Raw genomic sequence first — 54,289 nt, 5'->3', positions numbered from 1 at the left:
GCCCGTGCCCAGCAGCATCGTGATCAGGCCAAGGTGGCTGACCGTCGAGAACGCCAGCAGCGCCTTCAGGTCGTGCTTGAACAGCGCAATGACCGCGCCCAGCACCATCGTGATCAGCCCTGCCGTTGTGACGATCACGAACCACTCGGGCGTGCCCGACAGCACCGGCCACATCCGCGCCATCAGGAAGATGCCCGCCTTCACCATGGTGGCCGAGTGCAGGTAGGCGCTGACCGGCGTCGGCGCGGCCATCGCGTGCGGCAGCCAGAAATGGAACGGGAACTGCGCCGACTTGGTAAAGCACCCCAGCAGGATCAGGATCAGCGCCGGCACATACATCGGGTCGGCCTGGATCATCTCGCGGTTTTGCAAAATCACGCTCAGGTCATAACTGCCCACGATCTGGCCCAGGATCAGCATCCCACCGATCATCGCCAGCCCGCCCATGCCGGTCACGGCCAGCGCCATCCGAGCGCCTTGCCGGCCCTCGGGCAGGTGCTTCCAATAGCCGATCAGCAGGAAGGACGACAGCGAGGTCAGCTCCCAGAAAACCAGCAAAAGCAGGATGTTATCGCTCAGCACGATCCCCACCATCGCGCCCTGGAACAGCAGCAGATAGGTGAAAAACTCGCCCATATGGTCTTCGCGGCTCAGGTATTGCCGGCCATAGGCGATGATCAGCATCCCGATGCCAAGGATCAGGAAGGCGAAGAAAAAGCCCAGCCCGTCCAGCATCAGCGTAAAGTTCAGCCCCAGCGCCGGCATCCAGTCGATCTGCGCCATCACCGTCCCGCCGGCCAGAACCGTCGGAAGGTTGGTCAAAAGCCCGATGAACGCGGCCAGCGACACCGTGAACGTGACGCCCGCACAGGACGACCGGCCCGCCGAATTCATCAAGCCCGGCAGAAGGGCGCCGAAGAACGGAAGTGCTACGATAAAGAAGAGGGACACGCGAACTCCTTGGCGTAACAGTTTCGTAAATTCCGCCCTAAACTGCATCCCAGCGACGAAAGCGCAAGGAAAAACGACCGAAATTGTCGGTTATAATCCTGCGTTATCGCGCCATAAAATCAGGTGCATGTGTCACGGCGCCCGCGCGGCGGCGAGGCCGTGACAATCTGTCCGGGCGGCTCAGGCCGCCTCGTGCTGAAGGATCGCCGCCTCAGACGCGCTCAGGTTGCGCCGCGCGAAGCCACCGTAGGTCTGCGGCTCGAACTCCAGCGTCGGATTGTACTCCAACAGCCGCTTGCGGTCCTCGCCGTCCAGTGCCTGAAGCGACGCGGACGCGGGATGAAAGCTCTCGGTCTCCACGCCGTTGGCCCACAACACCTGATGGCGCGGCAACAGCAGGTGCACATAGGTCACCTCACGCACCGCAAGGTCGATGGCGATGTTGCGCCCGTTCACGAGGTCCTTGGCCGACACCAGCACCTCGGGCGTGTTGTACAGCGCCTGCGCGATCTCGCCCTGCACCAGCATCCGATGCTCGGGACTGACCAGCAGTTCCTCGTCCGGCCGCTCCACGCCCAGCGCCCCGGCGCGAATGCGCACCGGCCGCAGATGCGGCATCGCGAACAGGCGCGCGCCGCTCATCCGGCGGCTGCCGATCCACTGGATCTCCTCCGCGCCGTTGTCCTTGGTCTGCACGTAGTCACCTTCGCGCAGTTCCTCGACCAGCCGCGGCCCGTCCGGTGTCTCGATCCGCGTGCCGGGGGTGAAACAGATCACCCCGCCGCTTTCCACGTCGGTCGTCTGGCTGCGATGCGCGCCCAGCGACTGGTGCACGATCCACATCTCGGTATTCCTTGGCGGAATCTCGTCCAGGAACATCACCAGCGGCGGTGCGCCATGCCCCACATCGATCAAGGTGATGGTGTAACTTCGGACCCCGTTGGTCACCACGAACCCAGAGTCCATCAACGGCTCGTGCACCTCGACCTCGTCCAGTTTCGTCGTTCCCGTGCGTGCCGCCGTCACCAGCCGCCGCACCAGCTTTGCCGCGCATTTGCGGCTCATTGCGTCCCGTTCCGTCCGCTCAAGGCGCAGTACTTCATTGGGTCCGTCCACCCGCACCAGATCCCCGCGCCAGGACCATGCGGCCCCCACGTTAAGAGACTGGACAGGAGCGGCTTCCAAACCGTCCACTTCCGTCTGCGACCAGGAGATGACGAACGCGCCCCGAAAGGTCGTTCCCATTGCCTGTATGCCTGCCTTCTTTAGTCTTTTTTTGTCTTTTTGTAGCGGCACGCTAGCAAAAACGAATCAGCCTGCAAAGTGTTAACAAAGGGTTACGTTCAAAATCTCAGGCGCAGTCGCAGCGATCCCACAAGCTGGCTTTCCTTCTGGGCCTCGAATTCCTCGCCCAGCCAAGTCAGCCCGTAGAAGATCGTGCTGCCGCCTTTGCCCTGCCAGTTGACCCCGCCGCGGACCCGCGTCCGCGCATCGGTCAGCTGAATGCCCCGGTCGCGATTCAACAGCTCGCTGCTGTCCACGTAGGCCACGTCGGCCCCGAAGACAAAGCTCGCACCCGGCGCCTCGACGCCCTGCACGGCCACGTAGCGCTGCCCCGTCACCGGGTCCCGCACCAGCAATCCGTCACGACCGCGCTGGCCAATCGTCAGGTCGAACCCCACCCGCGCCAGCGTCTCGAACCCCCAGCGCCCCTCGACAAACGGCCGGATTTCGGCATTGCCTCCCATGTCAAAGGCACGGCCGGTCTCCATCACCAGTTCCGGGTTCACGTCGTCGCTGACCTGGTTGCGGCGCACGCGGTCCGAAATATTTCGCCCGCCCAGCACGTCGTGCAGGTTGCGCTGGAAATCGTCCAGCCCGGTCTGCGGCCCGGTCACGTTCACGTCGACGCCCACGGCGTAATCCATCGGTCCCCGTGCGAAATGCGTGTGCAGCCCGACCGAAAGAACCCCGGCAAAGGGCCGGTCACCGGCCGCAGGATTGGTGAGGTTCTGCGGCGAGACGATGCGCCCGCCCAGACGCAGCTCCAGCACTTCGCCGAAGCCTTGCGGCAAACGCCCGCTCCAGCCCGGCCCCCAGACCCGGCTGGTCGTCAGCGATCCGGTCTGCCAGCGGTCGTGAAAATCACCGCCGATGTCATTGGTTGTCAGCCAGCCAAAGCCGATACGCTCGCGCGGGCCTGCCTCTGCGGCATGGCCGGTCAAAAGAACCGCAAAAACGGTCAAAAACGCTGCAAGGCGGCGCATCATGTCTATCCGTCCCATTCCCATCGCCCCCCGGCCCTGAACTGGTACACCGAAAGCCCCGGACTGGACTATCGGGCAAGATCCGAATTTCCGCACCGTGGGCTTCGCGCAACAATGGGACGCCTCGTCCCGGGCCTGCCCCGGGACCTTGCCGCGTTTGCCGTGTTCCGGCCGGGTTTTGCGGCAACACGGACCGCGCGATGCGTTAACCCGTGCCGGCGGACAATCGCACCGACGCCATACCACCCGGATACCGACGCGATACCGACGCGGGTTTGAACATTCGGCTGGCGTTAACCTTCGAGTCGCCGCATCCAGAATTGCAACGGGTGGTCGGTCTCTTCCGGCTGGTCGATATCCTTCCAGCGATAGGTCGCGACGGCCCCTTCGACCGGCGCATATCCCCGCTTGCGCCAGAATCCGTCCAATGGCTGATAAGTCTCTGGCCGCAAAGGATGATCCTTGGGTCGCACCACACCGCAAAAGGCAACATAGCGGTGTCCCAGAGCCCGCGCATGGGCCTCCCGCGCGTCAAAGAACGCGTGGCCCAGCCCGCGCCCCCGGTACGCGGGCAGCAGAACACTCTCGGCACAATAAAAGATATCTTTCATATCAATGCCTTGCCCCGAAAAAGCTGCTGCGAAATCCTCGGCATGATCCTCCATCGGCGTCCCCGTCGAGGCCCCGACAAGACGTTCCCCGTCGATCGCCGCCACCACGATTGCGTCCTCGCTCTGCCGGTAAGGCTCAAGGTACGCCCTCTCATAGGCGACGTCGCCATCGTAAAGGTATGGAAAGTCACGAAAAACCGTAATCCGCAGCTGCGCCACGTCATCCAGCGCAGCCAACAGGTTTTCGCCGGTCAGCCGCTCCACCCGCATCAGGCGCTGACCTGTTTGGTCCAGTCGGCAAGGTTGTAATACGTCACGACCCGCGTGATCTTGTTGTTTTCCAAGGAGAAAAACGACCCCGCCGGCAGCTTGTAGGTCTGCCCGTGCGCCTCCGGCAGCCCTTCGTCGGTGGCGAGGTAGGTGCCGTTCACCACGAATTCCGCCGCGCCCCGCGTGCCGTCTTCGGCCTCGAAAATCACCATGTTATCAAGGTGTTCGCGGTAGCACCGGTTCATGTGCTCACAGAACGCGGCAAAGGCCGCCTTGCCTGTCCGCACCTGCCCTTCATTGACGTGGTGCGCCACATCCTCGCTCAGGCATTCCAGCATACCATCCACGTCACCGTTGTTGAACGCCAGAAAGTAAGCCTCGATCACGTTTTTCGCAGTCATTTCATATCCTTGGGGTCGCCCCACCGTCGTTTGAGATGTTCCACTATCTGGTCCCGGGTCTGGCGGTAAGCGTTCAATTTCGCCTCTCGCGATTCGCCCAGTCCGGTCGGGTCCAGGATTGGCCAATAGACCACGTCGAGATGAAAAACCCGTGTCAGATCAAGAGCTTTGCGCTGGCTCGCCGGACTCAACGCCACAACCAGATCGAACGAGGACAGGTCGTCGCCCCACTGTTCCATCTCGTCAAAGCTTCGGGTCCGGTGCCGGGCAAGCTCGACTCCGATCTCGTCGCAGACCGCGATCGAGAACCCGTCGATGTCCATATCACCCTTGACCCCGGCGGACTGGACATAAGTATCGGTTCCATAGAGCTTTTTCATGATGCCCTCGGCCATGGGCGAGCGCGCGGAATTATGGTCGCAGCAAAACAGAACGGACTGAGGAAGCTCCTCGACCATCTGGGTCAGCTCCCGAAGTGCAGCACGCAGATCAGCGTGAACAGGCGCCGCGCGGTATCGTTGTCGACCTTCGCCTTGCCTTCCAGCCGCTCTTCCAGCACCCGGGCACCTTCGTTGTGAATGCCCCGGCGAGCCATGTCGATGGTCTCGATCTGGCTCGGCGGCATGTTCTTTACCGCGTCGAAATAGCTTTCACAGATCGCCCAGTAATCCTTGACCACTTGTCTAAATGGCGACAATGAAAGGTGAAATTCCGCCGCTGGCGCGTCATCCTCGGTGCGGATGTCGAACACCAATCGCTTCTCGCGGATCGACAGCCCGACGCGATAAGGCCCGTCGGGCGCAACCCGGTCATCCCGGATCGGCAGGCTGAAAGAGTTCTCCTCAATCAGGTCGAACATGGCCACTTTCCGCTCCTGCTCGATCTCGGGCGTGGGCGGGGGCAGATTGGCATCATCCAACTCGATATGACAGATATGGCTCATGGGTGTTCTCTTCGGCAGTCTTGTTCCTGCCTACCCCAGCAATCGTTAGCGGGCAATGCAGCCGAACGTCCTGAGGTGGCGTTTTTGCGACGATGTGACCCGCGAGGCGGGCCGAAAGGCCCGAAGCGTGCGCCACCTAGCCTTCGTTCAGCTTGTCCAGTCGCGCCCGCACGCTTAGCCCATGTGCCTCCAGGCTTTCGGATTGCGCCAGTGTCTCCGCCGCCGGTCCGATCGCCTTCAGCGCGCCGGGTGTCATACGCGCCATCGTGGTTTTCTTCATGAAATCCAGAACGTTGAGACCGCTGGAAAACCGTGCCGAGCGTGCCGTGGGCAGCACGTGATTGGGCCCGCCAACGTAGTCGCCAATCGCCTCGGGTGTCCACGCGCCCAGGAACATCGCGCCTGCATGCGTGATCTTGTCGGCCAGCCGTTCCGCCTCGGCCACGCATAACTCCAGATGTTCAGGCGCGATCCGGTCGGCGAGACGCGCCGCCTCGTCCATGTCCGCGACCACGATCACCGCGCCGAAATCGCGCCAGCTTGCCCCGGCAATTGCCCGCCGCTCCAGCGTTTCCAGTCGCGTCTCTATGGCCGCTTCCACCGCGTCGGCGAACGCCGGGTTGTCGGTAATCAGCAAAGCCTGCGCGCTTTCGTCGTGTTCCGCCTGGCTCAGCATGTCGAGCGCGATCCAGTCCGGCTCGTTGTCGCGATCCGCGATCACAAGGATCTCCGAGGGCCCGGCGATCATGTCGATGCCAACCCTGCCGAAAACCCGCCGCTTGGCCGCAGCGACATAGGCGTTGCCCGGTCCCGTAATCTTGTCGACAGGTGCGATGGTTTCGGTGCCATAGGCCAACGCCGCAATCGCCTGCGCACCGCCCACTCGGTAGATCTCGTCGACACCGGCGATCTGTGCGGCAGCCAGGACGGCGGGATTGGCCACACCGTCCGGCGTCGGCACCACAATGGCAAGCCGCTCCACCCCCGCCACCTTGGCAGGGATCGCGTTCATCAGAACCGAAGACGGGTAGGACGCCAGCCCGCCCGGCACGTAAAGCCCCGCCGCGCTGACCGCCGACCAGCGCCAGCCCAGCGTCGCGCCGCATTCATCCTGCCACGATGCATCCTCGGGCAACTGACGTTCGTGATAGGACCGGATGCGCGCAGCGGCCAGTTCCAGCGCCGCCATCTCGTCCGGCGGCACATCTGCCACCAGTGCGGCGACCTCTTCTGCCGTGAACCGCAACCTCTCCGACGTCAATTCCAGCCTGTCGAACTTCGCCGTCAGTTCGAGCAGGGCCGCATCGCCACGCGCCCGGACATCGGCGATGATGCTGGAAACGGTCTCGTCCACGTCAGGGCTGTCTTCGCGTTTGGCGCTCAACAGCGCAGCGAACCGTGGCTCGAAATCGTCATCCTTGGTGGTCAGTCGCACCGGCATGGGCATTCTCCTATTGCCGCGCAGACTTAGACCGACGCCTGCCGCGCCTCAAGTGCCTTCGCTTCTCAAAACGGCGCCCCTATAGCGCAAGGCTGGCCGTGTAATCGGCCAAGATACGCAAGCCCGAAGGTGTGGTGTCCGCAATCACTCGCCGGACGAACCCGATGGTCCCTTCGCAGTAGAGGCCGGGATCCTCTTCATTCGACCGCAGATAGGCTTGCATGGCCGGAGTCGTCCCGCCGTCCGCCTCGCGCCAGCCTTTCAGGAAGATACGCCAGTCTTCTTCCGAAGGTTTCTCGAAGGTCTCCGGCATATCCCGCCCCGTCGCCAAGGCCGCGAACTGTGCGGTCAGCCAACGGCCATGCAGGTCGGGCTCGATCCGGCTCAGTTCGATCCGGTTCAGCTTGCTCAATCCGCCATTGGCGACAACAAGACACAGATTCGGCGTTTCCAACAGTCAGCGATTGCATGACGAAGTAAAAGAGAACGATGCCAAGCGGTATGGCGACAAGGACGAAACGCGCAACATTCATGCCCGTCGGTCCCGTTTGCGGCAATGCCGCGTCAGGCGTCGTGGCCCGGCGCCTTGCCGGACGGTGAACGATAGGGGCGCGTGACATCCCGCAGCGTGACTTCCAGCGCCTCGATCCGTGCCCGCAAGGCTCCGTCACCCGCCAGCGTCAGCGTCACGTAGCCTGCAACGTCCTCGGCACTATCGGGTTCGAACCGCACGGAGAGCACCGACAGGATCACATCAGGGTCGTCGCGGTCCAGCCCTTGGCTGGAGACGCCTTCGACATTGTCAATTACCAGAAGCGTGCGCACCCGCTCGGCCCCGTGTCGCGCCCGCGCGCCGTCTTCCCAGCGAAACCGGTTGATCAACAGCGCCAGCCGGCGCTCGCGGGGACGCCACGCCATGTCTTGCAGGGTAAAGACCGCATCCTGGACCAGACTCGACACCACGTCGAGATCTTCGGCATCGAAGGCCCCCAGGTTCAGCGGCGCCTCGCGCCCGTCTTCGAAACGTGCATCTTCGGTCATTCGCCTTGCACCCGCTCTATCCGTGCGCCGACATTGCCCAGCTTTTCCTCGACCCGCTCATAGCCGCGGTCCAGGTGATAGACCCGGTTGACCAGCGTCTCGCCCTCGGCGGCCAGTCCCGCCAAGATTAGTGAGACGCTCGCCCGCAGATCAGTCGCCATGACCGGCGCGCCTTTCAGACGCTCCACGCCGGTCACTGTGGCTGTGCCGCCATGAACGTCTATCTTCGCGCCCATCCGCATCAGTTCGGGCGCGTGCATGAAACGATTCTCGAAAATCTTTTCTTCCAGAACGCTGGTGCCCTCGGCGGTGCACATCAGCGCCATCATCTGCGCCTGAAGATCGGTCGGGAAGCCCGGAAACGGCTCGGTCACCACGTCGACGGCGCGCACCCGGCCATTTTTCCGCGCGACCTTGAGGCCCACGTCGGTCTCTTCAACGGAGACACCGGCGGCGTCCAGCCTTTCGCAAAATGCCTCGACAAGGTCGATCCGCCCGCCCAGGCATTCCACCTCGCCGCCGCAAATCGCAGGTGCCAGCATGAACGTGCCCAACTCGATCCGGTCGGTCACCACCGGATGGGTCGCCCCGTGGAGGCGGTCTACCCCCTGGATGGTGATCTCGCTCGTACCCTCGCCCTCGATCTGCGCGCCCATCTTGCGCAGGCATTGCGCAAGGTCGACGATCTCGGGCTCGCGCGCCGCATTCTTCAATACCGTGCTGCCCTTGGCCAGAGTGGCCGCCATCAGCGCGTTTTCCGTCGCCCCGACCGACACCAGCGGAAATTCCACGACACCGCCTTCAAGGCCACCGGGCGCCTTCGCATGCACGTATCCTTCTTTCAGCTCAAGCTCCGCGCCCATCGCCTCAAGCGCCTTGAGGTGCAAATCCACAGGCCGTGCCCCGATGGCGCATCCGCCCGGCAGCGACACCACCGCGTGGCCGTCCCGCGCCAGCATCGGCCCCAGCACGAGGATCGAAGCGCGCATCTTGCGCACGATGTCGTAATCGGCCACGTGGCTGTCCAGATCATGGCTCGACATCGCCAGAACCTGGCCGTCTTGAAGCGTCGTCACCTCAGCGCCCAGCGATTGCAAGAGCGCGGTCATCGTCTTGATGTCCGACAGGCGCGGCGCGTTGGTCAGCGTCAGGGGCTCCTCGCTCAGCAGCGTTGCCGGCATCAGCGTCAGGCACGCGTTCTTTGCCCCGGCAATCGGGATTTGCCCCTGAAGAGGGCCATTGCCCGTCACGAGTATCGAATCCATGTCGTTTTATCCGCCCTTTTTCTTGTCCTGGCCTGCCTCCGGCCCCTCCTGTCCCGACGCCTTGCCGCGCGCCTGTGCCTTTCGGCGGGCCAGGTTCGCTTTCAGCGCAGCCTTCAGCCGGTCCTCGCGACTTTGCTGGGATTTGGCGCCTGATTTGGGCGGGGGGTTCGTGCTCATGGCGCCTGTCTACAGCAGTCGCTAAAAACCGTCTAGATTACGCTTGCACGAATGCACGGAACGGTCTAATCACCCCGCCACGAACCGGCGCTGCTGTAGCTCAGTGGTAGAGCGCACCCTTGGTAAGGGTGAGGTCGGGAGTTCAATCCTCCCCAGCAGCACCATGATCACCGAAAGGTGATCGCCTCATTCCAATTCGTGCAGCACCTGAACGGCGCGCCCACGAGCGCTTACCTTCTCTATTGATCGCAGGTTTTGGCACATCCGCGACCGCACAGGACTGGCGCATTGCGATCACGCCCGGCAATTTGACGCTTAGCAGGCCTGAAACCACCCTTTCACCCGACAATCGCCCACTCTATAAGAGCGAACGGTTTCCGGTGGTCGAGTCGGGGACCAAATCACTATTCAAACCACAGGACGCAGGCACCCATGTCCATCTTTGACAAAATCCCCGGGCTCTTCACCGCTGACATGGCGATCGACCTCGGCACGGCCAACACGCTGGTCTACGTCAAGGGGCGAGGCGTCATTCTGTCGGAGCCTTCCGTGGTCGCCTATCACGTCAAGGACGGCGTCAAGAAGGTGCTGGCCGTGGGCGAGGATGCCAAGCTTATGCTGGGCCGCACGCCGGGGTCTATCGAGGCGATCCGCCCGATGCGAGAAGGCGTGATTGCCGATTTCGACACCGCCGAGGCGATGATCAAGCATTTCATCCGCAAGGTGCACAAGCGTTCGACCTTCTCCAAGCCCAAGATCATCGTTTGTGTCCCCCACGGTGCGACGCCCGTTGAAAAACGTGCCATCCGTCAGTCCGTGCTCAGCGCCGGCGCGCGGCGCGCCGGCCTCGTTGCCGAACCCATCGCGGCGGCCATTGGTGCCGGCATGCCCATCACCGACCCCACCGGCAACATGGTCGTGGATATCGGCGGCGGTACCACCGAGGTCGCGGTTCTGAGCTTGGGCGACATCGTCTATGCCCGCTCGATCCGCGTCGGCGGTGACCGCATGGACGAGGCGATCATCAACTACCTGCGCCGCCAGCAGAACCTGCTGGTTGGGGAATCCACCGCCGAGCGCATCAAGACCTCCATCGGCACCGCTCGGATGCCCGACGACGGGCGCGGCAGCTCGATGCAGATCCGCGGCCGCGACCTGCTCAATGGTGTGCCCAAGGAAACCGAGATCAGCCAGGCCCAGGTGGCCGAGGCGCTGGCCGAACCCGTGCAACAGATCTGCGAGGCGGTGATGACCGCGCTCGAAGCCACTCCGCCGGACCTTGCGGCCGATATCGTCGACCGTGGCGTGATGCTGACCGGCGGCGGCGCGCTGCTGGGCGATCTGGACCTTGCCCTGCGCGAGCAAACCGGGCTGGCCGTGTCCATCGCCGATGACAGCCTGAACTGCGTGGCGCTCGGTACGGGCAAGGCCCTGGAATTCGAGAAGCAGTTGCGCCACGCCATCGACTACGACAGTTAAGCCCTACGGGAAGAGGTCGGATGATGCCACGTTTCATGATCCTCTCCCTGTTGCTCGCACTGCTGGCCTCCGCCGCAAATGCGGGCTCCGCCCTGCCCCAGACCGGTGATTGTGTTCACAGGGAAGACGCCAGCGGAGTGATCCTGAGAACCCTGATCAAATGGTCCGGGGCGACTGCCGAGATTACAACCACGTACGGCGAGACCGTTCCGGGCAAGGTCGTTGGTCTGCGTCCGCATGACGAGAATTTCAAACTTTCCATCTTCTACGAAGACCCGATCTCGGGTCCGTCCGAGATGACGATTTTCGGGGTCACGTTCGATGGAGGAACAACACATCGTCGCTCGGTCGTCTCATATGAAACGCTACAAGACGGAACGCGGGTCATCAATTACGTCAGGGGAATCGAAGACATCGAATGCTCTGTGCTAGAGTAAACCCAATCTGCAATCGAAGGTAACGCTTGGCCAAGGACCGCAACCAAAGCAGCGACTACACCGCTCCCCTGAAGCGTCTGCTTCTGGGGCTACTGGTATTGTGCCTGATCGGTCTCTTCGTGTTGTGGCGGATCGACAGTCCCCGCGTGGAACGTTTCCGCGCGCAGGTGATCGACCGGGTCGTGCCCAGTTTTGACTGGGCCATGGCGCCGGTCACCGGTGCCGTAAACATCTTGCGCGATTTCCAAAGCTACCAGCGCATCTACCAGCAGAACCAGGAACTGCGGCGCGAATTGCAGCAGATGAAAGCCTGGAAAGAGGCCGCTCTTCAGCTGGAACAGGAGAATGCGCGGCTGCTCGACCTGAACAACGTCCAGCTTGACCCGCGACTGACCTTCGTCACCGGCGTCGTTCTGGCCGACAGCGGTTCGCCTTTCCGGCAATCCGTTCTGATCAACGTCGGCGCCCGCGACGGCATCGTCGACGGCTGGGCGGCTATGGACGGGCTGGGGCTGGTGGGCCGCATCTCGGGCGTGGGCGACAATACCGCACGGGTGATCCTATTGACTGATACGTCCAGCCGCATCCCGGTCACGATCCAGCCGTCGGGCCAGCAGGCACTGCTGATCGGCGACAACACCGCCTCGCCGCCCATCGACTTCATCGAGGCGCCGGACAAGGTGCGCCCTGGCGATCGTGTGCTGACCTCGGGCGATGGCGAAGTCTTTCCGGCCGGCCTCTTGGTCGGGCAGTTGGCCGAGGACCCGGGCGGGCGTATGCGTGTCCGGCTGGCCGCCGATTACGAGCGCTTGGAATTCCTGCGCGTTCTGCGGAATTACGGGCATGAGCGCGTGCTTGATCCCGGCAGTCTAATTCAGCCGTCCGTCCCGGTCGTGCAGGGTGCCGACCCCGATCCGGAACCGCAACTACCCGCCGAGGCGCAAACCAGCGAGGCCACCGATGGGTGACAATGCTGCCTTGCAGATGTGGACGATGCGCGCGCTCTATCTCGGGCTCGCGCTGTTCGTGATGTTCTTCAGCCTGCTGCCGCTGCAAACCCTGCCACGTGGCTGGGCCGGGCCGGACCTGATCGTCGCGCTGACCTTTGCCTGGATCCTGCGCCGCCCAGAATATGTGCCGCCCCTTCTGGTGGCGGGCGTGATGTTGTTGGGAGACCTTATGTTCCATCGCCCGCCCGGCCTTTGGGCCGCGCTGGTGCTGATCGCGGCGGAAACCCTGCGCGCGCGCCATATCGGCCTTCGGGACCTGACCTTTGCCGTGGAATGGGTCTCGGTTGCCACGACACTGGTCGTCATGACCCTGGCCTACCGCACAATCCTCGCCGTGTTGCTGGTCGACCAAGCGCCGCTGGGCCTCAGCTTTATCCAGCTCCTGATGACAATGATTTGTTATCCGCTGGTCGTGCTGGTCTCGCAATCTGTCTTCGGGGTGCGTAAACTGGCCCCCGGTGACATCGACGCACTCGGAGGCCGGACATGAAGCGCCCCACCCGCGACAATACCGAAAGCCAGCGCCGCATCACCCGGCGCGGCTTGGTGCTGGGCGGCGGCATGGCGGGCTTCGTGGGGCTTCTGGGTCTGCGCATGCGCTACCTTCAGGTCGATCAGGCCGACCAGTTCCGTCTGCTGGCGGACGAGAACCGGATCAATATCCACCTCATCCCGCCATCCCGCGGCCGCATCTTCGATCGCGAGGGGCGGGTGATCGCAGAGAACATTCCTTCCTACCGGATCAACATCATTCGCGAACAGGCCGGTGACCTCGAGGACGTGATCGCACGCCTGTCCAAGCTCGTGCGGCTGAACCCCGAAGAGCTGAAAAAGGCCCGCGAAGACCTCGCCAAGCTGCGCGGTGACACGCCGGTGACAGTGGCAGACCGCGTCAGTTGGGAGGATATCAGCCGCGTCGCCGTTAATGCGCCCGCCTTGCCCGGCGTCACGCCGGAAGTGGGCCTGTCGCGGCACTATCCCATGGGCGAGGATTACTCGCACGTCGTCGGCTACGTCGGGCCGGTCAGCGACCGCGATCTGGAACGCATCGACGCGCCCGACGCGCTGTTGCTGATCCCGCGCTTCCAGATCGGCAAGATCGGGCTTGAACGCCGGCGCGAGGATACGCTGCGCGGCAAGGCGGGCACCAAGCGGGTCGAAGTCAACGCCGCTGGCCGCGTGATGCGCGAACTGGACCGGGTCGAAGGCGAGGCCGGCGCGGACATCCAGCTGACGCTCGACAATGCGCTGCAATCCTACATCACTGCCCGTCTGGAAGGCGAAAGCGCCGCCGCAGTGGTCATGGATTGCGACACCGGCGACCTTCTGGCCTGTTCATCCACTCCCGGCTATGACCCCAACCTTTTCGTGCGCGGAATATCGCAGGCCGACTACTCGGCGCTTTTGGACAACAAGTACCGCCCCCTGCCGAACAAGGCCGTGCAAGGCGTCTATCCCCCGGGTTCGACGTTCAAGATGGTCACTGCGCTGGCGGCGCTGGAGGATGGACAGGTTGATCCCAACGAGACCGTCTATTGCCCCGGGTTTCTTAAGGTCGCGAACCGCCGCTTCCATTGCTGGAAACGCGCGGGGCACGGCAACGTGGACCTGCACCGCTCGCTGCGCGAAAGCTGCGACGTCTATTATTACGACCTCGCGCTGCGCGTCGGCATCGACAAGATCGCGGAAATGGCCAAGCGCCTCGGTCTCGGTCTCGAACATGATCTGCCGATGACGTCCGTCGCCGGCGGCCTCATCCCCAACAAGCTGTGGAAGGCGACCTCGCGCGGCGAGGACTGGCGCATCGGCGACACGGCGAACGCCGCCATCGGCCAGGGCTACGTGCTCAGTTCACCATTGCAGCTTGCAGTGATGACCGCCCGGCTGGCCACCGGCCGCTCGGTGTCACCGCGACTGGTGCGTTCCGTCGATGGCGTCGAGGAGCCGCCCAACCGGGGCGAGCCGCTTGGCCTGAACGAAAATACCCTGCGCGAAATCCGGCAAGCGATGTATGCCGTGTCCAACAATCGGCGCGGCACGGCCTATGGCAGCAGGATCATCGAAGACGCCTTTCGCATGGCCGGCAAGACGGGCACCAGCCAGGTCCGGAACATCACGGCCGCCGAACGTGCCCGCGGCGTTTTCCGCAACGAGGATCTGCCGTGGGAACGCCGCGACCACGCGCTCTATGTCAACTTCGCACCGTTCGAGGTGCCGAAGGTCGCTGTGGCGGTGATCGTCGAACATGGCGGAGGCGGCTCCACGACAGCGGCCCCCATCGCCCGCGACATCACCCTTCAAGCACTGTACGGCGATGATCCCCCGCTTGACGCCTACCCGTCCAAGGACCGGGGCCGCATCAAGACTCAGCAGGAACAACTGCGCTCGCGCCTCGACCGTCGCGGCAGCGAAGACAGCGACCGGGCATAAGGGGCGCTGCATGAGCTATCTTGAATACACCGTCAAGCACACGCCTTCGGGCCTGCGCAAGGTTCTGTACCTCAACTGGCCTCTGGCGCTCTTGCTGACGGCGGTCGCCGCCATCGGAATCCTGATGCTCTACTCTGTTGCAGGCGGAACGTTTAACCCTTGGGCCGAACCGCAGGCAAAACGCTACGCGCTCGGCTTTGCCGTGATGTTCTTCGTGGCCATGGTCCCGATCTGGTTCTGGCGCAACATGTCGGTGCTGGCCTACACGGTCTCCGTCCTTCTTCTGATCGCGGTCGAACTGGTCGGCGTCGAGGGCAAGGGCGCGCAACGCTGGATCGACCTGGGCTTTATGCGCCTCCAACCTTCCGAGCTGATGAAGGTGACGCTGGTCATGTTTCTGGCGGCCTATTACGATTGGCTGCCCCTGAAGAAGACGTCTCGCCCGCTCTGGGTTCTGCTACCTGTGGTTCTGATCCTTGTTCCCGTGGCGCTGGTTCTGCGTCAGCCCGATCTCGGCACCTCAATCCTGCTGATCACCGGCGGCGGGCTTATCATGTTCCTCGCGGGCGTCCACTGGGCCTATTTCGCTGCGGTCCTCGCCGCCATCGGCGGGCTGGTCACGGCGGTTTTCAAGAGCCGCGGCACCGATTGGCAATTGCTGGCAGACTATCAATACCGCCGTATCGACACGTTCCTGGATCCCGCGTCAGATCCTTTGGGCGCGGGCTACCATATCACCCAGTCCAAGATCGCGCTCGGATCCGGTGGCTGGACGGGGCGGGGCTTCATGCAAGGCACCCAGTCGCGGCTCAATTTCCTGCCCGAGAAACATACTGATTTCATCTTCACGACGCTGGCCGAGGAATTCGGATTCGTCGGAGCCATTTCGCTGCTGATGCTGTACGCGCTCATCATCGTCTTCTGCGTCACCTCGGCGCTGGCGAACCGCGACCGCTTCTCGTCGCTTTTGACGCTGGGGGTCGCCGTCACGTTCTTCCTGTTCTTCGCGGTGAACATGTCGATGGTCATGGGCCTTGCGCCCGTGGTCGGCGTGCCACTGCCGCTGGTCAGCTATGGCGGCTCGGCCATGCTCATCCTCATGCTGGGCTTCGGCCTGGTGCAAAGCGCTCATATCCATCGCCCCCGGTAGGTCTCATGTCTCTCAATATCCTATTCGCCGCCAGCGCCGAACGCTGGGCGGACTACGAAGCCCCCCTGCGCAAGTCACTCCACGACGCCGGGATCACCGAATACACCCTGTCCACGGACCTGCCGCCGGACCAGGTCGACTATATCGTTTATGCGCCAAACAGCGATGTGCAGGACTTCGCGCCGTTCACCCGTGCGAAGGCGGTGCTCAACCTTTGGGCCGGGGTCGAAGGCATTGTGCGCAACGACACCTTGACCCAACCGCTGACGCGCATGGTCGATGACGGCCTGGAGCGCGGCATGGTGGAATGGGTGACCGGCCATACCCTGCGCCATCACCTTGGCACCGATACCCACGTTCTGGGGCAGGACGGCACGTGGCGTCACGACGTGCCGCCACTGGCCAAGGACCGACCGGTGACAATTCTCGGCCTCGGCGCCCTTGGCCAGGCCTGTGCCGAAGCTCTCGTGCATCTTGGCTTTCCTGTGACAGGCTGGTCGCGCAGCCAAAAGTCCATAGACGGGATTACCTGCCTATATGGCAACGATGGTCTTGCGCAGGCACTCTCAACCGCGCAAATCGTCGTGCTCCTGTTGCCCGACACGCCGCAGACCGAGAACGTGATTGACGCCGGCACGCTGGCGCAGATGCCGTCCGGCGCCGTTGTGATCAACCCCGGACGCGGCCCTCTGATTGACGATGACGCTCTTTTGGCCGCGCTTGACGGCGGTCACATCGCCCATGCGACCCTCGACGTCTTCCGTACCGAGCCGCTACCGCCCGAGCATCCTTACTGGGCTCACCCGAAGGTTACAGTGACGCCGCATATTGCCTCGGAAACCCGTCCCGATACCGCGGCGCAGGTGATCGTGGAAAACATCCGCCGTGGTGAGGCGGGCGAGCCACTGCTTCACCTCGTCGACCGCGATCTGGGCTACTGACCCACGCTGACACTGTCCGAGCGAGGCCGGAAGAAGAGCGCGGAAATTGCGAGAATTCCGGCTCATCCTATCTAAGGAAAAAATTCCTTACCGCAGCTTTGGCGGCTTCGCTGGATCGGTCCCCGGTGTCGACGGCCTCGCCTCTTCAGCCTTGGGCAAGTCAAACCGTAGCCCCACCAATGCCATGCGCGCCGCGGCCGGGTCCGAGCTTCGGAAAAATCCCACGTCCAGCAATCCGGCCTCCAGTCCGGAAAGCGCCAGCACCTCCGACACGGCTCGCGCAATGGCCGGCTCCGCCTCGGGCACGGCATCCACTACGCCCAGCAGGTGACCCTTGGCCCCGCTGTCATAGGTCACACCCACGAGATACACCAGTTCCGCCAGACCGCCCGCCGCCGCCAGCCGTGCGTCGAGCGCAGTAACAAGCGCTTCGGGCAATCCCTTGGGCGGATGAAATGAATCCGGCTGCGCTTCCACCTCTTCGGGACCCTCGGCCAGCGTTTCGGCCAGCCAGACCATCGCCTCGTTCGGCAACAACGCTGCCTGCGGCCCGGACTCGAGGTTCAGGCCAAGGCCCAGCCCTGCCTCGGCCAGAATCTCGGCAACTGCCCGACCCGAAAGCGCGACGTAATGCGCCTCTGCCCCGGCAAACTCTGCCAGTCGCTCTTCGGTATCAAAGGCCAGCACGAAAGTCCGACCTTCCACCTCGAAGGCTTGCGGCACAACATCATCCTCTTCGGCCTCCGCCTCCAGCAGCAGGAACAGTTCCGCCGCCGCCAACGTCTGGTAGTATCGCAGTCGCTCGGCCTCGCCGCCCGCTTCCATCGCCACATGAGCCCGGTCCAAATGTGTCGTTTCAGTCATCCAGTGCGCGCCTCACTTCTTCCCGCAGTGCTGGCAGAACTTCCGCCTCGAACCACGGGTTTTTCTTCAGCCACCCGGTATTGCGCCACGACGGATGCGGCAAGGGGAAAACCCCCGGCGCATAATCGCGCCAGTTGCGCACCGTCTCGGTCACCGGTCCCTTCTCGCCCAGGTGGTAGCGATGCGAATAGCCCCCCACGATCACCCGTAACTTGACCTCGCCCAAGGCCGCCATCACCCGGTCATGCCAAGTCTGGCCGCAGATCTTCGGCGGTGGCAAATCTGACCCCTTGGCGTCATACCCCGGAAAGCAGAACGCCATCGGGATCACCGCCACCCGGCGCATGTCATAGAACTGCTCCGCCGTCATTCCCAGCCAGTCGCGCAGCCGGTCGCCCGACGGATCGTCGAATGGCTTGCCCGACTGGTGCACCCGCATGCCCGGCGCCTGGCCCGCGATGAGGATTCGCGCCCCGGGCCGGAACCACACGACAGGGCGCGGCGCATGGGCGGTCTGCGTTAAGGCAAAACGGTCAGCGCAGATACGGCAGGCTTCGATTTCTCGGATCAGGCCCTCAGGCAAGCGTTACACCCGCCGCACGCATGTCCTTCAGCGCGATCTCCAATGACCCGTCCAGGTCGATCCCTCGGCACAGATCACGCAGCACAGTCACCGGATAACCCAGCCGTGCTGCATCCACCGCCGAGTAGTTCACGCAGAAATCCGTGGCCAGACCGACCATTACCAACTCGGTGATTCCGCGGGTCCGCAAGTAGCCATGCAGGCCGGTGGGTGTCTCGTGATCGTTCTCGTAGAAAGCCGAGTAACTGTCGATCGCCGGGTTATATCCCTTCCGCACGATCATGTCGGCGCGGTCGGTTTCCAGGTCGGAATGAAACGCGGCGCCTTTCGTCCCCTGTACACAATGGTCCGGCCACAGAACCTGCGAGCCATAGGGCATGTCGATGACCTCGAACGGCGCTTTTCCGTCGTGGCTCGACGCGAACGACGAATGCCCGGCCGGGTGCCAGTCCTGCGTCAGGATCACGGCGCCCGCATCCCGCATCATCGTGTTGATCCCGGCCACGATCCGGTCTCCGCCCTCGACGGCCAGCGCCCCCCCGGGGCAGAAATCGTTCTGCACATCGATGACGATCAGGGCCTTTGGCATGAGTCTCTCCTGTTGCGAACACGCGCCGGACCCTGAAGCAGCGATGCGCAATGGTCAACGCCAGCCTCACTTCTGTGCGCCAACGCAGAGAACGCCTGCGAACCTTTCTGTTTCCTTCATCCACAAACCGATTATGTCTGATGTCAAAGGAGACATGACCATGACCAAAACACTGAATTTCGCCACCATAAGCGGCTCGCTTCGCAAGGGCAGCCACAGCACGTCCGTGGCCGACACCCTGCAAGACCTCGTTCCCGAAGGCGTGACGGTCACCCGGCACGACATTGCCGACATTCCGCTTTACAATGAGGACATCAAGGACGGCGATACCGCACCTCAGCCTGTCCGCGACCTGGCCGAGAAGCTGGCCGCTGCGGACGCCATCATCGTAGTGTCACCGGAATACAACCGCGGTACCTCGGGCGTTCTGAAGAATACCATCGACTGGATGTCGAAAGAGCCGAACGCGCCCTTCTCGGGCAAACCCACGCTGATCATCACCCAGTCGCCGGGTGCCACGGCAGGCCTCACCGCGCATTACGACCTGCGCCAGGTTCTCTCGGTCATCAACGCGAACGTTCAGGCCGGGTTCGAGATCGCCATCGGCGGCTCCGCCGGAAAGATCGAGGACGGCAAGCTGACCGACGGCAACACGCGGGACTTCATCACCAAGCAACTGAAGCGCCTGACGAGCACCGCGGCAGGCTGACCTCGCGGGTCTTGCCGAATTCTACCGAAGGGCGTAGATCGCGGCGCATGTACACCATCGCCGCGCTCTACCACTTTACCCGGTTCCAAGATCCCGCCGCCATACAGGGGCCGCTGCTTGCCCTCTGCGAGGCGGAAAAGATATCGGGTTCCCTGCTGCTGGCGCATGAGGGCATCAATGGCACGATCGCCGGTCCTCGCACCGGGATCGGCTCTGTTATCGCCCATATCCGAGCGCTGCCGGGATGTGACGACCTGGAGTGGAAGGAAAGCACCGCCGCGTCGCAGCCCTTCCGCCGCCTCAAGGTGCGCCTGAAGAAAGAGATCGTCACGATGGGTCAACCCGAAGTCGACCCTGTCGCAAAGGTCGGACACTACGTTGATCCGACCGACTGGAACGACCTGATCCGCTCGCCGGACGTAGCCGTGATCGACACGCGCAACGACTACGAGGTGGCGATCGGCACCTTCAACGGCGCCATCGACCCCAAAACCGAAAGCTTCCGCGACTTCCCCGCGTGGTGGGAGGAAAACAAGCACCGCTTCCACAACAAGCGCATCGCGATGTTCTGCACAGGCGGCATCCGCTGTGAGAAATCGACCAACTACCTCTTGGGCCAAGGCGTCGAAGACGTCTACCACCTCAAGGGTGGCATTCTGAAATACCTGGAGGAGGTCGCGCCGGAGGACAGCACCTGGCAGGGTGAATGCTTCGTCTTCGACGGCCGCGTGTCGGTGGGCCACGGACTGAAGGAAGGACCGCACCTATTGTGCCACGCCTGCCGCCGCCCCGTCCTGCCAGAAGACACCAAGCGCCCAGAGTACGAACAGGGCGTCGCCTGCCACCTCTGCGCGCATGAGACCACCGAGGCGGACAAGAACCGCTTCCGCGAACGCCAGAAACAAATGGCCCTGGCCGAAGCCCGCGGCACGACCCACATCAAAATTGTCCACGAGGACGAGGCTTGACCGGCCCCGCCCGCTCGGACAGGCTCGGCGCACCTTAGCAAAGCGATCCACATGACGGACACTCCGACTCCCACCGACATTGCGCGTGACGTGCTGACCATCGAACGCGATGCGCTCGACCTGATGCGCGACACCCTGTCCGAGACGTTCGACACCGTGGTCGACCGCCTGCTTGAGGTGCCGGGGCGGGTCATCGTGTCTGGCATGGGCAAGTCCGGCCACGTGGCGGCCAAGATCGCGGCGACCTTCGCCTCCACCGGCACGCCGGCGCAATATGTCCATCCGGGCGAAGCCAGCCATGGCGATCTCGGCATGGTCACGCGCCAGGACGCCGTGATCCTGATTTCCAACTCCGGCGAAACGCGCGAACTGGCGGATATCATCGCCCACTGCGCACGGTTCTCGATCCCGCTGGTGGCAATTACCAAGAAACCCGACAGCGCGCTGGCGCGACAGGCCGATCACGTTCTCACGCTGCCCGACGCACCCGAGGCCTGCGGCATCGGCATGGCGCCCACCACCTCAACCACCTGCACCATGGCGATGGGCGACGCGCTGGCTGTGGCCATGATGAAACTGCGCGGATTCGAGCGCGAGAACTTTCTTACCTTCCACCCCGGCGGCACGTTGGGCGCACAGCTGCTGAAGGTCTCCGCGGTCATGCATACAGGCGACGCGCTTCCCACAGTGCTTCCGGATACACCGATGTCCGAAACACTGATCGAGATGACGGCCAAGGGGTTCGGCGTCGCGGCATTGGTTGAAGATGGACGCTTGACCGGGATCATCACCGACGGTGACCTCCGGCGTAACCTCGACAGTCTGATGTCCCGCAGCGCAGGCGAAGTCGCCACGCGCGATCCCCGTACGATCGCGCCCGAAGCTCTTTTGATCGAAGCCCTCGGCGTTATGAACACCAACAAGATCAGCGCACTTTTCGCCGTGGACGACACCGGCCAACTGCGCGGTCTCGTCCACATCCACGATGCTCTGCGCGCTGGCGTTGCCTGAGCCGAGCGCAGCAGGTCCCTCTGGTCTGTCAGCCGATAATTGTGGTTGCCGATTAACGGCCCATTGCCATCAATCTCGTCAGCATTTTTCAAGGCACCACGGATTATGTGATCCATGTGCTTCGCGACCACTTCATTTCACGCAGTGATCTGATCGCGGCCCTGGGCAAGCAGGGCGTGGAGTGCCGTCCCGTCGCACCGGAAATCAGCGCTTTTTTGATGGACCTTGCGCCCGCAATCCGGTCTTTCGCATATCCGCAAAGCCTCCGGCCTCAAACGAACAGGCTCTATGCCCCGGGCGCAGCCGCGCATCTGCACAATTTCCGTGATAGATAATGCACTTTTTCTATCCTTTTTCCGCGCGGACAATGCACTCGCCTAAATGCAGCGCCCGCCATCCACCTCCATGCAGACGCCCGTGATCATGCTCGCCTCGTCGCTACACAGGAAGGACGCCGCGTTGCCCATATCCTCGGGCGTCGAAAACCGCCCCAGTGGGATAGTGCTCAGGAACTTTGCCCGCATCTCGGGCGTGTCCTCGCCCATGAAGGATTTCAAGAGTGGCGTCTCGCCCGCCACCGGGTTCAGCGCATTCACCCTTATACCTTCGGGGGCTAGCTCGACCGCCAGTGCCTTGGTCGCCGTGATCATCCAGCCTTTCGATGCGTTGTACCAGTTCAGTTTCGGCCGCGGGCTGACCCCGGCGGTGGAGGCGACGTTCAGGAACACGCCCGATCCTCGCGCCTTCATCCCCGGCACGAAGTTCTGCGCCGAAAGGTAGACCGACTTGCAATTGACCGCGAAGACCCGGTCAAAATCCTCCTCGGTCACCTCTTCCGCCGGTGTCGGCAGATGGGTAACTGCGGCATTGTTCACCACGATATCCGGCAAGCCGAACGTCATCTCCGTGGCCAGCGTCAGCGCCTTCATGCTCGCCGGGTCCGCCACGTTCACCGGACAGGCCGCTGCGCCCAGTTCCTCTGCCAGGGCCATCGCGCCGGGGCCATTTAGGTCCGCGATCATCACCTGCGCACCCTCGGCGATGAACTTGCGCACGATCCCTGCGCCAAAGCCGCTCGCCCCGCCGGTGACCACCGCCGTCTTTCCTTGCAATCGCATCTGAATCCTCCCTTGCCGTCGTTCGGCACATGGCACTCTGCGCTGGCCCTAGGCGCAACCCCTATCTTACGGATCACACCGGGCGCGACACGCTCCAGCACACGTCCCGGATCCCCGCCAGTCGAGCGAAGCGCTCCAGTTCGCGCTCCAGCTTGGCCAACCGCTGCGGGGTCCACTTGACCCGCGGCTCCGGCCAGAACCCCGTCACCTGCATCCACCCCGCCGCCCGGTCGGCTTTCAGTTCCAGCCGCCCGACAAACCGATCGCCCTCCAGCAGAGGGTACACGTAGTATCCCCAGATCCTCTGATCCTTCGGCACGAACATCTCGTTTCGGTAGGCAAACCCGAACAACCGCTCCAGACGCGCCCGGTCGCGTATCGCCGGGTCGAACGGGTTGAGCAGGCGCAAATGCGACGACACGCTTTCCGCCGCCGCCAGCCGGTCTTCGATATCATCCACGCCCCAGGCTTGTCGCCACGTGCCGTCCGCGCCTTCAACCTCTAGGGGCACCAACCGGCGACGCTCGGACCAGGCTTTTGCCTCAGGGGCGGTCATCGCCTCCCAGAACCGCTGCACCTCGCCCACCGTGGCCATACTCAGGCGGTCGAGCGCGGAATCACAAAGCCAGTCCGCCGACACCTCCTCGCCCGGGCAGCGCCGGAGATCCACAGGGAATACGCGCTCACCAAGGTCATAGTACTTCACGAAATTCTCGCGGTGACAGGTCGCCAAATCGCCTGCATACCACATCTGATCCAGCGCCTTCTTGTGGGGCGGGCGCGACCACATTTCCCGGCTTTCCGCCTTGGTGTCGAACGCGTGGGTCGACAATGGCCCCTCCTGCGCGATCCGCTCTCGGATTCGCCGCACTTCCTCTTGACCCAGCCCCGAACGATACCAATCGGACCGCGCAACCTTTCTCCCAAGCCGGCGGAACTGCCGCTGCCAATAGGGCAGCACCTCCATCGGGATCAGCGAGGCGTCATGCGTGAAATGCTCGAACAGCTGCCGGTTCTTCAGAAGCGGCCATAACTGCCGCTCGCGATAGTTCCGGTTGCGGCTCCACAGGATATGGTGATGGGCGCGGGTGACATTTCGGATCGTGTCGATCTGCACGAACCCCAGACGCCGGATCATGTCCATTACATCCACCGGCCCGCCCGGCGCATCAGCCAGCCCGTTGGCATGCAGCCAAAGCCGCCGTGCGGCCCGGTTGCCGATCCTCAGCGCCGCGGTCACGGCCGGCTCATATACACCAGCGTTTCGCGCAGGGCGCGGCCCTCGAACTGAAGAACTGTGTTCATGAACAGCCGCCCGATGGCGCAGGCTTCGGTGTTTCTGGCCTGGTCGAGATTCATCATCGCCACCATCAGACTCGGCGCCCGGTCGGTGGCCTGGATGCTGCGGGTCATGCTGGCCTGGATGCGGTCCTCGACCCGTTGAGTGGTCGCATCGCTCAACCTGATCGGCGCACGGCGCGCCCCAACCCGGGCCGCCTTCGCCTGAATACGGTAATATTTCTGCAACGCGTCGGTGTTCAGCCGCGCCGCCACGCGCGACGTCAGTTCAGCAAACCTTGCAGGGCGCATCCGGTTACTTACCGCCATGCCGCATTGCCGGATCGTCAGCGTCTCCATGATCTTGCGCTCGACGGTGTAATAGAACTTCAGATCTCGCGTCGGCAGATGGCCCAGCCCGCGCTCGACTAACGGCCACATCAAGCCATCCGAAACCCGCACAGCGGTCGGATCCTCGAACGCGGCGATCACTTGGTCCGCGACATAGCCCGCGATCACCGGATCACGGTAGAGCAGTTCTGCCTGGTCCACCGCCAACTCCAGGTTCTCGCCGCTGAACCCCAGCAGGCGCAAATCCTCGCGGATCGGTGCGATGTCGGGAAGTTGCCCCAACAGTCGGATCACCTCCTGCCGCTCGGCTTCCGTGGCCTTTTCCTGGGCCATGGCAAGTCCGGTGCCGGCCACGATCAGCCAAGCGAAAACAGCAAGAAGGCGCAAAGAAAGTCTCCTATCCTGAACAGCAGGGTGTCGCAGGGGGCGTGGTCGGATCCCGTCTGGTCAACGTAAGGATTCTCCAACGGTTTGAAAGCCCCTTCCCGACGCGTCGCCCCGAATTGCCGCGCCAGTGCCGCGCAAGCGTCTGGCCATTTCGCGTAATTCGCCCGGATATCAGGGCCTTGCTCACGTATGCTTCCATACTGGATTCGCTGTCACTTACCTGTTAGGTCATCTCGCAAGAAGCCAATGCCGGAATGTCCCATGAGCGCCACAGCCCGCAAATCTGCCCCCCTGCCAGACGATATCCGCGCCATGAAAGGTGGCACGCCCATCGTATCGCTGACCGCCTACACAACGCCGATGGCGCAGCTGATGGATGCCCATTGCGATTTCGTCCTCGTGGGCGACAGCGTCGGCATGGTCCTGCATGGCATGCAGAACACGCTGGCCGTGACCATGGAGATGATGATCATGCATGGACAGGCCGTGGCCCGGGGGCTCAAGTCCGCGATGCTGGTCGTGGACATGCCCTTCGGCTCTTACGAGGAAAGCCCCGCACAGGCCTTTCGCAACGCGTCGCGCATGATGGCCGAAACCGGCTGCGCCGCGGTCAAGCTCGAGGGCGGCGTGCACATGGCCGAGACGATCGCCTTTCTTGTGGCCCGCGGGGTGCCGGTCATGGCGCATATCGGACTGACGCCGCAATCGATCAACACGCTCGGCGGCTACAAGGTTCAGGGCCGTGACGCCGGCGCGGGACAGGTCCTGCGCGACGCCCGCGCGGTGGCGGATGCCGGCGCCTTCTCGGTGGTCCTGGAAAAGCTGCCCGCCAGTCTTTCGGACGAGATCACCGAGGAGATCGCGATTCCGACCATCGGCATCGGCGCCTCCGCGGGTTGCGACGGCCAGGTCCTCGTGCATTACGACATGCTCGGGCTCTTTACCGCCTTCAAGCCGAAATTTGTCAAGCGCTACGCCAACTTGGGCGAAGACGCGGAAAAGGCGATAGCCGCCTATGCCGAAGAGGTCCGCGCCCGCGCCTTTCCGGCCGAAGAGCATATGTTCGCGGACAAGGCCCCCGAAAAATGACGGCGCCGATCCTGCGGCAACTGGACGACCTTCGCGCCACCACCGCGCCATGGCTGCGGGCCGGTGCCCGTATCGGCGTGGTGCCGACGATGGGCGCGCTACATGACGGACATCTCTCGCTGGTGGCGGCGGCTAAAAAGACCTGCGACCACGTCATCGTGACGATCTTCGTGAATCCCAAGCAGTTCAACAACCCCGAGGACCTGGCCAACTACCCCCGGACCGAGACCGACGACGCAAGAAAGCTCGCCCGCTTCGACATAGACGCGCTCTGGGTGCCCGGCGGCGATCAGGTCTACCCGGACGGCTTTGCGACCAGCGTGTCGGTCTCTGGCCTGACCGACGTGATGGACGGCGCCTATCGCCCGGGCCATTTCGACGGGGTCGCCACCGTGGTGACCAAGCTGTTCACCCAGACCTCCGCCACCGATGCGTTCTTCGGCGAGAAGGACTTTCAACAGCTCCTCGTGGTGCGCCGCCTTGCCGCCGACCTCGACTTGGGCGTGACCGTGCATGGCTGTCCCACGATCCGTGACATCGACGGGCTGGCGCTCAGTTCGCGCAACCTGCTGCTGTCGGACCGGGCCCGCACCACGGCCCCGCGCCTGCACGAGGAAATGGAAGAGATTGCCGCGGGGCTCTCCCGCGGTGACGCGTTCGACCCCTTGCGCGAGGCCGCAACGGCCCGCCTGCTCAAGGCCGGATTCACGAAGGTCGATTATCTCGACCTGCGCGCCCAGTCCGATTTGCGCAGCGTCTCGGACACCACGCAGCCCGCGCGCCTATTCGCGGCAGCGCACCTTGCCGGCGTGCGGCTCATCGACAACATCGCGGTCTGACACCGCTCCGGACACGGTCTTGCTCTTTCCGTGTTCAGCGCGACATCCCGCCAGGCTTCGCCTTGGGCACAAAATCAAGTGGTTTGGCAGCTAAGGCGAAACCCGAGTGCCTCGACACAAGCCCGCTCGGCGTGGGTTGTCACCCACCCTACGCCCTCAACAACCCGTGCAACGCCAACGCCATGACCTGCGCGCTTTCCACCATATCGTCTATACCGACGTATTCATCTGGCTTGTGCGCCAGGTCCAGTATGCCCGGCCCATAGGCGATGCAGTTTTTCAGCCGCCCGATCCGGTCGATATGCTTCTGGTCATAGGTGCCGGGGCTGACCACGTACTGCGCTTCGCGTCCGAAAACCGTTTCGACCGCGCCTGCCACCGCGCCTACGACCGGCGCATCCCGCTCAGTCATCGTGGGCTCGACACTGTGGATAGCCTTGATCGTATAGTCGAACCCGGCCCGGCCCGCGCGCACCCGTTCCAACACGGCGCGAACCTCCTGTTCGACCTCGCGAATATCCTCTTCAATCAGGAACCGCCGGTCGATCACCATCCTGCACCGGTCGGGCACGCAGGGGCTGGGCAGGCCGGTATAATCCATGTCCTGTTCCGGCTCGCCGCCATGAATCGAGTTGATGTTCAGCGTCGACTGCTTTGCCCCTTCCGGCACCACGGGCATGTCCGTGCGCTTCTGCGCCAGTGCCGGGAACAGGCTTTTTTCCATCTCCGCCACGACCGCCCCCATGTGCCGCACCGCGCAATCGCCAAGGAACGGCATCGAGCCATGGGCAATCTCGCCCAGCGTCTCGATCTCGGCCCACCATACGCCGCGATGTCCCAGACAGATGCGATCCTTGTTCAGCGGCTCGGGTATGATCACGTGCTGCACCCGGTCGGGGCTGAAATATCCCTTTTCGGCCAGGTAGGCGACGCCACCGAACCCGCCCGATTCCTCGTCCGCCGTGCCACTGATCTCGATGGCACCGGCATACTCGGGGCAGACCGCGATGAAGGCCTCGGCGGCGACGATACTGGCCGCCAACCCGCCCTTCATGTCACAGGCACCCCGGCCATAGACGCGGCCGTCCTTCACCTCGCCGCCGAACGGGTCGACCGTCCAGCCGTGGCCCACCTCGACCACGTCAATATGACTGTTGAAATGCACGCATTGCCCCGGGCCGCTGCCCTCGCGCCGCGCCACGATGTTCCAGCGCGGGTGCCGGTCACTGTCGCCCACGGCACCCTCGGCCCGGATCAGTTCGGTGTGAAACCCGGATTTCAGCAACCGCCTGTCCAGCAGATCACAGATATCGCGGTAGAGCGCCCCGGGCGGGTTCAGTGTCGGGATGCGGATCAACGCCTGTGTCAGTGCCACCAGATCCTCGCGCCGCGCCGCCACCTCGGCCAGTAATCTTGCGCTCAGGTCTGCGCTCATGCCCCTGCCCCCTTGGCCCGAGTCTCGGTGCCGGTCCGGGAACTCGCAAAACGCGACAGGACTACAAAACCGCGCAGGTTTTCGACACGCGATGTGTTCGACAGTGTTCGCATCTTCCCCGCTCGCTCTGTTCGGGCGCCCCGCTTTGGCACAGCCTAGCAGCGCCACCACGAATTGAAAGCGCTCAGCCTACGGCCAGCAACCGCCTCACGATGGCGGGCAGGTCACCAAATGCATCAAACCGCGCGTCATGCGGCAACTCCTCTGCCGAGGTCCTGCGATACCCCTCGGTGTATAGAGCGAACGGCACCTCGGCCCGCGCGGCGGTTTCGGCATCGACTTCGCTATCGCCCACGAAAACAACTCTCGCTGCCCCGACCCGCGCAATGACCTCGAGCAGCGGCGCAGGGTCGGGTTTGCGCACCGCCATAGTATCGCCACCGACCACCACGCCGAAATGCCGGTCCAGTCCCAGATGCGTCAGCACCGCCGCGGTTGGCCCTTCCGGCTTGTTGGTGCAGACCGCCAGGTCCAGCTCCTCGGCCGCCAAAGCGTCAAGGCAAGCCACCACCCCTGGATATGGCAACGTAAGGTGAACGGCGCCCTCGTATAGCGCCAGAAACTCGTCCAGGACCTCCGCCTGCAACACCGTGTCCGCGGCCAATCCACGCGCCGACAGGCAACGTTCGACGAATACCGCCGCGCCGTGGCCCACGAAACCGCGCGCCTCGGCCAGCGTGAAAGGCGCGATATCCCGACGCTCCAGCACCGTGTTGGCTGCGGCATGAATGTCCGGCGCGCTGTCGATCAGCGTCCCGTCCAGGTCAAAGACGACCGCCTGCTTCATACTCGTTCGCCCTGCAACACCCTCAGCCCTCGACCATCGTCATGTCCCCGAACCCGGCGCCGGGAATACCCGGGCGCATTCGGATCAGTCGCGAGTCCGCCACCGCCGCCTGCCTGTGCCGCACGGCCGTGCGATATGCAGGGTCGCGCAAGATGCCGACAAAGGCGGACACGCTGGGATACTCCGCGATGAAGGCGATGTCCCAGGCCTGGTCCGCCGGCCCGATCAGCATCAGTTCCGGCTGGCCCGCCCAGACGATCCGTCCGCCCAAGTCGCGCAGCACCGGCGCACTCTCCCGACCATAGGCCGCATAGGCCTCGGCGCCCGTCCCCTGCGTCCCGTCTTCGTAGGCCGCGACCTGCCGCAGCCTCACGAGGTTCAGCATATGCACAGGGCCCGGCCTCTCCATCTCGCGGAATCGGGCGAAACACTCTTTCGTGGGGTCAATATGGCCTGTCATCTGCGCTCTCCTGTCGTGCCGCCACCCTGCCCGGCGCGAGCCGGAAAGGAAAGCATGGTTGAACCCCGGCACCGTCCGGATCGACACATATCCATCAACCTTCAAAGGAGCCTTTGCCATGAAACGCCTTTTCACACTGACTTTCATTGCAATTACCACCGCCATTCCCGCCGCTTTCGCCGAAGAAGGCACCATCGTCCTGCGCGACCTGACCGCCGACATCGTACCAACGGTTGCCCGTTCCGGCGCCGACCGGGATTTCGACGGCAACGGTCCGATCATGACGCTGGGCACCGAACTGACCATCGGACGGAACGGGCGGGCCGTCTTCGCATCGGTGATCTTCTCCGCTCGCGAAGACGGCGGCGACGGCACCGCCACGTCGATCCGCACCGCGCCCACCGAGGTCTGGCGCTGGCAACCCTCCGACGGGGCCCGCTTCGTCAGCCGTATCATCACCGATCCCATCGCCACCACGCGCCTTCGGTCCGTACCCGGCTGCGCGCCCATCGGCTGTGCCACCATCGGTCCGGCCGAGGATGGCGGGCTTATCCTGACCCAGCGCAATCTGCCGGGGTATCTGAATGCGGTCACCTATCTCAGCGACACCACGGGCGACGACATATCAACCGACCAGAACCCCCACGGCGACACGTCAATCCGCAACATCAGCTTCGACCCGATCGTGGTGGAATTCTCCAGCCATCTCGGCGGCTGACCGAAGCGCCCGGCCTCCTGTCGCCCGCCTGCAATTCAACATCGGGCCGAGCGGGCGGAGCCGGTTCACCCGTTCAGAACCTCGTCCACCCAAAGCGGCACAACCTCGCTGGCCGGTCCACGGCGGTGCTCATCAAAGTCGCGCGAAGCAGTGGAGACCTCCAGGTTCAGCTCCACCGTATGCGCGCCCATCCGCCGTGCGTGCTGACCATAGGCCGCCGCCGGATAGACGTTGCCCGAGGTTCCGATCGCGGCAAAGATATCCGCCTCGGCCAACGCCGGGTCGATCCGGTCCATCCAATAAGGGATCTCGCCGAACCACACGACATCGGGCCGGGTCTGGCACCGCCCGCATTCGGGGCAGGCATCCTCGATGCGCATCTCGTCAGGCGCGGGCCAGCGATGACCACAGGCGTGGCACAACGCCTGGTCCAGCTGACCGTGCATATGCAGTACGTTACGGCTTCCGGCGGCCTCGTGCAGACCATCGACATTCTGCGTGATCACCAGCACTTCGCCGTCATGCTCGGCCTCCAACCGCGCCAGCGCCTTGTGGGCCGGGTTGGGCCGCGCGCCAGCGGCTTGCGCCCTTCGCGCATTGTAAAATGTCTGCACCAGCGCGGGATTACGCGCAAACCCCTCCGGCGTCGCCACGTCCTCGATCCGGTGCTGCACCCAGAGCCCGTCCTCGTCACGGAACGTGCCCAGGCCGCTTTCGGCGGATATCCCGGCCCCGGTCAGGATCACAATCTTCGTCATGGCAATTCCATCACCTCGTCACCGCCTGCCACAGTTCTGCTCACATTAACCTCTACAAGCTCCTTTGAAACCATGCAGCCCATGCCGACGACAGCCAGATACCGGCAAAAGGAAGAAAACTTTGTTCCAGGATACCAACCCCGTTTTCGAATTTCGCGGTCCCTTCGGCGTTCCGGTTCAGATCGGCAGCTCGATCTTCTTGCTGCTGGCCTTCTTTGCCTACACGGGCAGCGGTGACATCGCGTGGACGGCGGCGTCCGTCACCATGCTCATGGTCTCGATCTTCCTGCACGAGATGGGCCACGCCTGGGCCTGCGTTGTCCAGGGCGTGCCGGTCCGCCGGGTCATGCTATATGGCGGCGGCGGTTTCTGCGAACGCGCCCGCTCGGCGACGGCGCATCAGCAGGAACTGATCGTGGCGATGGGACCGATCGTGAACCTCGTCCTCTGGGCGCTGGCATCGTTGGCCTCGGATGCGCTTTGGGACAGCGTTTTCGCAAATGCATCGGGCTACACCGATCCGATGCTGATCCTCTCCTCGCCGCAGGCACAGTTCGCCGAGTATCTCGGTCTTTTCGCCCATATCAACGGCTTTCTGGCCATCTTCAACCTCTTTCCGGTACAGCCTCTGGACGGTGGCAAGCTGTTGCATCTTCTGATGCTGCGGCTTGCCCCACAACAAGTTGCGATGGCGGTGACGGGCGGTATCGGCCTCGTGCTGTCGATCCTGTGGATCCCCGGAATGCTGATCGCGTTCAGCATGGGATGGTGGCTGTTGTTCTTCATTCCTTCGATCCCAAAGCATTTCGCCATGCTGCGCGGCCGTCCCGCCTGACACGAAAATTCGTACGAATTTTCGCGGCAAAGAATATTCGTACGAATATTCTTCTGCCCCGGTCGCAGTTTCGCCTTTTCCGAAAACGCTCTTCCGGCCTTGGAAAAACAGGTGCGCGCAGGGATCACGACCCTTGCTTGAAAGCTACAATCGGCGCAATCGGGATAGGGACAGGAGATTTGCCATGCCCCTTACCCATCTCAAGACCGCCCCCGGTCAGCCCCCCCAAACCGCCGCCGACATCGCGGACACCGTTCAGGTCATGCTCGGCCGGCTAAGGGCCGGCGGAGCCCAGACAGCCTTGGAATATGCCCGCCAGCTTGACGGCTGGACCGGCGAGGTCGCCGTGCCCGCCGCCACCATCGAGGCCGCCATCGCGCGCGTCCCGCAAGACCTCAGGGATCACATCCGCTGGGCCCACGACAACATCTCGCGCTTTGCCGCTGCGCAACGCGCCACCGCGCAGGACATGCAGATCGAGCTGCGCCCCGGCCTGATCGCCGGACAGCGACAGATCCCCGTGCAGGCCACCGGATGCTACGTGCCCGGCGGACGCTACACCCATATCGCCTCGGCGCTCATGTCCATCGCAACCGCCCGCGAGGCGGGCGTGCCCGATATCACCGCCTGCTCGCCTCCAAACGGTGACGCGGGCATTCCCGACGCGATGCTTTACGCCATGCATCTTGCCGGTGCCACGCGCATCCTGTGCATCGGCGGGGTGCAGGGCATCGCCGCCATGGCCTTCGGCATGTTCGGGGCACCCGCCGCGGATATCCTTGTCGGTCCCGGCAACGCGTATGTCGCCGAAGCCAAGCGCCAGTTGTTCGGCCCCATCGGCATCGACATGTTCGCCGGTCCAACCGACAGCCTCATCCTCGCCGATCACACCGCCGATGCCGAGGTCGTGGCCGTCGATCTGGTCAGCCAGGCCGAACATGGGACGACCAGCCCCGTCTGGCTTGCCACCACCGACCGCATGCTGGCCGACACGGTCCTGGCCCGCGTGCCCGAGCTGATTGACGCGCTTCCGGGCCCGAACCGCGCCGCCGCCAGCCAGGCATGGGACGACCTGGCCGAAATCGTGCTTTGCGACACGCCCGAGGACATGGCGCACTACGCCGATGCCAAGGCGCCCGAACATCTTCAGGTCATGGCCGAGGACCTCGGCTGGTGGCGCGAGCGGCTCACCGCTTACGGCTCGCTTTTCCTGGGCGCGAACACCACCGTCAGCTTCGGCGACAAGGCGTCGGGCACCAATCACGTGCTGCCCACGTCCGGTGCCGCCCGCTATACCGGGGGGCTTTCGGTGCACAAGTTCCTCAAAACCGTGACCTGGCAGACCGTGTCGGACGAGGCCGTGCAGGACCTTGCCCGTGCCAGCGCCGCCATCAGCCGCGCCGAACGGATGGAAGGCCACGCGCTGGCCGCCGATATCCGGCTGGACAAACTGGCCGGACCTGCGAAACTCACCGCGAATTCCAAAGGATAGGACTACATGAATCTCGCCAAGTTCCCCCGAGTGCGCCTCGCGCATCTCGCCACCCCGCTCGAACCCATGCCCCGTCTCAGCGAGGCTCTGGGCGGTCCCGAAATCTGGATCAAGCGGGACGACTGCACGGGGCTCTCCACGGGCGGCAACAAGACCCGCAAGCTGGAATTCCTGATGGCCGAAGCGCAGGAACAAGGCGCCGAAATGGTCATGACCCAGGGCGCGACCCAGTCGAACCACGCCCGCCAGACCGCGGCGGCGGCGGCAAAGCTTGGCCTTGCCTGCCATATCCTGCTCGAGGACCGGACCGGCTACAATTACGATAACTACAAGTACAACGGCAACGTCCTACTCGATCACCTGCACGGCGCGACGATGGAACATCGCGGCCCCGACCTCGACATGAATGCCGAAATGGAAGCCGTGGCCGACAAATTTCGCGATGAGGGCAAAAAGGTCTACACCATCCCCGGCGGCGGCTCCAACGCGACAGGCGCGCTGGGCTACGTCAACTGCGCCTTCGAGATGCTGAACCAGTTCGTCACAATGGGCCTCGATGTCGACCACATCGTTCACGCAACCGGCTCGGCGGGCACACAGGCGGGCCTGATCACCGGCCTCAAGGCGATGAACGCGCAGATCCCGCTCTTGGGTATCGGCGTGCGCGCACCCAAACCCAAGCAAGAGGAAAACGTCTACAACCTCGCCGTAAAGACCGCCGAGAAACTGGGTTGTCCCGGCGTCGTTGCGCGCGAGGACGTGGTCGCCAACACCGACTACGTCGGCCCCGGCTACGGCATCCCCGCGGAGGACACGCTGGAGGCCATCGACCTCTTCGCCCGGACCGAGGCGATCCTGCTCGACCCGGTCTATTCGGCCAAGGGCGCCGCGGGCCTCATCGACCTCTGCCGCAAGGGGCATTTCAAGAAAGGCGAGCGCATCGTCTTCCTGCACACCGGCGGAGCCATCGGCCTGACCGGGTACAGCCATTGCTTCGACGTGCCGAAGTAACCCTGCGATGAAGCCGGTCGGAATACTGGGCGGGATGGGGCCAGAGGCCACCATCCTGCTCATGCAGAAGGTTCTGGCCGCCGTACCGGCACAGGACGACGCCGACCATGTTCCGCTGATCGTGCACCAGAACTCGCAGGTTCCGTCTCGGATAAAAGCACTGATCGAGGGCGGCGGCGCCGACCCAATGCCTGTGCTGATGTCCATGGCGCAGGATCTTGAACGCGCCGGAGCGCAGGCGCTTGCGATGCCGTGCAACACCGCCCATCACTACGCCGTCGCGGTGACCCACGCCACCAGCCTGCCGTTTCTGAACATGATCGACCTGACCGCCGAGCATCTCGCCACTGCGGGTGCGCGAACGGTCGGCATGCTCGCGTCCCCGGCCACACGCAAGACAGGCGTCTTCGAGACCGTCTTCGCAGCCTACGACCTCCAGCCTCGGTGGGCCAAAGACGAGGACGCGCTTTTGTCCATCATCCGCGCGGTCAAGGCAGGCGAGGCGCTCGATACGCTTGCTCCGAGGCTGGGGCATATTGCGGCGCGAATGACCGCGGACGGTGCGGATCACCTGCTGATCGCCTGCACCGAACTCTCGCTGATGGCCCACGCGCTGCCCCCCGGCACACCGCACACCGACAGTTTGGACTGCCTCGTGGAGGCAATTGTCAATTTTGCCAAGGCCTGACGGATCGGCATGCCTTGAATACCTCGGGACGGCTGACCTTCGGAGCCCTTACGGTATTTATATATACAATGTATCCCTAAAAAATACGCTGGAATCCACATTTCACGGAGCATCAATTGACCGACCTCACCCGCGTCGCCGGCGATCCCTTGCGCAAGCGCCGGGTGTTCCGAGTCCACACGCCCGACACGATGTGGACGCTGCTGAGCCAGATCGAAGTGTTCGACGTCAGGTGCAACGGATCTCCCCTGCATTCAACGATTGCGATAGACGAAAACCAGCTTTTCCGGCTGCCCCCCCGGAGGGCGCGGAAAGGGCGCCGCACTGCGCACTTGGTCCTGAGCAGCGCTGCGAATTCCTGACGAGCCGGAACTGTCGAGGATACGTATCCAGCCGAGTGACCCGTCCGCGTTGATCTGGAAATAGACCCGCGCCATGCCCGTGGCCTGGTTGTCCACCCGCGGCCCGCGATTGAGCTTCATCAAGACCCGACCGGCATAATTCGTCGTGCCCGCGTTGCCCTGCCCCCCGGAACCACCGAAATCACCAGGGCTGGCATTGCCGACACGACCGAGCGCCGTGAGGTCGGTTCCGTCGCGCTTGTAGGCGGTCAGGGGAGATTCGTAGGTAGGCGTGCGGCTGGCCTGCGCCGGAGGATTGTCCGGAACCCCAAGCTGTTCCGCCGTGGGCCGTGTCGCTGGCGGACGCAGCGACCGGGTGACGGCCGAGGCCGCCAGGTCCGGATCGTCCGCAGCGATCACGTTCTCCGGCGCCTCTGGCGTCGGGGCCAGCGCAGCTTCGTCGGTCTCTGTTGTGGCAGTCTCGGGCTCGGGCGGCACCTCGGTCTCAGCGGTCTCTTCGGCGGGCTCCGGCGCGGCATCCTCGGTACCTTCAGGCGGTTGCGGGGTGGCCTCGGGCGCGTCGGGCGCAATCATGGCGATGTCCGACGTGCTGCTGTCCTCGCCGCTGTCCTCTGCCGTCTCCTCGGCCGGGCGACCGGCCCCCTCATCAGGGCTCCCGGTTTCGCCCGCCGGACCATCGGGAGCGGTGACGTTCTCGGGATTGTCCGAGGCCACCATAGCCTGGCTTGTCTGCATCCGATCCGGTTGCTGCGCATCGGGCGGCTGGGGCGCCTCTGTCGGCTCCGGTGCGGGCGGCTCCGGTAGCGGTTCGACAAGATCCTCGAAGTTGCGTCCCGTCTCGGGCGGTGGCGGCGCCTCTTGCGTCTCCGGCGGCTCCTCGGGCGCGTCCAGAACCTGCCGCCAGCCAAAGCCTGCGACGTGCAGGAAAAGCGATACCAGGATCGCTACAACGGCCACGGGAAGGGAACGTCTTATCATACGAAGGCTCGCTCGGTCATCGCGCGTGCGGTTCGGCGATCTGCCACTCGGTCGCACCGGGCAGCGTCACTCGGGAAACTAGGCAATTGAGCGACTGGAACAAGCGTTGCGGCTCCTCAAGACACCGGGGACCATCCCACGTTGGCGTTACCTTACGCCATGCGGTGCCAGCGCGAAACTACGCCCTACGCTATCGTGAACTTCGCCATGTCGAAGGCTTTCGCACCGTGCCTCAGGCGCGGCTTCCTTCCAGCGCGTTACGCAGTTCCTCGGCTTCGTGCCGCGCCTCGCGCAGCCCGTCCATCGTCGCCGACAATTCCGCCTCGGCCTGGCTCAGCTGGTTGGTCAGTTCCGCCTCGCGCTGCTGCAGGTAGGTGATCGCCTGGTCGCGGGTTTCCTCTGCCTCGTGCAGTTCCTGCGCCATGCGTTCCAGTTCACCCACGTCGGAACCAGACACCCGGATGAACCGATGCACCAGCCAATTGGCGAACCATCCCATGCAGAACGCCACGAACAGGACAATCGCCGTGGCTATGATAAATTCAGTTCTGTTCATCCGTCCCAGATTCCTGCTCGGCGTCCCCACCCGCCGCATCGGTCTCGTTTAGCGCTTCTTCTTCCAGCGCTTCAAGCGTTGTTTGCTGTTCTTCGATCGGTTCCGGACGTATCACCCGGAACTCGATCCGGCGGTTGGCCTCGCGGCCTTCCTCGCTGTCATTGTCGGCGATGGGGTCGCTTTCGCCGTACCCCTTGGCCCGTATCGCCGAGGTCAGCACCCGCCGCGTCCGCAATTCGTTCAGCACCGACTGCGCCCGCGCCTGGCTCAGCTGCTGGTTCATCACCTCGCGCCCCTGGCTGTCGGTATGGCCCTGGATCTCCATCCGGATCTCGCCGCAGGCTTTCAGGATCGCCGCGATCCGGTCCATGATCTCTGCACCGTTGGCGTCAACATCGGTCTCGCCCGGTTCGAACGTGATCTTGTTCTCGGCCTGCACCTCGGCGATCTGAGCCTCGCACTCCTCGGGCGTGGGCTTGCTGGCCACAGGGTCCAGCTCCTCACGGTAGGCGACGTCGATATCGAACTCCGCCGCTTCGCCAAGCTTGGCAGCGAACATCGCCGAGATTTTCGCACTGGAGTCCTCCTGCCCGGTCAGACCCGACACGGCGATCTCCTCCGGGCCGACCGTCACGGCGCCGTTGGACAGGTAGGCCAGCGCCTCAAGCCCTGTCAGCACCCGCACTGTCCAGTCCGCAGGCAGGTTTTCGGCCACCCGCGCCGTCGTGCTCACGACGTCCGAGCTGAACTTGGCCTTTGCGAAACTGTCGACCATCTCGCGGGCCTGCGCACTTTCGACCCGGCCGCGGATCTGTACCAGCCCCTCAGGCGAGAGCGTCGCGACGAATTCCGGCGGCGCCTGCTCGGCGTCGTCCTTGGGCTCGGGCAGCACAGCCTTTAGCGCAAAGACATCGGGCAGGCTCGTCTCCAGCTGCCCGATCACCGTGTCATAAAGTTTCTCGTCGGTCCCTTCCGCTGCCACGAGCGCGATATCCGCGTCCGAGAACGTGACGCTGCCACCCCCCAGTTCGCCCAGCGCCCCGATCGCAAGCTCGGCCGCGCGGCCCCATTGCGGAGACGGAACCCCCAACGCCAGCGTGCATTGTGCCTTCTGCTGCAAGCCGGCCTGCCCGGCGGCGGCAAGGATACGGTCCTTCGCGGCTTCGGTATCGGCCGCGCAGGCGTCAAAGCTGCCCTCGCCATCCTCCAGCAGATAGCGCAACGTGAAAGGCGTGATCACCGGGCGTGGCGCCGAGATGTCCAGCCGCAGGCGCACACCCTCCGGCACCCGTCGCGCCAGTTGGGTTTCCAGGTTGCGCTTGTCCTCTTCGCTGTCGGCCATGGCCACCACGCTGACCCGCCGCGCCTCAACCGAGATCTTGGTGCGCGGCATCCGCTCCAGGATACCAACGGCATAGTCAAGCGCCTCGTCCCAGCTATCGGGTTGCGGATAATCGGCGGTTTCCAGAAGGTCCGTCACTTCCTTGCCCGGCGCGCTATCAGCGACGTCCTCGATCAGTTGCTCGCGGTCGGTCGACGCCGGAATCAGCCCGATCAGCGACAGTCCGCTGTCATTGCTCAGGATCTCGACCGAGAATCGCGGTGGCGCGATATCGGCACTGTCGGCCACCAGCATCTGGTCGATGATCCGAGCGGATTCTACGACGCTACCCGCGATGGACAGCGCCCGAAAGCGCGTGGCCTCGGATGGCGCCGTGCCCGCAAGAAACACCTGCAACCCGTCTGCGTCCACTTCGGTCCAGGTCATGCCGCGCTCGTCCAGCGTGTCCCGCACCGAGTTGCGCGAGCCCTCCTCGATCACCTGTACCGAGAATCGTGCCGCGAAAAGACACAGCACGAAGGCAAGGAAAAACGTCCCGAAAATAGCGAAGATGGAGGAAAGGCGCATGAACCGCAGGCTCGCCGTTGTTTACCACCCAGCCTATTTATTCGCCACGGGGCGTGAGTGCAATCAAACGAAAAGGGCTGCGGCGAAAAACGGCAGGGGCAGCAGGCCCGCATCGCGGTTCGACCGGAACAATCGCAAGAGAGTCGGATCGTCCTCCATGTCGAACTGCCTGAGCTGCCAGAACAAGTGCCAGCCGAACGCCCACGGACCGATCAGCGCCACCAGCACCGCCAGGGCCGAGCTGCTCACAGCCGCGCCGATCACCGCGATGGCCATCAGGCTGACCGCGCCGATCAGGAACTTCTGAAGCCAGGCCGGCGTGCGTTCCGCGAACAGCCGCGCCGTGGATTTCACGCCGATCAGCGCGTCGTCCTCGGCATCCTGCTGGGCATAGACCGTGTCATAGAACAGCGTCCATGCAATTCCAGCCAGGTACAGCACCACCGCCGGCCATTCCAGACGCCCGCTATGCGCCGTCCATGCCAGCAGCGCCCCCCAGTTGAACGCGAGGCCCAGGAAAATCTGCGGCCACCACGTGAACCGCTTGGCAAATGGATAGATGCAGACCGGCGCCAGCGAGATGACCCCCAAGATAATTGCCGCCATGTTGAACGTCAGCAAAATGCAGAACGCCACCAGAGCCTGCGCCACCAGCCACGCCAGCGCCTGCATCACGCTCACCTGCCCCGACGGGATCGGGCGCGAGGCCGTTCGGGAGACCGATCCGTCTATGTGCCGGTCGGTGATGTCGTTCCACGTGCACCCCGCGCCCCGCATCAGGAACGCGCCGATCCCGCAGCCCGCGAATATCCACAGGTCGTGCCACGTGGCGCGCCCGTCATGCAGCATCGACAAGAGCAGCCCCCACCAACACGGCAGCAACAGCAGCCACGTCCCGATCGGCCGGTCCGCCCGACTCAGCCGCAGATAGGGCCGGCTCCAGGCCGGGGCCGAGCTGTCCACCCAGTTGCCCTTGACGGCATCGGCCACCTCGCCGGTCGCATCTGGCGTCTGGTTCGGTCCGGTCATATGTTGGCCCCATGTCGACTGCAAAGATCAGGCTTTATGTAGAGCACCCGCTCGGGGAAGGGCAAACGGTTCCTCTGGACCGCGACCAGGCGCATTATCTCTTCGGGGTCATGCGGCAGGGTGCGGGCGACGCTGTCCTGCTCTTCAACGGCCATAATGGCGAATGGCACGCCACCGTGGCCGAGGCGGGCAAGCGCAAAGGCCTGCTGAACGTCGAGCGTCAGACCCGCCCTCAGCAAGACCCGCCCGACCTCTGGCTGCTTTTTGCACCGATCAAGAAGGCCCGCACCGACTTCATCGTCGAGAAGGCCGCCGAGATGGGCGCCGCCCGCATCTTGCCCGTTCAGACCGATTTCACCAATTCCGAACGCATCCGGCAAGACCGCCTTCAGGCCCATGCCGTCGAGGCCGCCGAGCAATGCGGCGGCACATATGTCCCCGAAGTGACGGACCTGCAGAAGCTCGACCGCCTGCTTGCCGACTGGCCGGAGAACCGCCAACTGATGTTCTGCGACGAAGCCCTCGCCGGACCAGGCGAGGCCGTCCGCAAAGACGGACAAACGGCGCCCTGGGCGATTCTCATAGGCCCCGAAGGCGGCTTTTCAGACGCTGAACGCGCGCGGCTCAAAGCCTGTCCTTTCGCGCACCCCACGGCCCTCGGCCCGCGCATCCTGCGCGCCGACACCGCCGCCGTGGCCGCCATGACCGTCTGGCAACAGCGCTTCGGAGACTGGAAATGAGCTTCATCCGCCCCGAAGCCGCTCAAAGCCTCACCCGCTGGCGCGAAGTGTTGATCGGCATCGCCGTCATCGCCCTCGGTGCCTGGTGGTCGCTCGGCTTTATCGGCATCCTGTCCTGGGTCGGATACGCGCTTCTGCCCATCGGCGCCGCACTTGGCTTCATCGGCCTGCAACGCGCCCGCTTCCGCGGCGCCACCGGCGGGCCCGGTATCGTGCAGGTGGATGAGGGCCGAGTCACCTATTTCGGCCCGCTCACCGGTGGCACCGTCGATCTGGCCGAGATGTCCCGCCTCACGCTCGACCACGCCGCCAAGCCCGCCCACTGGGGCCTGCATCAACCTGGCCAGCCCGCCCTGATGATCCCGACCACCGCGCAAGGGGCCGACACGCTCTTCGACGCCTTCGCCACCCTGCCGGGCCTTCGCGTGCAGAAAATGCTCGCGGCGCTCTCGTCACAAGATCGCGACACCGTGACCGTCTGGTCCACCTACTCCAATCGGCTGCATTGACACCCCCGCTCATTCGGGCCAAGCCTCTCCCCCAAGTTCGCGCGCAACGCAGGAAAATTCTCTATGTCCATCCCCCAATCCGGCGGCGGCCCGATCGAGTCAGAGGCCCAACTGGCAGGCTATCTCGAAAGCGGCTGCAAACCGCGCGACGACTGGCGCATCGGCACCGAGCACGAAAAGTTCGGCTACTGCAAGGACACGCTCAAGCCCATTCCCTATGACGGCGACCGCAGCGTGCGCGCCGTTCTTGAAGGCCTGCGCGACAAGCACGGCTGGTCCCCGGTCATGGAAGGGCACAACCTCATCGGCCTCGAAAAGGACGGCGCCAATGTCAGCCTTGAACCCGGTGGCCAGCTGGAACTCTCCGGCGCCCCGGTCGAGACGATCCACCACACCTGCGACGAGGTGAACGTCCACCTGGCCGAGGTCAAGGACGTCGCCGACAAGGTTGGCGTCGGCTTCATCGGCCTCGGCGCGGCGCCGATCTGGCGGCACGAAGACATGCCGATGATGCCCAAGGGCCGCTACAAGCTCATGGACGCCTATATGCAAAAGGTCGGCACGATGGGCCAGACCATGATGCGCCGCACCTGTACCGTGCAGGTCAACCTCGATTTCGCGTCCGAGGCTGACATGGTCCAGAAACTGCGCGTCGCGCTGGCCCTGCAACCCGTGGCCACTGCGCTTTTTGCCAATTCGCCCTTCCTCGACGGACAGCCCAACGGCCACAAGTCCTGGCGCGCCCGCGTCTGGCGCGACTTGGATGCGGACCGTACCGGCATGCTGCCCTTCGTGTTCGAGGATGGCTTCGGGTTCGAGCGTTATGCCCAATACGCCCTCGATGTGCCGATGTATTTCGTCTACCGCGACGGACAGTATATTGACGCGCTCGGTCAATCCTTCCGCGATTTCCTCAAGGGCGAACTGCCCGCTCTGCCCGGCGAAACGCCAACGCTGTCCGACTGGGCCGATCACCTGACCACGATCTTCCCCGAGGCGCGGATCAAGAAATTCATGGAAATGCGCGGCGCCGATGGCGGCCCGTGGCGGCGGCTTTGTGCCCTTCCCGCCTTCTGGGTCGGGCTGATGTACGACCAGTCCGCGCTCGACGCCGCGTGGGACTTGGCCAAGGGCTGGGATGCCGAGACGCGCGAGGCCCTGCGCGTGGCCGCCAGTGAACAGGCGCTGGATGCCAAGGTCGGCAACATCTCGATGCACGACCTCGCCCGCGAGGTGCTTTCCATCGCCGAGGCCGGCCTAAAGGCCCGCGCCCGCCCCGGCGCCGGCGGCATGGTCCCCGACGAGACCCATTTCCTCAACGCCCTTCAGGAAAGCGTCGAGTCCGGCCGCGTACCCGCGGACGAATTGCTCGACCGCTATCACGGCGCGTGGAATGGCGACCTGACCAAGATTTACGAAGAATTCAGCTACTGATAAGTGCTCCCGCCCCGGGCTTGACCCGGGGCCTCACACGCAAACAGAAAAGGCCGCCCCGAGCAGGGCGGCCTTTCCATCTGTCAGCACCCGCCTCAGCTATCGGCAAGCATCTTGGACCTGGCAAGCGTCAGCCGCAGCGTATTGACCGCGTGCGAGAAGCCCAGGCCAAGGCACAGCACGGCCAGCCCCAACCCGACGAAGAACGCCATCACCGGCGCCTGCGCCAGGATCGGGAACGCCGCCGCGATGAGTAACACGCCGCCCGCACCGATGGCACAGAACCCCGTGGCGACAGTCACCGCCACCAGCCGCGCCGCTGGCCCGGTCTCGGGACAGTCCCGCTGCATCGATCCGACCAGCAGGATCATCCGGGTCAACACCGCCAAGGCGGCCAAAGCCAGCCCGATGAAACTCAGTAGAAATACCATCATGTCATGTCTCCTTCAGATGGGGCGCGCGTAGAACTCGCGCCGGAAATTGCGGTAGAAGATGCCGAAAACGCCGCCCCAGAGCGGGGCAAAGATCAGGCCGAACCCAGCGAATATGACGAATTCCTGCGCCGCGCTCTGGCCGCCGGTCGCCAGAAGGTACAGCATGAAGAGGCCCGCCGGCACGCCGTAGCTGACCAGCGCCAGCCCAGCGATGCGCAACGGTTCTGGCGGCCTGCGGCCCAGGTACCACAGCAATACCGGCACCCCGATCGCCAAGTAGAAAGGTCCGCCGAACACTACGGCCACGACTGGAATTCCCAAGGCCCAAAAGCCCCCCGCGGCCACTGCCAGCGGTGCGCCCACCAGCGCGAAAAAGAACGCCACGGGATCGACCACGTATGTCTCGTGCAGTTTTATATTTTCAGTTATTTCTGTCATGAGTGAAATCTCCAGCCAAATTTTTATTCGGATTTGCCTTTCGGCAGGAACTTCGCAACACGCGCGCCCAGTTTCACCGCGCTCAGTTGAACCGCACGCGGCAGGCGCGACACGTCACGATACCAGTCATCGAAAAGCTGCATCGTCTCCAGCGTCTCGTGGATGCGTCCGCGCACCTGTCTGGGCGTGCCGTCCGATTCCGCCTCGTCGGCCACCGCCCGCAGCGCGGCCAGTGTCGGCGCGTATTCCCGCTCTCGGCGTCCCTCGATGACAACCGTCACAAGGTCGAACATGTCACGCACCGAGGTGAAATGATCCCGCCGGTCGCCAAGTTGCCGGCTGACCTTCACCAGCTTCCAGGCCTGCAATTCCTTCAGCCCGTTGGATACGTTCGACCGCGCAAGGTTGAGTGTCTCGCTGATTTCCTCGGCCGTCATCGGGTCCGGCATGACATGAAGCAGCGCGTGGATCTGCGCGACCGAGCGGTTGACCCCCCATTTCGCGCCCATCTCTCCCCAGTGAAGGATGAAGTTCTGTGTGGCGGGCGAAAGCTCCATAACGTGATTCCATAAATTTCTGTTACAACAGAAATAGCAGAAACCACGGAAAGGTCAAGCACTACACCTTTTTATTACTCTTCTCGCAAAATTGGCGATGATTGCCTAACCAAGCGCAGCCGCGATTATTTCTGGCCGATCTTCGGCTCCGTTCCGTCCCGCAGCCGCCGTATATTGCTGCCATGACGGAAAAAGATGAACAGCGTCAATATGATGCCCAGCACGAACAGATCCCGGTACCCCAGGAACACCATCCAGATCGTCGATAGCGCCGCCATGTAGATCGCCGCCATGCTCGAGATCCGGGTCGCCGCCGCCGCCACCAGCCAGCTCAGGCAACATGCAATGCCCACCGGCCAGGCCAGCCCCAGCATGATGCCAAGGAACGTCGCCACCCCCTTGCCGCCGCGAAACGACAGCCAGACCGGGTAACAATGCCCGGCGAAGGCGGCGAGCCCCGCAAGTTGCGCGGCATCCTCACCCGCCACCGCCCGCGCCAGCAGCACCGCTGCCGCGCCCTTGCCACCGTCCAGGATCAGCGTTGCCAACGCCCCCAGCTTATTCCCCGTGCGCAACACGTTGGTGGCGCCGATATTGCCCGAGCCGATGTTGCGAAGGTTGCCAAGGCCCAGGACACGAGCCACCACCATCCCGAACGGGATCGACCCAATCAGGTATCCAAGGACGCCCCACAAGGCGAGAACGGTCAAACTTGACTGGAAATCAGGCATTTAAGTTCTCGAAAACCACTTTCCCGGAAACATAGGTCGCAAGAACCCTACCCTGCAAGCGTTGCCCGTCAAACGGGGTATTTTTCGATTTCGAGCGCAGCGTCCAGCGGTCCAGTACGAAAGGCACATCGGCGTCGAACAGAACAAGGTCCGCCGGGGCCCCCTCGGCCAGGCGCCCCGCTTCCAAACCCAGCCGCTTGGCCGGGTTCAGCGCCAGCGCCCGGAACAGGCAAGGCAGGTCAAGTTCGCCCGAATGGTAGAGCCGCAACGCCGCTGGCAGCAGGGTTTCCAGCGCCACTGCCCCGCTCGCCGCCTCCTCGAAGGGCAGACGTTTGGATTCCTCGTCCTGCGGCGTGTGCATCGAGCCGATGATGTCGATCCTGCCGTCTCGCACCGCCTCAACCATGGCGCGCCGGTCATCTTCGGACCGCAGCGGCGGCTTGACCTTGAAAAAGGTGCGATAGTCCGCCACGTCCAGCTCGTTCAGAGTCAGGTGATGGATCGACGTGCCCGCCGTCACGTCCAGACCCGCCCTCTTGGCACGGTCCAGCGCCGGCAGGCTGGCCGCCGTCGTCACCTGGTCGATGTGATACCGCGCGCCCGTCGCCTCGACCAGCGCAAGGTCACGCTCCAGCCCCAGGCGCTCGGCCACGGTGCCCACCCCCGGCAAGCCGCGCAGCGAGGCGAACTTGCCGCTCGTCGCCGCCGCCCCGGCGCTCAGCCCCGGATCCTGCACATGCCCGATCACCAAGGCGCCCAGGCTGCGCGCATAGGTCAGCGCCCGGCTCAGCACCTTGTTGTCAGTCACCACGTGATCGCAATCGGTAAAGGCCACCGCACCGGCATCCATCAGAAACCCGATCTCGGTCATCTCGCGCCCCTCGCGCCCTTTGGTCAGTGCCGCCATGGGCAGCACGTTCACCGGCGCAGCCTCATTGGCGCGGCGGGCAACGAATTCCAGCGTTTCCGGGCTGTCGATCGCGGTCAGCGTGTCGGGCCGGGTGATCATCGTTGTCACGCCTCCCGCCGCCGCCGCGGCCCCGGCGCTGCGGTAACTTTCCTTGTGCCGCTCGCCCGGTTCGCAAACCTTGACGCCCAAGTCCACCATCCCCGGCGCCAGGAATTTGCCACCGCAATCGACCCGCTCATCCGCCCCTTGCGCAGCGGCCTCGTGTCCCAGAGCCTTGATGCGGCCATCCTCGATCAGAAGCCATCCCTCGGTCACTTCTCCGGCCTCCGGGTCGATCAGCCGCGCGTTCTCGAACAGCACCTTCGTCATCCACTCTGCCTTTCCTGAACCTGCCGCATCAGACGCAGCACCTCCTCGGCCTTCGCGATCCGCTCGAAACCGATATCCACGCGGTAATGACCGTTCTTGCGCCGTCGCATCTCGTGGTCGAACATGATCGACCCCGGCGTACCATCCCGGAACTCAAGCCGCGTCCGGTCCGTTATGGGATAGCTCTTCAGCGTCCGGCCCCGGAACGGCAGATCCCGCGCAATGAAGGCCCGCCTGTCGGTCAGCGTGTACCACGTGTGCCGCCGTTTCCAAGGCTCCCAGAAGATCCCGCCAAAGGCGATCCCCAGCCCGACCGTGAAATGGATCAGTCCGAACATCCAGAACAGACCACCCGCCTGCGCCGCCATCACCATCCAGAACAGCGCAAACCCCGCGAAGAACAGCCCAAAGACAAGCGCCGCAGCATGCGCCGCCCGGAACGTGATCGCCGGATCGGGCCGTCCCTGCCACAGCACCTGTTCGCCGGGGTCGAGAATACCCTCCCACTCGTCCTGCGGGGCTGTCATGGGCGCGCCTCCGCCACCGCCGCCTCGATCCGGGTCTTCACGGCATCTCGGTCGGCCTGGTATTTCATCAGGTGCTTGTCTCCCCCCGCCGTGACGATCTGAACAGCCGAGCCCAGCACGCGAACCTGCGCGATGTCCCGCAGCCACGCCTGCTTGCCCAAAGGGCCCAGCACGCGCCGGTCGGTCAGATCCCACCGCGCCTTCATCTCGTCCGACGCCAAATACCCGGCGCGTACCGCGATCGCGGCCAGCCCGCCCACGGCACCCGTCCAGACATGCGGATTGCCGACGGCCCAAAGCACGCCCATGCCCAGCGCCATCGCGCCCGCGGCCATCCAGGCATGGTCACGCCAATAAGCCGTGTGATCGGGGTGAAAAATTTTTAAAACCCGCTCTCCGGGTTCAAGTTCCGCCTGCGGCACCATGACGGAACGCGGGTCGCTCACGAAGCCACCCACACCACGACAGCCGTCAGCACGAACAGTACAAGCAGCGCGATCATCGCCACCCGGCCCGACATCGCCGCGTCCGATTTCTTCTTCGGCTCGGCCTCGGCGGCCTCCTCCGGTGCGGGTGCCACCTGCGCCCCGGCGCTCGGCAGCGGTTCGAACTGCACCGGCGCCTTCTCTTCGTTCAACGTCGCCACCAGCGTCAGCGGCGCCCGCGGGGTCAAAACCTGCGCCTGCCCGCCAAAGGCCCGCGAGCCAACAATCAGCACCGTACCCTTCAGACCTTCGACAACCACGTGCTCGTCTTCCAGATCGTCCCAGGAAACGCCCATCCCCTCTTCCAGGTACTGGTGCAGGCCAAAGCCAGTCAGGTCCTCTACCTGGATCAGGTCGACATGATGCGGGTCCAGCGTTTCGGCCCCAAGCGCATCCTGCAACGGCCAACTGCCGTTGCGCCGGTTGAAGGTCTCGGCCTCCGCGCGGTCCAGGTCCACGTCAAAGACGCGCACCACGCCGCTCTCGCTTTCGCGTATTTCGATCCGGTCGCTCATGCCATCACCTCCTTGGGCCTTGCCCGCAGGTTTCGTGCCAGCAGGTCCATGGCCGCCATGCGCACGGCCACGCCCATCTCGACCTGTTCCTGGATCACGCTGCGGTTGATGTCATCGGCGATCTCTCCGTCGATCTCCACGCCCCGGTTCATCGGGCCGGGATGCATGACAATGGCATCCGCCTTGGCATGGCGCAGCTTTTCGGCGTCCAGGCCATAGCGGTGGTAATATTCCCGCTCGCTGGGGATGAAGCCGCCATCCATCCGCTCCCGTTGCAGGCGCAGCATCATCACCACGTCCACATCCTTCAGCCCTTCGCGCATGTCCTCGAACACCTCTACACCGAATTCGGCAATTCCCGCCGGCATCAGCGTGGGCGGCCCCACCAGTCGCACCCGGTTCTCCATCTTGCCCAGAAGGATGATATTCGACCGCGCCACACGGCTGTGCGCGATATCCCCGCAGATCGCGATGCTCAACCGGTGCAGCCGGCCTTTCGCCCGCCGGATTGTCAGCGCGTCCAAGAGCGCCTGGGTGGGATGCTCGTGCCGCCCGTCACCCGCGTTCAAAACGGCGCAATTCACTTTCTGCGCCAGCAGATCCACCGCCCCCGATTGCGGATGCCGCACCACCAGTAGGTCGGGATGCATGGCGTTCAGCGTCATCGCCGTGTCGATCAACGTCTCGCCTTTTTTGATCGACGATGCCTGCATCGCCATGTTCATCACATCCGCCCCCAGCCGCTTGCCCGCCAGCTCGAAACTGGCCTGCGTCCGGGTCGAGTTTTCGAAAAACATGTTGATCTGCGTCAGCCCCGCCAGCGCATCGGCATGCTTCTGGTCGCGACGATTGAGGTCCACGTACTGGTCCGACAAATCAAGCAGGGTAGAGATGTCCGACTGCGCCAGTGGCTCGATCCCCAGAAGATGCGCGTGTTGAAAAGTCATGCCACCGCTCCGACGTCAACTGCCTGCGCGCTTATAGGAAAGCCGGGCGCTCGGGGCAAGCGTAGGGTGGGGTTCCACCCCACCATTCCACAGTCCGCGCCCCACAGCGCGAGAGGCCATCCCGCCCGATAAGCAACCCGTCTTCCCCCGCCCCGCCACAGCCGCTATCTTCCGCCCCATGACCGCCCCCTTGGATTCGCACACCGCCCTTGCCATGCTCGACTGGCAGATCGACCTCGGCGCGACCGAGGCGATCGGCGACACGCCCGTAAACCGCTACGAAGTACCCGAAAAGCTGACACCGGCCAGGAAACCGGAGTCCGCGCCCCCCATCCCGGCCAAGCCCCCCGAGGTCGACACCGCCGCCGAGGCCGGGTTCGCCGCCGCCGATGCAGGCTCTCTCGACGCGCTCAGATCCGCCCTCGCCGCGTTCGAGCATTGCGACCTGAAACGCGGCGCGCGCAATCTGGTGTTCTCCGACGGCCACCCCTCCGCTCGCCTGATGATCATCGGCGAGGCGCCGGGACGTGACGAGGACCAGCAGGGCAAACCCTTCGTCGGCCGCGCCGGGCAACTGCTCGACAGGATGCTCGCCGCCATCGGACACGCGCGCGGCAACGACGACGCCGACACCGGCGCCTATATCACCAACATCCTGCCCTGGCGCCCGCCGCAGAACCGCGACCCGAACCCGCAGGAAATCGCCATGATGCTGCCCTTCGTGGAACGTCACGTACAACTGGCCGACCCCGAGGTGATCGTGCTCATGGGCAATATCAGCTGCCAGGCCGCACTCGGCAAACGCGGCATCACCCGCCTGCGCGGCCAGTGGACGCAAGCGTTTGGCAAGCCCGCCCTCCCGATGTTCCATCCCGCCTACCTGCTGCGCAAACCACACGAAAAACGCGCTGCCTGGGCCGACCTGCTCGACCTCCAGGCCCGCCTCGAAGGACAGACATGAAGATCCTCGCCTTTTCCGACCTGCACCTCGCTCGCGCCCGCGCCGCCGACCTTGTCGCCGCCAGCGCCGAGGCCGACCTCGTCATCGGCGCGGGCGATTTCTGCAACCACCGCGCCGGGCTGGACGAGGCGATGGAGATGCTATCGGGCATCACGGCTCCCATTGTCGCCGTCCCCGGCAACGCCGAAAGCTATCAGGAACTCACCTCGGCGGCCCTGCCGAATATGACCGTACTGCATGGTACCGGCACCAGCCAAGGCGACCTCTCCCTCTTCGGTCTCGGCTACGGCGTGCCGGTCACGCCCTTCGGCGACTGGTCCTGCGACCTGTCCAACGAAGAGGCCGCGACGCTGCTCGCCTCATGCGAGACCGCCGATATCCTTGTCTTGCATTCCCCGCCCAAGGGCGTCGCCGATCTTACCTCGCTGGACATGTCCGTGGGCTCCACCGCCATCCGCGACGCGATCGAGCGCATTCAGCCCAAACTGGCCCTCTGCGGCCATATCCACGACAGCTGGGGTGTGACCGGCCGCATCGGGGCGACGCAGGTGGTCAATCTCGGCCCCCGACCCAACTGGTTCGAGCTCTGATGATCGACCCGCTCACCCTGCTGGCCTTCATCCCCGCCGCTGTCGCGCTCAACCTCACGCCCGGGGCGGACATGATGTTCTGCCTGGGCCAGGGCCTGCGCGGTGGCCCGCGTCCTGCCGTGGCCGCCAGCGCCGGGATCGTTCTCGGCGGCATGGTGCATGTCACGCTGGCCGGCCTTGGCCTCGGCGCAGCGATCGCCACCTTGCCGTGGCTCTTCGACGTGATCCGCTGGGCCGGCATTGCCTACCTGCTGTGGCTCGCGTGGCAGGCCTTGCGCCACCCACTACAGACCGGCGAGACGCCAGAAATCAAACCCTCCCGCGCCTTCCGCGATGGAATGATCGTGAACCTGACAAACCCGAAGGTGATCCTCTTCGTGCTGGCTTTCCTGCCGCAGTTTATCGACCCCTCCCAAGGCAGCATCGTGGCCCAGTTCCTGGTCTTCGGCGCGATAATCGCGGCGGGCGGTTTCATCGTCAATGCCGCCGTCGGCATATTCGCAGGCGGCCTTGGCCGCCGCATGGCCCGCTCGCCCGGCTTTGCCCGCGGCATCGGCTATGTCTGCGCCGCCATCTTCACCGGCCTCGCCCTGCGCCTCGCCCTGATCGAAAGGACCTGACCCGAACATGAGCCGCATCGACGAAACCAAGGACTTCATCCCGGTCCGCATCGCCGTCCTGACCGTCTCCGACAGCCGCGACCTCAGCCAGGACCGCTCCGGTGCCGTGTTGGTCGAACGCATCGAGGCCGCCGGCCACGTCCTCTCCGACCGCATGGTCGTCCGCGACGAGCGCGACCAGATTACCGAGCAACTGCGCGAATGGATCGCCAGCCCCGAAATCGACGTTGTCCTTTCCACCGGCGGCACCGGCCTTACGGGCCGCGACGTCACGGTCGAGGCGCACAGGGATGTCTACGAAAAGGAAATCGACGCGTTCGGCACGGTCTTCACCATAGTTTCGATGAAAAAGATCGGTACCTCCGCCGTGCAATCCCGCGCGACGGGGGGCGTGGCGAACGGCACCTATCTTTTCGCCCTGCCAGGCAGCCCCGGCGCCTGCAAGGATGCGTGGGACGAAATCCTGGCCTACCAGTTCGATTACCGCCACAGCCCCTGCAATTTCGTCGAAATAATGCCGCGTCTGGACGAACATTTGCGACGGAAGTGACCTTTGGCCGCGTATCAGCCCCATGAAACCTTGCCGCGAGCGTCTATCTATATGGTATGACTGCCCCGCGCCAAGTGGCTTAAAAGGTTGATCTGAATGCGGTTCCTGCGCCACAGCCTGACCGGACTGTTCCTGCTGTCCCTGACAGTGGGCCTGTTCGCCTATGCCGGTCAGATCGTCTTTTCCGCTGTGCAGGAACGCATGAGCGCCGAAACCCAAGCGCCCGAGCGGCGCGAGCGTGTCTTCGCCGTCAACACCGTGACCGCCGAGCCGGGCACCCAGACGCCCGTCCTGACCGCCTATGGCGAGGTCGAAAGCCGCCGGACGCTCGAAATCCGCTCCGATGCGCCGGGCCGCGTGACCGAGTTGACCGCGCTGTTCGAGGATGGCGGCCGCGTCCGCGACGGGCAGGTTCTGGCCCGGATCGACCCTTCGGACGCACAATTCGCGCTGGACCTCGCCCGCGCCGACTTGACTGATGCCGAGGCCGAGGTGCGCGAGGCCGAGCGCGGCCTCAACCTTGCCCGCGACGAGCTTGCCGCGGCGCAGTCGCAGGCCGAACTGCGCAAAAGGGCCCTCGACCGCCAGCTTGACCTCGAAGAGCGCGGCGTTGGCACCGCCGCCGCAGTCGAACTCGCCAAACTCGACGCGGCCAGCGCCGAACAGGCCGTCCTGACCCGACGCCAGGCAGAAGCCACCGCCGAGGCCCGTGTCGACCAGGCACAGACCCGTCTATCGCGCAGCCGCATCGCGCTCGCCGAGGCGCAGAAGGCATTGGACGAGACCACCATCACCGCCCCTTTCACCGGCACGTTACAAGGCGTCAGCGTGGTCGAAGGTCGGCTCGTTTCCGCCAACGAGAAACTGGCCGATCTCATCGACACCTCCGCACTCGACGTGGCCTTCCGCGTCTCTACCGCCCAGCACCGCCGCCTGCTGGATGAAAACGGCGACCTGATCCTCGCGCCCGTCCGCATCCGTCTCGACGTCTTCGGTCTGGAAATGGAAACCACCGGCCGCATCACCCGCGACAGCGCCGGGGTCGAGGAAGGCCAGACCGGGCGTCTTGTCTATGCCCGCATCGACGACCCCCAGGGCCTCAAGCCCCGCGACTTCGTCTCGGTCCTGATCGAGGAGCCGCCCCTCGACAATGTCGTCCGCCTGCCCGCCACGGCGCTCGGCTCGGACGGCACCGTGCTGGCCCTGACTGCCGAGGAGCGCCTGCGCGCCGTCCCCGTCACGCTGGTCCGCCGACAGGGCAATGACATCCTCGTATCCGGCGATGACCTCGACGGATTGGACATCGTGACCGAACGCAGCCCGCTTCTCGGCCCCGGCCTCAAGGTGCGCCCGCTGGGCAACGCGCGCCAGTCCGACGATACCGCCCAGATGCTGGAACTCAGCGAGGACCGCCGCGCCCGGCTGCGCCAGTTTGTCGAGGACAGCCCCGACATTCCCGCCGCCATGAAGACCCGCCTTCTGGGTCAACTCGAGCAGCCGGAAGTGCCGGCACGGACCGTGGAGCGGCTCGAACGCCGCATGGGCAGCTAACCCATGGTCCGCGATCTGCCCGAGAGCGCCGGCGGCATGCTGTCCTATTTCACCCGCCACCCCACCGCGGCGAACCTGCTGCTTGTCGTTCTCGTGGTCCTCGGCCTCGCCGCCGCGCCCCGGATGCAGGCACAGTTCTTCCCCGATGTCGTCGTGGACGAGGTCAGCGTCTCGGTTCTCTGGGACGGCGCCAGCGCCGAGGATATCGACGCGGGCATCGTTCAGGTGCTCGAACCCGCGCTTCTGGCCGTCGAGGGCGTGGAAACCTCTCAGGCCACTTCCCGCGAAAACACCGCCAGCATCCAGCTTGAATTCGAGCCGGGCTGGGACATGGGCCGCGCCGCCGATGACGTCTCGGCCGCCGTCGACAGCATCACCGACCTGCCCGAAGAGGCGGAGGAGCCGCGCGTCACCCGCGGCGCATGGCGCGACCGTGTCACCGATATCGTCCTGACCGGCCCCGTCGCCACGCCCCAGCTCGGGCAGTTCGCCGACGAGTTGATCACCCGCCTCTACGACGCCGGCGTCACCCGCACCACGCTTCAGGGCGTCGCCGCGCCGCACACTATCGTCGAGGTGCCCACGACGAACCTCATCGCCTATGACATCACCATGGCCGAGATTGCCGCCGTGATCGCCGCCGAGGCCGACACCGACCCGGCCGGCGACGTGACCGGCGGCGCCACACGCGTCCGCATCGGCACCGAGAAACGCGACACCGACCAGATCGAGGCGCTGATCCTGCGCTCCAACCCCGACGGCTCCAAGCTTACCATCGGCGACGTGGCCAATGTGCGGGTCGAAGGCATCGACCGCGAACGCCAGTATTTCGTCGGCGAAAACCCAGCCCTTCAGATCCGCGTCGACCGCTCCGCCAATGGCGACGCACTCGCCATCCAGGCACAGGTCGAAGAGATCGCCGCCCGGATGGAAGCCACCCTGCCCGAAGGCACGGAACTGACGCTCATAAACACACGCTCCGACGCCATCTCCGGCCGACTCGACATGCTCATGGACAATGGCCTGACCGGCCTCCTGTTAGTGGTGTCGCTGCTGTTCCTGTTCCTCAACGCTCGCACCGCCTTCTGGGTCGCCGCGGGCATTCCCGTCGCAATGCTGGCAGCGATCGCGCTGATGTACGCGGCGGGGCTGACCATCAACATGATCTCGCTCTTCGCGCTCATCATCACGCTCGGCATCGTGGTGGACGATGCCATCGTGGTGGGCGAACATGCCGACGCCCGTGTACGCAAATATCGCGAAAACCCCGTACAAGCCGCCGAACGCGCCGCCCAGCGCATGGCCCTGCCCGTTTTCTCCGCCACCCTGACCACGCTCATTGCCTTCTTCGGTCTGGTCGCCATCGGCGGGCGCTTCGGCGACCTCATCATCGACATCCCCTTTACCGTGATCGTCGTCCTGACGGCCTCGCTGGTGGAATGCTTCCTGATCCTGCCGCATCACATGTCCCATGCGCTCACCCATGCGGGCAAGGAGCGCTGGTACGACTGGCCCTCGCGCACTGTGAACCGCGGCTTCGTCTGGCTGCGCGAACGTGCCTTCCGCCCGTTCATGGCGCTGGTCATCCGCGCCCGCTACCCGGTGCTTGCGGGGATCATCGTGCTCCTGGCTTCGCAGGCCGCGCTCTTCATCAAGGGCGACGTGCAATGGCGCTTCTTCAACGCCCCCGAACGCGGCAGCGTGACCGGCAACTTCTCGATGGCCCCCGGCGCCACGCGCGAG

Annotated in this window: 61 protein-coding genes and 1 tRNA gene (2 of these 62 running past the window's edge); 27 read left to right on the top strand and 35 right to left on the bottom strand. The window is 64.3% G+C overall.

Annotated elements, in window-relative coordinates; genetic code table 11:
* The 12 genes from C2I35_RS11825 to C2I35_RS22155 form a co-directional block, all read right to left on the bottom strand.
* Window positions 1-951 carry the start of a monovalent cation/H+ antiporter subunit A gene (locus C2I35_RS11825; protein WP_103763246.1) on the bottom strand. The gene continues 1,926 nt to the left of window position 1, outside the view, so the window shows 951 of its 2,877 coding nt (coding positions 1-951); its start codon is at window positions 949-951; its stop codon lies off the left edge, out of view.
* Window positions 952-1,131: 180 nt separating this feature from the next.
* The gene (locus tag C2I35_RS11820) at window positions 1,132-2,196 is read right to left on the bottom strand and encodes a Hint domain-containing protein (RefSeq protein WP_103763245.1); all 1,065 of its coding nucleotides are present in this window, start codon (window positions 2,194-2,196) and stop codon (window positions 1,132-1,134) included.
* Window positions 2,197-2,294: 98 nt separating this feature from the next.
* Window positions 2,295-3,236, bottom strand: coding sequence for a lipid A-modifier LpxR family protein (locus C2I35_RS11815; RefSeq protein WP_245890474.1), 942 nt, complete (start codon window positions 3,234-3,236; stop codon window positions 2,295-2,297).
* 275 nt (window positions 3,237-3,511) lie between these two features.
* Window positions 3,512-4,099 carry a GNAT family N-acetyltransferase gene (locus C2I35_RS11810; protein WP_103763244.1) on the bottom strand — a complete coding sequence of 196 codons (588 nt, stop codon included), beginning with the start codon at window positions 4,097-4,099 and terminating at the stop codon, window positions 3,512-3,514.
* Window positions 4,099-4,500 carry a ketosteroid isomerase-related protein gene (locus tag C2I35_RS11805; RefSeq protein WP_103763243.1) on the bottom strand — a complete coding sequence of 134 codons (402 nt, stop codon included), beginning with the start codon at window positions 4,498-4,500 and terminating at the stop codon, window positions 4,099-4,101. Before C2I35_RS11805 ends, C2I35_RS11810 begins: the two co-directional genes overlap by 1 nt.
* On the bottom strand, window positions 4,497-4,958 hold the full coding sequence (locus tag C2I35_RS11800) for an arsenate-mycothiol transferase ArsC (protein ID WP_103763242.1): 462 nt from the start codon (window positions 4,956-4,958) through the stop codon (window positions 4,497-4,499). Before C2I35_RS11800 ends, C2I35_RS11805 begins: the two co-directional genes overlap by 4 nt.
* 5 nt (window positions 4,959-4,963) lie before the next feature.
* The gene (locus C2I35_RS11795) at window positions 4,964-5,443 is read right to left on the bottom strand and encodes a UPF0262 family protein (RefSeq protein ID WP_103763241.1); all 480 of its coding nucleotides are present in this window, start codon (window positions 5,441-5,443) and stop codon (window positions 4,964-4,966) included.
* 136 nt (window positions 5,444-5,579) lie between these two features.
* Window positions 5,580-6,884 carry a histidinol dehydrogenase gene (gene hisD, locus C2I35_RS11790; RefSeq protein ID WP_103763240.1) on the bottom strand — a complete coding sequence of 435 codons (1,305 nt, stop codon included), beginning with the start codon at window positions 6,882-6,884 and terminating at the stop codon, window positions 5,580-5,582.
* 79 nt (window positions 6,885-6,963) lie between these two features.
* Window positions 6,964-7,338 (bottom strand): hypothetical protein, encoded by a 375-nt coding sequence (locus C2I35_RS11785; protein ID WP_103763239.1) that lies wholly within the window; start codon window positions 7,336-7,338, stop codon window positions 6,964-6,966.
* Window positions 7,339-7,448: 110 nt separating this feature from the next.
* The gene (locus C2I35_RS11780; protein WP_103763238.1) at window positions 7,449-7,925 is read right to left on the bottom strand and encodes a DUF2948 family protein; all 477 of its coding nucleotides are present in this window, start codon (window positions 7,923-7,925) and stop codon (window positions 7,449-7,451) included.
* Window positions 7,922-9,190, bottom strand: a complete 1,269-nt coding sequence (gene murA, locus C2I35_RS11775) for a UDP-N-acetylglucosamine 1-carboxyvinyltransferase (protein WP_103763237.1) — start codon at window positions 9,188-9,190, stop codon at window positions 7,922-7,924. Before murA ends, C2I35_RS11780 begins: the two co-directional genes overlap by 4 nt.
* A 6-nt stretch (window positions 9,191-9,196) precedes the next feature.
* Window positions 9,197-9,367: a hypothetical protein gene (locus tag C2I35_RS22155; RefSeq protein ID WP_170067192.1), complete on the bottom strand. Its 171-nt coding sequence runs from the start codon at window positions 9,365-9,367 to the stop codon at window positions 9,197-9,199.
* A gap of 89 nt (window positions 9,368-9,456) precedes the next feature.
* Between C2I35_RS22155 and C2I35_RS11770 the strand changes: the two genes are divergently transcribed.
* The 8 genes from C2I35_RS11770 to C2I35_RS11735 all read left to right on the top strand — a co-directional run bounded on the left by C2I35_RS11770 (window position 9,457) and on the right by C2I35_RS11735 (window position 16,814).
* Window positions 9,457-9,531 (top strand) — tRNA-Thr (locus C2I35_RS11770).
* A 268-nt stretch (window positions 9,532-9,799) separates the two neighbouring features.
* Window positions 9,800-10,846 (top strand): rod shape-determining protein, encoded by a 1,047-nt coding sequence (locus C2I35_RS11765; protein ID WP_057792035.1) that lies wholly within the window; start codon window positions 9,800-9,802, stop codon window positions 10,844-10,846.
* A 35-nt stretch (window positions 10,847-10,881) separates the two neighbouring features.
* The gene (locus C2I35_RS11760; RefSeq protein ID WP_103763236.1) at window positions 10,882-11,283 is read left to right on the top strand and encodes a hypothetical protein; all 402 of its coding nucleotides are present in this window, start codon (window positions 10,882-10,884) and stop codon (window positions 11,281-11,283) included.
* A gap of 26 nt (window positions 11,284-11,309) precedes the next feature.
* On the top strand, window positions 11,310-12,251 hold the full coding sequence (gene mreC, locus C2I35_RS11755; RefSeq protein WP_103763235.1) for a rod shape-determining protein MreC: 942 nt from the start codon (window positions 11,310-11,312) through the stop codon (window positions 12,249-12,251).
* The gene (locus C2I35_RS11750; protein ID WP_103763234.1) at window positions 12,244-12,783 is read left to right on the top strand and encodes a rod shape-determining protein MreD; all 540 of its coding nucleotides are present in this window, start codon (window positions 12,244-12,246) and stop codon (window positions 12,781-12,783) included. Before mreC ends, C2I35_RS11750 begins: the two co-directional genes overlap by 8 nt.
* Window positions 12,780-14,723 (top strand): penicillin-binding protein 2, encoded by a 1,944-nt coding sequence (gene mrdA, locus C2I35_RS11745; RefSeq protein ID WP_103763233.1) that lies wholly within the window; start codon window positions 12,780-12,782, stop codon window positions 14,721-14,723. The genes C2I35_RS11750 and mrdA overlap by 4 nt, the downstream gene beginning before the upstream one ends.
* Before the next feature lie 10 nt (window positions 14,724-14,733).
* Window positions 14,734-15,873, top strand: coding sequence for a rod shape-determining protein RodA (gene rodA, locus C2I35_RS11740; RefSeq protein ID WP_103763232.1), 1,140 nt, complete (start codon window positions 14,734-14,736; stop codon window positions 15,871-15,873).
* 5 nt (window positions 15,874-15,878) lie between these two features.
* Window positions 15,879-16,814, top strand: coding sequence for a 2-hydroxyacid dehydrogenase (locus C2I35_RS11735; protein WP_103763231.1), 936 nt, complete (start codon window positions 15,879-15,881; stop codon window positions 16,812-16,814).
* A gap of 87 nt (window positions 16,815-16,901) precedes the next feature.
* Here C2I35_RS11735 and C2I35_RS11730 read toward each other — a convergent pair whose 3' ends face one another.
* The 3 genes from C2I35_RS11730 to pncA are packed head-to-tail and all read right to left on the bottom strand — an operon-like array spanning window position 16,902 to window position 18,850.
* Entirely contained in the window at window positions 16,902-17,678 is a 777-nt protein-coding gene (locus C2I35_RS11730) for an SseB family protein (RefSeq protein ID WP_103763230.1), read from the bottom strand.
* On the bottom strand, window positions 17,671-18,261 hold the full coding sequence (locus tag C2I35_RS11725) for a uracil-DNA glycosylase family protein (RefSeq protein ID WP_103763229.1): 591 nt from the start codon (window positions 18,259-18,261) through the stop codon (window positions 17,671-17,673). The genes C2I35_RS11730 and C2I35_RS11725 overlap by 8 nt, the downstream gene beginning before the upstream one ends.
* Window positions 18,254-18,850: a bifunctional nicotinamidase/pyrazinamidase gene (pncA, locus tag C2I35_RS11720; protein ID WP_103763444.1), complete on the bottom strand. Its 597-nt coding sequence runs from the start codon at window positions 18,848-18,850 to the stop codon at window positions 18,254-18,256. The genes C2I35_RS11725 and pncA overlap by 8 nt, the downstream gene beginning before the upstream one ends.
* Before the next feature lie 160 nt (window positions 18,851-19,010).
* On the opposite strand from pncA, the gene C2I35_RS11715 reads away from it, so the two are divergent.
* Genes C2I35_RS11715 through C2I35_RS11705 form a run of 3 tightly spaced genes read left to right on the top strand, consistent with a single transcriptional unit; the run spans window position 19,011 to window position 21,538 of the window.
* Entirely contained in the window at window positions 19,011-19,559 is a 549-nt protein-coding gene (locus C2I35_RS11715; RefSeq protein ID WP_170067191.1) for an NADPH-dependent FMN reductase, read from the top strand.
* 47 nt (window positions 19,560-19,606) lie between these two features.
* Window positions 19,607-20,527, top strand: coding sequence for an oxygen-dependent tRNA uridine(34) hydroxylase TrhO (trhO, locus tag C2I35_RS11710; protein WP_103763227.1), 921 nt, complete (start codon window positions 19,607-19,609; stop codon window positions 20,525-20,527).
* Window positions 20,528-20,578: 51 nt separating this feature from the next.
* On the top strand, window positions 20,579-21,538 hold the full coding sequence (locus C2I35_RS11705) for a KpsF/GutQ family sugar-phosphate isomerase (RefSeq protein WP_103763226.1): 960 nt from the start codon (window positions 20,579-20,581) through the stop codon (window positions 21,536-21,538).
* Between the two features lie 377 nt (window positions 21,539-21,915).
* On the opposite strand, the gene C2I35_RS11695 is transcribed toward C2I35_RS11705, so the two are convergent.
* From C2I35_RS11695 to C2I35_RS11685, 3 genes are all read right to left on the bottom strand, one after another.
* A complete protein-coding gene (locus C2I35_RS11695) occupies window positions 21,916-22,656 on the bottom strand; it encodes a glucose 1-dehydrogenase (RefSeq protein WP_103763224.1) in 741 nt (246 codons plus the stop codon).
* A 73-nt stretch (window positions 22,657-22,729) separates the two neighbouring features.
* Window positions 22,730-23,896 (bottom strand): winged helix-turn-helix domain-containing protein, encoded by a 1,167-nt coding sequence (locus C2I35_RS11690; RefSeq protein WP_245890473.1) that lies wholly within the window; start codon window positions 23,894-23,896, stop codon window positions 22,730-22,732.
* Window positions 23,893-24,672, bottom strand: coding sequence for a hypothetical protein (locus tag C2I35_RS11685; protein WP_103763223.1), 780 nt, complete (start codon window positions 24,670-24,672; stop codon window positions 23,893-23,895). Before C2I35_RS11685 ends, C2I35_RS11690 begins: the two co-directional genes overlap by 4 nt.
* 261 nt (window positions 24,673-24,933) lie before the next feature.
* Here C2I35_RS11685 and panB point away from each other — a divergent pair, with 261 nt between their 5' ends.
* Together panB and panC are read left to right on the top strand one after the other, a co-directional pair.
* Complete coding sequence (gene panB / locus C2I35_RS11680) at window positions 24,934-25,761, top strand: 3-methyl-2-oxobutanoate hydroxymethyltransferase (RefSeq protein ID WP_103763222.1); 828 nt, start codon at window positions 24,934-24,936, stop codon at window positions 25,759-25,761.
* A complete protein-coding gene (gene panC / locus C2I35_RS11675) occupies window positions 25,758-26,600 on the top strand; it encodes a pantoate--beta-alanine ligase (RefSeq protein WP_103763221.1) in 843 nt (280 codons plus the stop codon). Before panB ends, panC begins: the two co-directional genes overlap by 4 nt.
* A gap of 148 nt (window positions 26,601-26,748) precedes the next feature.
* Here the strand turns inward: panC and C2I35_RS11670 are convergent, their stop codons facing one another.
* From C2I35_RS11670 to C2I35_RS11660, 3 genes are all read right to left on the bottom strand, one after another.
* Window positions 26,749-28,035 carry an acetylornithine deacetylase/succinyl-diaminopimelate desuccinylase family protein gene (locus C2I35_RS11670; RefSeq protein ID WP_103763220.1) on the bottom strand — a complete coding sequence of 429 codons (1,287 nt, stop codon included), beginning with the start codon at window positions 28,033-28,035 and terminating at the stop codon, window positions 26,749-26,751.
* A gap of 184 nt (window positions 28,036-28,219) precedes the next feature.
* Window positions 28,220-28,882 carry a phosphoglycolate phosphatase gene (gph, locus tag C2I35_RS11665; RefSeq protein WP_103763219.1) on the bottom strand — a complete coding sequence of 221 codons (663 nt, stop codon included), beginning with the start codon at window positions 28,880-28,882 and terminating at the stop codon, window positions 28,220-28,222.
* A 22-nt stretch (window positions 28,883-28,904) separates the two neighbouring features.
* Complete coding sequence (locus C2I35_RS11660; RefSeq protein WP_103763442.1) at window positions 28,905-29,342, bottom strand: DUF1330 domain-containing protein; 438 nt, start codon at window positions 29,340-29,342, stop codon at window positions 28,905-28,907.
* 118 nt (window positions 29,343-29,460) lie between these two features.
* Between C2I35_RS11660 and C2I35_RS11655 the strand changes: the two genes are divergently transcribed.
* Entirely contained in the window at window positions 29,461-30,060 is a 600-nt protein-coding gene (locus C2I35_RS11655; protein WP_103763218.1) for a hypothetical protein, read from the top strand.
* A 65-nt stretch (window positions 30,061-30,125) separates the two neighbouring features.
* Here the strand turns inward: C2I35_RS11655 and C2I35_RS11650 are convergent, their stop codons facing one another.
* Entirely contained in the window at window positions 30,126-30,818 is a 693-nt protein-coding gene (locus tag C2I35_RS11650; protein WP_103763217.1) for an NAD-dependent deacylase, read from the bottom strand.
* 121 nt (window positions 30,819-30,939) lie between these two features.
* Between C2I35_RS11650 and C2I35_RS11645 the strand changes: the two genes are divergently transcribed.
* The 4 genes from C2I35_RS11645 (at window position 30,940) to cuyB (ending at window position 34,844) form a co-directional block, all read left to right on the top strand.
* Complete coding sequence (locus C2I35_RS11645) at window positions 30,940-31,653, top strand: site-2 protease family protein (protein ID WP_103763216.1); 714 nt, start codon at window positions 30,940-30,942, stop codon at window positions 31,651-31,653.
* A gap of 184 nt (window positions 31,654-31,837) precedes the next feature.
* Window positions 31,838-33,145, top strand: coding sequence for a histidinol dehydrogenase (hisD, locus tag C2I35_RS11640; RefSeq protein WP_103763215.1), 1,308 nt, complete (start codon window positions 31,838-31,840; stop codon window positions 33,143-33,145).
* A 6-nt stretch (window positions 33,146-33,151) separates the two neighbouring features.
* On the top strand, window positions 33,152-34,156 hold the full coding sequence (gene cuyA, locus C2I35_RS11635; RefSeq protein ID WP_103763214.1) for a D-cysteate sulfo-lyase: 1,005 nt from the start codon (window positions 33,152-33,154) through the stop codon (window positions 34,154-34,156).
* A 7-nt stretch (window positions 34,157-34,163) separates the two neighbouring features.
* Entirely contained in the window at window positions 34,164-34,844 is a 681-nt protein-coding gene (gene cuyB, locus C2I35_RS11630) for a cysteate racemase (RefSeq protein ID WP_103763213.1), read from the top strand.
* A 254-nt stretch (window positions 34,845-35,098) separates the two neighbouring features.
* Here cuyB and C2I35_RS11625 read toward each other — a convergent pair whose 3' ends face one another.
* From C2I35_RS11625 to ubiA, 4 genes are all read right to left on the bottom strand, one after another.
* Complete coding sequence (locus tag C2I35_RS11625; protein WP_103763212.1) at window positions 35,099-36,184, bottom strand: TonB family protein; 1,086 nt, start codon at window positions 36,182-36,184, stop codon at window positions 35,099-35,101.
* 232 nt (window positions 36,185-36,416) lie between these two features.
* On the bottom strand, window positions 36,417-36,740 hold the full coding sequence (locus tag C2I35_RS11620; RefSeq protein ID WP_103763211.1) for a hypothetical protein: 324 nt from the start codon (window positions 36,738-36,740) through the stop codon (window positions 36,417-36,419).
* On the bottom strand, window positions 36,727-38,649 hold the full coding sequence (locus C2I35_RS11615) for an OmpA family protein (RefSeq protein ID WP_103763210.1): 1,923 nt from the start codon (window positions 38,647-38,649) through the stop codon (window positions 36,727-36,729). Before C2I35_RS11615 ends, C2I35_RS11620 begins: the two co-directional genes overlap by 14 nt.
* 63 nt (window positions 38,650-38,712) lie before the next feature.
* Complete coding sequence (gene ubiA, locus C2I35_RS11610; protein WP_103763209.1) at window positions 38,713-39,678, bottom strand: 4-hydroxybenzoate octaprenyltransferase; 966 nt, start codon at window positions 39,676-39,678, stop codon at window positions 38,713-38,715.
* 11 nt (window positions 39,679-39,689) lie between these two features.
* Between ubiA and C2I35_RS11605 the strand changes: the two genes are divergently transcribed.
* The 3 genes from C2I35_RS11605 (at window position 39,690) to C2I35_RS11595 (ending at window position 42,361) form a co-directional block, all read left to right on the top strand.
* Window positions 39,690-40,418, top strand: coding sequence for a 16S rRNA (uracil(1498)-N(3))-methyltransferase (locus C2I35_RS11605; protein WP_103763208.1), 729 nt, complete (start codon window positions 39,690-39,692; stop codon window positions 40,416-40,418).
* Entirely contained in the window at window positions 40,415-40,927 is a 513-nt protein-coding gene (locus tag C2I35_RS11600) for a hypothetical protein (RefSeq protein WP_103763207.1), read from the top strand. The genes C2I35_RS11605 and C2I35_RS11600 overlap by 4 nt, the downstream gene beginning before the upstream one ends.
* A 63-nt stretch (window positions 40,928-40,990) precedes the next feature.
* Entirely contained in the window at window positions 40,991-42,361 is a 1,371-nt protein-coding gene (locus C2I35_RS11595) for a glutamate--cysteine ligase (RefSeq protein WP_103763206.1), read from the top strand.
* Window positions 42,362-42,456: 95 nt separating this feature from the next.
* Here the strand turns inward: C2I35_RS11595 and C2I35_RS11590 are convergent, their stop codons facing one another.
* The 9 genes from C2I35_RS11590 to C2I35_RS11550 form a co-directional block, all read right to left on the bottom strand.
* Complete coding sequence (locus tag C2I35_RS11590) at window positions 42,457-42,795, bottom strand: hypothetical protein (protein ID WP_103763205.1); 339 nt, start codon at window positions 42,793-42,795, stop codon at window positions 42,457-42,459.
* A 12-nt stretch (window positions 42,796-42,807) separates the two neighbouring features.
* A complete protein-coding gene (locus C2I35_RS11585; RefSeq protein ID WP_103763204.1) occupies window positions 42,808-43,233 on the bottom strand; it encodes a hypothetical protein in 426 nt (141 codons plus the stop codon).
* 23 nt (window positions 43,234-43,256) lie between these two features.
* Window positions 43,257-43,790: a GbsR/MarR family transcriptional regulator gene (locus tag C2I35_RS11580; protein ID WP_103763203.1), complete on the bottom strand. Its 534-nt coding sequence runs from the start codon at window positions 43,788-43,790 to the stop codon at window positions 43,257-43,259.
* Window positions 43,791-43,915: 125 nt separating this feature from the next.
* Window positions 43,916-44,521, bottom strand: a complete 606-nt coding sequence (plsY, locus tag C2I35_RS11575; protein WP_103763202.1) for a glycerol-3-phosphate 1-O-acyltransferase PlsY — start codon at window positions 44,519-44,521, stop codon at window positions 43,916-43,918.
* Window positions 44,514-45,800, bottom strand: coding sequence for a dihydroorotase (gene pyrC / locus C2I35_RS11570; protein WP_103763201.1), 1,287 nt, complete (start codon window positions 45,798-45,800; stop codon window positions 44,514-44,516). Before pyrC ends, plsY begins: the two co-directional genes overlap by 8 nt.
* Window positions 45,797-46,327 (bottom strand): aspartate carbamoyltransferase catalytic subunit, encoded by a 531-nt coding sequence (locus C2I35_RS11565; protein ID WP_103763200.1) that lies wholly within the window; start codon window positions 46,325-46,327, stop codon window positions 45,797-45,799. The genes pyrC and C2I35_RS11565 overlap by 4 nt, the downstream gene beginning before the upstream one ends.
* A complete protein-coding gene (locus C2I35_RS11560; protein ID WP_103763199.1) occupies window positions 46,324-46,752 on the bottom strand; it encodes a hypothetical protein in 429 nt (142 codons plus the stop codon). The genes C2I35_RS11565 and C2I35_RS11560 overlap by 4 nt, the downstream gene beginning before the upstream one ends.
* A gap of 17 nt (window positions 46,753-46,769) precedes the next feature.
* Window positions 46,770-47,327, bottom strand: coding sequence for a hypothetical protein (locus tag C2I35_RS11555; protein WP_103763198.1), 558 nt, complete (start codon window positions 47,325-47,327; stop codon window positions 46,770-46,772).
* Window positions 47,324-48,274 carry an aspartate carbamoyltransferase catalytic subunit gene (locus C2I35_RS11550; protein WP_103763197.1) on the bottom strand — a complete coding sequence of 317 codons (951 nt, stop codon included), beginning with the start codon at window positions 48,272-48,274 and terminating at the stop codon, window positions 47,324-47,326. Before C2I35_RS11550 ends, C2I35_RS11555 begins: the two co-directional genes overlap by 4 nt.
* 178 nt (window positions 48,275-48,452) lie before the next feature.
* On the opposite strand from C2I35_RS11550, the gene C2I35_RS11545 reads away from it, so the two are divergent.
* The 6 genes from C2I35_RS11545 to C2I35_RS11520 form a co-directional block, all read left to right on the top strand.
* Window positions 48,453-49,235 (top strand): uracil-DNA glycosylase, encoded by a 783-nt coding sequence (locus tag C2I35_RS11545; RefSeq protein ID WP_103763196.1) that lies wholly within the window; start codon window positions 48,453-48,455, stop codon window positions 49,233-49,235.
* On the top strand, window positions 49,232-49,825 hold the full coding sequence (locus tag C2I35_RS11540; RefSeq protein WP_103763195.1) for a metallophosphoesterase family protein: 594 nt from the start codon (window positions 49,232-49,234) through the stop codon (window positions 49,823-49,825). The genes C2I35_RS11545 and C2I35_RS11540 overlap by 4 nt, the downstream gene beginning before the upstream one ends.
* Complete coding sequence (locus tag C2I35_RS11535) at window positions 49,825-50,445, top strand: LysE family translocator (RefSeq protein WP_211286137.1); 621 nt, start codon at window positions 49,825-49,827, stop codon at window positions 50,443-50,445. The genes C2I35_RS11540 and C2I35_RS11535 overlap by 1 nt, the downstream gene beginning before the upstream one ends.
* Before the next feature lie 7 nt (window positions 50,446-50,452).
* A complete protein-coding gene (moaB, locus tag C2I35_RS11530; RefSeq protein ID WP_103763194.1) occupies window positions 50,453-50,995 on the top strand; it encodes a molybdenum cofactor biosynthesis protein B in 543 nt (180 codons plus the stop codon).
* A gap of 96 nt (window positions 50,996-51,091) precedes the next feature.
* Window positions 51,092-52,546 carry an efflux RND transporter periplasmic adaptor subunit gene (locus C2I35_RS11525; RefSeq protein WP_103763193.1) on the top strand — a complete coding sequence of 485 codons (1,455 nt, stop codon included), beginning with the start codon at window positions 51,092-51,094 and terminating at the stop codon, window positions 52,544-52,546.
* Window positions 52,547-52,549: 3 nt separating this feature from the next.
* Window positions 52,550-54,289: the 5' portion of an efflux RND transporter permease subunit gene (locus C2I35_RS11520; protein ID WP_103763192.1), read on the top strand. It continues 1,653 nt past the right edge of the window; only the first 1,740 of its 3,393 coding nucleotides appear in the window; the start codon lies at window positions 52,550-52,552; its stop codon lies off the right edge, out of view.

The sequence above is a fragment of the Roseovarius confluentis genome, assembly GCF_002917925.1.
Classification (GTDB): Bacteria; Pseudomonadota; Alphaproteobacteria; order Rhodobacterales; family Rhodobacteraceae; genus Roseovarius; species Roseovarius confluentis.
Note: the sequence above shows the minus strand (reverse complement) of the source record. Positions and strands in the feature narration are given on the sequence as shown.

What these genes read in the sequence shown, in the direction of transcription:
- C2I35_RS11660 (WP_103763442.1), bottom strand. Translation starts at nt 29,342, where the DNA reads ATGACAGGCCATATTGACCCCACGAAAGAGTGTTTCGCCCGATTCCGC.
- C2I35_RS11705 (WP_103763226.1), top strand. Translation starts at nt 20,579, where the DNA reads ATGACGGACACTCCGACTCCCACCGACATTGCGCGTGACGTGCTGACC.
- C2I35_RS11750 (WP_103763234.1), top strand. Translation starts at nt 12,244, where the DNA reads ATGGGTGACAATGCTGCCTTGCAGATGTGGACGATGCGCGCGCTCTAT.
- rodA (WP_103763232.1), top strand. Translation starts at nt 14,734, where the DNA reads ATGAGCTATCTTGAATACACCGTCAAGCACACGCCTTCGGGCCTGCGC.
- C2I35_RS11555 (WP_103763198.1), bottom strand. Translation starts at nt 47,327, where the DNA reads ATGAGCGACCGGATCGAAATACGCGAAAGCGAGAGCGGCGTGGTGCGC.
- hisD (WP_103763215.1), top strand. Translation starts at nt 31,838, where the DNA reads ATGCCCCTTACCCATCTCAAGACCGCCCCCGGTCAGCCCCCCCAAACC.
- C2I35_RS11615 (WP_103763210.1), bottom strand. Translation starts at nt 38,649, where the DNA reads ATGCGCCTTTCCTCCATCTTCGCTATTTTCGGGACGTTTTTCCTTGCC.
- C2I35_RS11565 (WP_103763200.1), bottom strand. Translation starts at nt 46,327, where the DNA reads ATGACAGCCCCGCAGGACGAGTGGGAGGGTATTCTCGACCCCGGCGAA.
- C2I35_RS22155 (WP_170067192.1), bottom strand. Translation starts at nt 9,367, where the DNA reads ATGAGCACGAACCCCCCGCCCAAATCAGGCGCCAAATCCCAGCAAAGT.
- C2I35_RS11595 (WP_103763206.1), top strand. Translation starts at nt 40,991, where the DNA reads ATGTCCATCCCCCAATCCGGCGGCGGCCCGATCGAGTCAGAGGCCCAA.
- C2I35_RS11580 (WP_103763203.1), bottom strand. Translation starts at nt 43,790, where the DNA reads ATGGAGCTTTCGCCCGCCACACAGAACTTCATCCTTCACTGGGGAGAG.
- gph (WP_103763219.1), bottom strand. Translation starts at nt 28,882, where the DNA reads ATGAAGCAGGCGGTCGTCTTTGACCTGGACGGGACGCTGATCGACAGC.
- C2I35_RS11585 (WP_103763204.1), bottom strand. Translation starts at nt 43,233, where the DNA reads ATGACAGAAATAACTGAAAATATAAAACTGCACGAGACATACGTGGTC.
- cuyA (WP_103763214.1), top strand. Translation starts at nt 33,152, where the DNA reads ATGAATCTCGCCAAGTTCCCCCGAGTGCGCCTCGCGCATCTCGCCACC.
- C2I35_RS11805 (WP_103763243.1), bottom strand. Translation starts at nt 4,500, where the DNA reads ATGACTGCGAAAAACGTGATCGAGGCTTACTTTCTGGCGTTCAACAAC.
- C2I35_RS11760 (WP_103763236.1), top strand. Translation starts at nt 10,882, where the DNA reads ATGATCCTCTCCCTGTTGCTCGCACTGCTGGCCTCCGCCGCAAATGCG.
- C2I35_RS11765 (WP_057792035.1), top strand. Translation starts at nt 9,800, where the DNA reads ATGTCCATCTTTGACAAAATCCCCGGGCTCTTCACCGCTGACATGGCG.
- C2I35_RS11590 (WP_103763205.1), bottom strand. Translation starts at nt 42,795, where the DNA reads ATGATGGTATTTCTACTGAGTTTCATCGGGCTGGCTTTGGCCGCCTTG.
- C2I35_RS11730 (WP_103763230.1), bottom strand. Translation starts at nt 17,678, where the DNA reads ATGACTGAAACGACACATTTGGACCGGGCTCATGTGGCGATGGAAGCG.
- C2I35_RS11560 (WP_103763199.1), bottom strand. Translation starts at nt 46,752, where the DNA reads ATGGTGCCGCAGGCGGAACTTGAACCCGGAGAGCGGGTTTTAAAAATT.
- C2I35_RS11820 (WP_103763245.1), bottom strand. Translation starts at nt 2,196, where the DNA reads ATGGGAACGACCTTTCGGGGCGCGTTCGTCATCTCCTGGTCGCAGACG.
- C2I35_RS11550 (WP_103763197.1), bottom strand. Translation starts at nt 48,274, where the DNA reads ATGACTTTTCAACACGCGCATCTTCTGGGGATCGAGCCACTGGCGCAG.
- pncA (WP_103763444.1), bottom strand. Translation starts at nt 18,850, where the DNA reads ATGCCAAAGGCCCTGATCGTCATCGATGTGCAGAACGATTTCTGCCCC.
- C2I35_RS11670 (WP_103763220.1), bottom strand. Translation starts at nt 28,035, where the DNA reads ATGAGCGCAGACCTGAGCGCAAGATTACTGGCCGAGGTGGCGGCGCGG.
- C2I35_RS11625 (WP_103763212.1), bottom strand. Translation starts at nt 36,184, where the DNA reads ATGATAAGACGTTCCCTTCCCGTGGCCGTTGTAGCGATCCTGGTATCG.
- murA (WP_103763237.1), bottom strand. Translation starts at nt 9,190, where the DNA reads ATGGATTCGATACTCGTGACGGGCAATGGCCCTCTTCAGGGGCAAATC.
- C2I35_RS11620 (WP_103763211.1), bottom strand. Translation starts at nt 36,740, where the DNA reads ATGAACAGAACTGAATTTATCATAGCCACGGCGATTGTCCTGTTCGTG.
- trhO (WP_103763227.1), top strand. Translation starts at nt 19,607, where the DNA reads ATGTACACCATCGCCGCGCTCTACCACTTTACCCGGTTCCAAGATCCC.
- C2I35_RS11715 (WP_170067191.1), top strand. Translation starts at nt 19,011, where the DNA reads ATGACCAAAACACTGAATTTCGCCACCATAAGCGGCTCGCTTCGCAAG.
- C2I35_RS11535 (WP_211286137.1), top strand. Translation starts at nt 49,825, where the DNA reads ATGATCGACCCGCTCACCCTGCTGGCCTTCATCCCCGCCGCTGTCGCG.
- C2I35_RS11650 (WP_103763217.1), bottom strand. Translation starts at nt 30,818, where the DNA reads ATGACGAAGATTGTGATCCTGACCGGGGCCGGGATATCCGCCGAAAGC.
- C2I35_RS11795 (WP_103763241.1), bottom strand. Translation starts at nt 5,443, where the DNA reads ATGAGCCATATCTGTCATATCGAGTTGGATGATGCCAATCTGCCCCCG.
- C2I35_RS11605 (WP_103763208.1), top strand. Translation starts at nt 39,690, where the DNA reads ATGTCGACTGCAAAGATCAGGCTTTATGTAGAGCACCCGCTCGGGGAA.
- C2I35_RS11655 (WP_103763218.1), top strand. Translation starts at nt 29,461, where the DNA reads ATGAAACGCCTTTTCACACTGACTTTCATTGCAATTACCACCGCCATT.
- ubiA (WP_103763209.1), bottom strand. Translation starts at nt 39,678, where the DNA reads ATGACCGGACCGAACCAGACGCCAGATGCGACCGGCGAGGTGGCCGAT.
- moaB (WP_103763194.1), top strand. Translation starts at nt 50,453, where the DNA reads ATGAGCCGCATCGACGAAACCAAGGACTTCATCCCGGTCCGCATCGCC.
- C2I35_RS11735 (WP_103763231.1), top strand. Translation starts at nt 15,879, where the DNA reads ATGTCTCTCAATATCCTATTCGCCGCCAGCGCCGAACGCTGGGCGGAC.
- C2I35_RS11810 (WP_103763244.1), bottom strand. Translation starts at nt 4,099, where the DNA reads ATGCGGGTGGAGCGGCTGACCGGCGAAAACCTGTTGGCTGCGCTGGAT.
- C2I35_RS11545 (WP_103763196.1), top strand. Translation starts at nt 48,453, where the DNA reads ATGACCGCCCCCTTGGATTCGCACACCGCCCTTGCCATGCTCGACTGG.
- C2I35_RS11800 (WP_103763242.1), bottom strand. Translation starts at nt 4,958, where the DNA reads ATGGTCGAGGAGCTTCCTCAGTCCGTTCTGTTTTGCTGCGACCATAAT.
- panC (WP_103763221.1), top strand. Translation starts at nt 25,758, where the DNA reads ATGACGGCGCCGATCCTGCGGCAACTGGACGACCTTCGCGCCACCACC.
- C2I35_RS11600 (WP_103763207.1), top strand. Translation starts at nt 40,415, where the DNA reads ATGAGCTTCATCCGCCCCGAAGCCGCTCAAAGCCTCACCCGCTGGCGC.
- panB (WP_103763222.1), top strand. Translation starts at nt 24,934, where the DNA reads ATGAGCGCCACAGCCCGCAAATCTGCCCCCCTGCCAGACGATATCCGC.
- C2I35_RS11780 (WP_103763238.1), bottom strand. Translation starts at nt 7,925, where the DNA reads ATGACCGAAGATGCACGTTTCGAAGACGGGCGCGAGGCGCCGCTGAAC.
- mrdA (WP_103763233.1), top strand. Translation starts at nt 12,780, where the DNA reads ATGAAGCGCCCCACCCGCGACAATACCGAAAGCCAGCGCCGCATCACC.
- cuyB (WP_103763213.1), top strand. Translation starts at nt 34,164, where the DNA reads ATGAAGCCGGTCGGAATACTGGGCGGGATGGGGCCAGAGGCCACCATC.
- C2I35_RS11695 (WP_103763224.1), bottom strand. Translation starts at nt 22,656, where the DNA reads ATGCGATTGCAAGGAAAGACGGCGGTGGTCACCGGCGGGGCGAGCGGC.
- C2I35_RS11540 (WP_103763195.1), top strand. Translation starts at nt 49,232, where the DNA reads ATGAAGATCCTCGCCTTTTCCGACCTGCACCTCGCTCGCGCCCGCGCC.
- C2I35_RS11815 (WP_245890474.1), bottom strand. Translation starts at nt 3,236, where the DNA reads ATGGGACGGATAGACATGATGCGCCGCCTTGCAGCGTTTTTGACCGTT.
- C2I35_RS11525 (WP_103763193.1), top strand. Translation starts at nt 51,092, where the DNA reads ATGCGGTTCCTGCGCCACAGCCTGACCGGACTGTTCCTGCTGTCCCTG.
- plsY (WP_103763202.1), bottom strand. Translation starts at nt 44,521, where the DNA reads ATGCCTGATTTCCAGTCAAGTTTGACCGTTCTCGCCTTGTGGGGCGTC.
- hisD (WP_103763240.1), bottom strand. Translation starts at nt 6,884, where the DNA reads ATGCCGGTGCGACTGACCACCAAGGATGACGATTTCGAGCCACGGTTC.
- pyrC (WP_103763201.1), bottom strand. Translation starts at nt 45,800, where the DNA reads ATGACGAAGGTGCTGTTCGAGAACGCGCGGCTGATCGACCCGGAGGCC.